Annotated in this window: 41 protein-coding genes; 24 read left to right on the top strand and 17 right to left on the bottom strand. The window is 67.4% G+C overall.

Annotated features, from left to right (window positions below; all coding sequences use genetic code 11):
• Nucleotides 1-261 precede the first annotated feature (261 nt).
• The 12 genes from AC1VXD_RS13485 to asnS form a co-directional block, all read right to left on the bottom strand.
• Nucleotides 262-813 (bottom strand): DUF2939 domain-containing protein, encoded by a 552-nt coding sequence (locus AC1VXD_RS13485; RefSeq protein ID WP_482992469.1) that lies wholly within the window; start codon nt 811-813, stop codon nt 262-264.
• 42 nt (nt 814-855) lie between these two features.
• Nucleotides 856-1,848, bottom strand: a complete 993-nt coding sequence (locus tag AC1VXD_RS13480; protein ID WP_482992468.1) for an aldo/keto reductase — start codon at nt 1,846-1,848, stop codon at nt 856-858.
• A complete protein-coding gene (locus AC1VXD_RS13475) occupies nt 1,848-2,534 on the bottom strand; it encodes a DUF2461 domain-containing protein (RefSeq protein WP_482992467.1) in 687 nt (228 codons plus the stop codon). Before AC1VXD_RS13475 ends, AC1VXD_RS13480 begins: the two co-directional genes overlap by 1 nt.
• Nucleotides 2,531-3,970 carry an exodeoxyribonuclease I gene (gene sbcB, locus AC1VXD_RS13470; RefSeq protein ID WP_482992466.1) on the bottom strand — a complete coding sequence of 480 codons (1,440 nt, stop codon included), beginning with the start codon at nt 3,968-3,970 and terminating at the stop codon, nt 2,531-2,533. The genes AC1VXD_RS13475 and sbcB overlap by 4 nt, the downstream gene beginning before the upstream one ends.
• Nucleotides 3,970-5,337, bottom strand: a complete 1,368-nt coding sequence (locus tag AC1VXD_RS13465) for an FAD-dependent oxidoreductase (RefSeq protein WP_482992465.1) — start codon at nt 5,335-5,337, stop codon at nt 3,970-3,972. The genes sbcB and AC1VXD_RS13465 overlap by 1 nt, the downstream gene beginning before the upstream one ends.
• A 31-nt stretch (nt 5,338-5,368) precedes the next feature.
• Nucleotides 5,369-6,643, bottom strand: a complete 1,275-nt coding sequence (gene kynU, locus AC1VXD_RS13460) for a kynureninase (protein WP_482992464.1) — start codon at nt 6,641-6,643, stop codon at nt 5,369-5,371.
• A gap of 141 nt (nt 6,644-6,784) precedes the next feature.
• The gene (locus AC1VXD_RS13455) at nt 6,785-7,306 is read right to left on the bottom strand and encodes a 3-hydroxyanthranilate 3,4-dioxygenase (RefSeq protein WP_482992463.1); all 522 of its coding nucleotides are present in this window, start codon (nt 7,304-7,306) and stop codon (nt 6,785-6,787) included.
• Between the two features lie 19 nt (nt 7,307-7,325).
• A complete protein-coding gene (can, locus tag AC1VXD_RS13450; protein WP_164075106.1) occupies nt 7,326-7,988 on the bottom strand; it encodes a carbonate dehydratase in 663 nt (220 codons plus the stop codon).
• 71 nt (nt 7,989-8,059) lie between these two features.
• Complete coding sequence (locus AC1VXD_RS13445; RefSeq protein WP_482992462.1) at nt 8,060-8,698, bottom strand: FMN-binding negative transcriptional regulator; 639 nt, start codon at nt 8,696-8,698, stop codon at nt 8,060-8,062.
• Nucleotides 8,699-8,708: 10 nt separating this feature from the next.
• Nucleotides 8,709-9,023, bottom strand: coding sequence for a hypothetical protein (locus AC1VXD_RS13440; protein ID WP_108769257.1), 315 nt, complete (start codon nt 9,021-9,023; stop codon nt 8,709-8,711).
• 7 nt (nt 9,024-9,030) lie between these two features.
• A complete protein-coding gene (locus AC1VXD_RS13435; protein WP_482992461.1) occupies nt 9,031-9,330 on the bottom strand; it encodes a hypothetical protein in 300 nt (99 codons plus the stop codon).
• Between the two features lie 33 nt (nt 9,331-9,363).
• Nucleotides 9,364-10,758, bottom strand: a complete 1,395-nt coding sequence (gene asnS, locus AC1VXD_RS13430) for an asparagine--tRNA ligase (RefSeq protein ID WP_482992460.1) — start codon at nt 10,756-10,758, stop codon at nt 9,364-9,366.
• Between the two features lie 129 nt (nt 10,759-10,887).
• On the opposite strand from asnS, the gene AC1VXD_RS13425 reads away from it, so the two are divergent.
• From AC1VXD_RS13425 to zipA, 6 genes are all read left to right on the top strand, one after another.
• Nucleotides 10,888-11,226, top strand: coding sequence for a HesB/IscA family protein (locus AC1VXD_RS13425; protein WP_482992459.1), 339 nt, complete (start codon nt 10,888-10,890; stop codon nt 11,224-11,226).
• A gap of 192 nt (nt 11,227-11,418) precedes the next feature.
• Nucleotides 11,419-11,856, top strand: a complete 438-nt coding sequence (gene rpsF, locus AC1VXD_RS13420; protein WP_006376493.1) for a 30S ribosomal protein S6 — start codon at nt 11,419-11,421, stop codon at nt 11,854-11,856.
• 11 nt (nt 11,857-11,867) lie between these two features.
• Entirely contained in the window at nt 11,868-12,098 is a 231-nt protein-coding gene (rpsR, locus tag AC1VXD_RS13415) for a 30S ribosomal protein S18 (protein WP_002804494.1), read from the top strand.
• Between the two features lie 105 nt (nt 12,099-12,203).
• Nucleotides 12,204-12,656, top strand: a complete 453-nt coding sequence (rplI, locus tag AC1VXD_RS13410; RefSeq protein ID WP_079222386.1) for a 50S ribosomal protein L9 — start codon at nt 12,204-12,206, stop codon at nt 12,654-12,656.
• Nucleotides 12,657-12,902: 246 nt separating this feature from the next.
• Nucleotides 12,903-16,406, top strand: coding sequence for a chromosome segregation protein SMC (smc, locus tag AC1VXD_RS13405; RefSeq protein WP_482992458.1), 3,504 nt, complete (start codon nt 12,903-12,905; stop codon nt 16,404-16,406).
• A 46-nt stretch (nt 16,407-16,452) separates the two neighbouring features.
• A complete protein-coding gene (gene zipA / locus AC1VXD_RS13400) occupies nt 16,453-17,190 on the top strand; it encodes a cell division protein ZipA (RefSeq protein WP_482992457.1) in 738 nt (245 codons plus the stop codon).
• A 50-nt stretch (nt 17,191-17,240) separates the two neighbouring features.
• Here zipA and AC1VXD_RS13395 read toward each other — a convergent pair whose 3' ends face one another.
• On the bottom strand, nt 17,241-18,353 hold the full coding sequence (locus AC1VXD_RS13395) for a pyridoxal phosphate-dependent aminotransferase (protein ID WP_482992456.1): 1,113 nt from the start codon (nt 18,351-18,353) through the stop codon (nt 17,241-17,243).
• 170 nt (nt 18,354-18,523) lie between these two features.
• On the opposite strand from AC1VXD_RS13395, the gene ligA reads away from it, so the two are divergent.
• The 8 genes from ligA to AC1VXD_RS13355 all read left to right on the top strand — a co-directional run bounded on the left by ligA (nt 18,524) and on the right by AC1VXD_RS13355 (nt 31,672).
• Complete coding sequence (ligA, locus tag AC1VXD_RS13390; RefSeq protein WP_482992455.1) at nt 18,524-20,989, top strand: NAD-dependent DNA ligase LigA; 2,466 nt, start codon at nt 18,524-18,526, stop codon at nt 20,987-20,989.
• A 52-nt stretch (nt 20,990-21,041) separates the two neighbouring features.
• Nucleotides 21,042-21,527 (top strand): GNAT family N-acetyltransferase, encoded by a 486-nt coding sequence (locus AC1VXD_RS13385; protein WP_482992454.1) that lies wholly within the window; start codon nt 21,042-21,044, stop codon nt 21,525-21,527.
• 8 nt (nt 21,528-21,535) lie between these two features.
• Nucleotides 21,536-22,480 carry an EF-P lysine aminoacylase EpmA gene (gene epmA, locus AC1VXD_RS13380; protein ID WP_482992471.1) on the top strand — a complete coding sequence of 315 codons (945 nt, stop codon included), beginning with the start codon at nt 21,536-21,538 and terminating at the stop codon, nt 22,478-22,480.
• 174 nt (nt 22,481-22,654) lie between these two features.
• The gene (locus AC1VXD_RS13375) at nt 22,655-23,353 is read left to right on the top strand and encodes a DUF3011 domain-containing protein (protein ID WP_482992453.1); all 699 of its coding nucleotides are present in this window, start codon (nt 22,655-22,657) and stop codon (nt 23,351-23,353) included.
• Nucleotides 23,354-23,400: 47 nt separating this feature from the next.
• Complete coding sequence (gene mtnA / locus AC1VXD_RS13370; protein ID WP_482992452.1) at nt 23,401-24,465, top strand: S-methyl-5-thioribose-1-phosphate isomerase; 1,065 nt, start codon at nt 23,401-23,403, stop codon at nt 24,463-24,465.
• A 236-nt stretch (nt 24,466-24,701) separates the two neighbouring features.
• Nucleotides 24,702-27,416 (top strand): DNA gyrase subunit A, encoded by a 2,715-nt coding sequence (gene gyrA, locus AC1VXD_RS13365; RefSeq protein WP_482992451.1) that lies wholly within the window; start codon nt 24,702-24,704, stop codon nt 27,414-27,416.
• A gap of 213 nt (nt 27,417-27,629) precedes the next feature.
• Nucleotides 27,630-30,170, top strand: a complete 2,541-nt coding sequence (locus AC1VXD_RS13360; protein WP_482992450.1) for a membrane-bound PQQ-dependent dehydrogenase, glucose/quinate/shikimate family — start codon at nt 27,630-27,632, stop codon at nt 30,168-30,170.
• A gap of 149 nt (nt 30,171-30,319) precedes the next feature.
• Complete coding sequence (locus tag AC1VXD_RS13355) at nt 30,320-31,672, top strand: serine hydrolase domain-containing protein (RefSeq protein WP_482992470.1); 1,353 nt, start codon at nt 30,320-30,322, stop codon at nt 31,670-31,672.
• A 100-nt stretch (nt 31,673-31,772) separates the two neighbouring features.
• Here the strand turns inward: AC1VXD_RS13355 and AC1VXD_RS13350 are convergent, their stop codons facing one another.
• Nucleotides 31,773-32,165, bottom strand: coding sequence for a DUF3037 domain-containing protein (locus tag AC1VXD_RS13350; protein ID WP_482992449.1), 393 nt, complete (start codon nt 32,163-32,165; stop codon nt 31,773-31,775).
• Nucleotides 32,143-32,919, bottom strand: coding sequence for a HipA family kinase (locus tag AC1VXD_RS13345; RefSeq protein ID WP_482992448.1), 777 nt, complete (start codon nt 32,917-32,919; stop codon nt 32,143-32,145). Before AC1VXD_RS13345 ends, AC1VXD_RS13350 begins: the two co-directional genes overlap by 23 nt.
• A gap of 153 nt (nt 32,920-33,072) precedes the next feature.
• Here AC1VXD_RS13345 and AC1VXD_RS13340 point away from each other — a divergent pair, with 153 nt between their 5' ends.
• From AC1VXD_RS13340 to AC1VXD_RS13310, 7 genes are all read left to right on the top strand, one after another.
• On the top strand, nt 33,073-33,402 hold the full coding sequence (locus tag AC1VXD_RS13340) for a hypothetical protein (RefSeq protein ID WP_367382611.1): 330 nt from the start codon (nt 33,073-33,075) through the stop codon (nt 33,400-33,402).
• A gap of 201 nt (nt 33,403-33,603) precedes the next feature.
• Nucleotides 33,604-36,066, top strand: coding sequence for a S9 family peptidase (locus AC1VXD_RS13335; RefSeq protein WP_482992447.1), 2,463 nt, complete (start codon nt 33,604-33,606; stop codon nt 36,064-36,066).
• A gap of 181 nt (nt 36,067-36,247) precedes the next feature.
• Entirely contained in the window at nt 36,248-36,574 is a 327-nt protein-coding gene (locus AC1VXD_RS13330; RefSeq protein WP_482992446.1) for a hypothetical protein, read from the top strand.
• Between the two features lie 199 nt (nt 36,575-36,773).
• Nucleotides 36,774-39,161 (top strand): GH92 family glycosyl hydrolase, encoded by a 2,388-nt coding sequence (locus AC1VXD_RS13325; RefSeq protein ID WP_482992445.1) that lies wholly within the window; start codon nt 36,774-36,776, stop codon nt 39,159-39,161.
• Between the two features lie 170 nt (nt 39,162-39,331).
• Nucleotides 39,332-39,751: a hypothetical protein gene (locus tag AC1VXD_RS13320; protein ID WP_482992444.1), complete on the top strand. Its 420-nt coding sequence runs from the start codon at nt 39,332-39,334 to the stop codon at nt 39,749-39,751.
• 8 nt (nt 39,752-39,759) lie between these two features.
• Nucleotides 39,760-40,554, top strand: coding sequence for an SGNH/GDSL hydrolase family protein (locus AC1VXD_RS13315; RefSeq protein ID WP_482992443.1), 795 nt, complete (start codon nt 39,760-39,762; stop codon nt 40,552-40,554).
• A gap of 31 nt (nt 40,555-40,585) precedes the next feature.
• Nucleotides 40,586-41,053 (top strand): hypothetical protein, encoded by a 468-nt coding sequence (locus AC1VXD_RS13310; protein ID WP_482992442.1) that lies wholly within the window; start codon nt 40,586-40,588, stop codon nt 41,051-41,053.
• Between the two features lie 9 nt (nt 41,054-41,062).
• On the opposite strand, the gene AC1VXD_RS13305 is transcribed toward AC1VXD_RS13310, so the two are convergent.
• Nucleotides 41,063-41,608 carry a thioesterase family protein gene (locus AC1VXD_RS13305; protein WP_482992441.1) on the bottom strand — a complete coding sequence of 182 codons (546 nt, stop codon included), beginning with the start codon at nt 41,606-41,608 and terminating at the stop codon, nt 41,063-41,065.
• Nucleotides 41,609-41,676: 68 nt separating this feature from the next.
• On the opposite strand from AC1VXD_RS13305, the gene AC1VXD_RS13300 reads away from it, so the two are divergent.
• The 3 genes from AC1VXD_RS13300 to AC1VXD_RS13290 all read left to right on the top strand — a co-directional run bounded on the left by AC1VXD_RS13300 (nt 41,677) and on the right by AC1VXD_RS13290 (nt 43,706).
• A complete protein-coding gene (locus AC1VXD_RS13300; RefSeq protein WP_482992440.1) occupies nt 41,677-42,258 on the top strand; it encodes a TetR/AcrR family transcriptional regulator in 582 nt (193 codons plus the stop codon).
• 79 nt (nt 42,259-42,337) lie between these two features.
• Nucleotides 42,338-43,117 carry a hypothetical protein gene (locus AC1VXD_RS13295; protein ID WP_482992439.1) on the top strand — a complete coding sequence of 260 codons (780 nt, stop codon included), beginning with the start codon at nt 42,338-42,340 and terminating at the stop codon, nt 43,115-43,117.
• Between the two features lie 70 nt (nt 43,118-43,187).
• On the top strand, nt 43,188-43,706 hold the full coding sequence (locus AC1VXD_RS13290; protein WP_482992438.1) for a hypothetical protein: 519 nt from the start codon (nt 43,188-43,190) through the stop codon (nt 43,704-43,706).
• Nucleotides 43,707-43,745: 39 nt separating this feature from the next.
• Here the strand turns inward: AC1VXD_RS13290 and AC1VXD_RS13285 are convergent, their stop codons facing one another.
• Complete coding sequence (locus AC1VXD_RS13285; protein ID WP_482992437.1) at nt 43,746-45,854, bottom strand: TonB-dependent receptor family protein; 2,109 nt, start codon at nt 45,852-45,854, stop codon at nt 43,746-43,748.
• Nucleotides 45,855-46,068: the final 214 nt, after the last annotated feature.

Below are 46,068 nucleotides of genomic sequence, written 5' to 3'. Positions count from 1 at the left end.
TTGGGTGGTGGGTCTGGGGGGGTGTCTACATCGGCCCCGTGAACCGGTTCGCGGGGGCCTTGGCCCGGCGAGCGCAGCGGGGTGCGTTACGGCCGCCCGCGCCCGGTGGCGAAGGGCCATGCCCGGCGAGCGCTGCGGGGCGCGTTACGGCCGCCCGCATCCGGTAGCGCCGGGCCCTGCCCGGCGAGCGCAGCGGGGCGCGTTACGGCCGCCCGCGTCCGGTAGCGCCGGGCCATGCCCGGCGAGCGCAGCGGCAAGGAGCTACGGGCTGCCCGACATCCCCAGCTGCAGGTCCACCACCTTCCAGCGCAGGCCCTGCGGTTCCAGCACCACTCTCATCGGCGGCTCGCCGGGGCCGCGCTGGACGTCCACCACGAAACGGTCCAGCGCTTCAAAATGATGTTCGGCGTTTTTCAACGGCCGCGCCGGTTCGGTCGCGCCGAACGTATCGCCGCCCTGCAGTTCGTTGCGGCCACGCTTCCACAGCACATGGCCCTGCAGCATCGCGCCGATGCCGGTCGGCGTAACCATGGTGTCCACCGCCGCGCCACCCAGCTGGTCACCCAGCCCGTACAGCAGCGCGCCAAACGGGCTGGACCCCACGTCCGGCCCGGCCTGCCGCACGAGATAGTCGTTGAGCTGGGCGCGCAGGCTGCTGCGTACGCGCGGGAAGTCCACGTAGCGCTCCAGGCGCGCGGTATCGCGCTGTTCAATCGCCCTGGACAGGCCATGCACGGCCAGGTACGGACCGCTGAACCACCAGGCGACGACGGCCAGGACGAGGGCAACCAGGATGCCGATGAGCTTCTTCATGGCCCCCAGACTGCCGCAACTGCGGGCGCCGCGGGTTAAGCGTCAGTGACTGGGCGAGCCGCTGCCATCGCCGAAGGCCGCCACCAGCCGCTGCCGCTCGGCGCCCTGCAGCGCCTGCACGTGGGTCCGCAGCACCTGGTCCAGGCTGGAAACGCGGGTGGTGCCAAGGATGCCGCTGGCCACGCCGGGGTGCTGCAGCACGTAGGCAAAGGCGGTCTGGGCCGGGTGCTGGCTGTTTACCGAGGCCACCGCATGGCGCATCGCGCGGGCGCTGTGCATCAGGGCGCGGCTGCTCGGCTTCAGCCAGGTCCGCGCGAGGTACCAGGCGTCGGCCAGCCGTGGCAGGCGCGGACGGGCTGGCAGCAGGTGGCCCTGTGCGAGCACGGTCCCGGCCAGCACGCCGATGCCCGCCGCGTGCAGCTGGTCGATCAGAGGCTCGCGGTCCTGCTGCAGGGCGTTGTAGTCCAGCAGCACCACGTCGAAGGCCTCGGGGTGCTCGATCATCCAGCGCAGCGTGCTGGCCGAATGGGTATTGATGCCGGTATGGCGGACCAGCCCGCGTTCGCGCAGGCGCTGCAGCGCGGCCAGCAGCTCATCGTTGATGTCGTGCTCGCTGGCGCCGTGCAGCTGGTAGATGTCCAGATACTCCAGGCCGAGGTTGCGCAGCGAGGCCTCGCAGCTGGCGGTGATCGCCGCGGCGGAGAAATCGCGCTGTTCGGCGCCGCTGATGCCGGCCTGGCCGGTCAGCGTGCCGCCCTTGCTGGACACCACCAGCGACTCACGCGGCACGCGCGCCAGCAGCGGGCGCAGGATGCGGCCCAGGCGCGGTTCGGCATGGAAGCCCGAATAGTTGTGGCCGGTGTCGAGCAGGTTCACGCCCTGCGCCAGCGCGTGTTCGACCACGGCGGCGGCGTCGCTTTCGGCGAAGCGGCGGTGGCCCCAGAAGCCGGAACAGCCCAGGCCGATCGGCGACACCTGCAGGCCGGTGCGGCCCAGCAGGCGCCGCTGCCGGGCCAGGGGCAGTTCCAGCGGCATCAGAATTCCAGGTCCAGCGCAGCGCAGAGGTAATCGACGAACGGGCCCAGCGCGGCCAGGTCCTTGCCCAGGGTGGAGAGCAGGCGCGGGCCGGTCATGGTGTCGTCGTCCAGCGTGCGCCACATCACCCAGTTGCGGTGCTTGAGGTCGTCGATGAACTCGAAGTCGGCGGGGAAGCCACGCGGTGGTCGCACCAGCTTCTCGTTCTGCTCGAAATCGAAGCGCTTGCGCAGGGCGGGCGCGTGCGCGGCCGCCTTCCAGCTGCCCGGGTTGTCGAGGATGAAGTGGCGGATGCGCCGCTGCGTGTCCGGCTCGGGGTGCCACAGGCCGGCGCCGACGAAACTCTCGCCCGGCTGCAGGTGGATGTAGAACGAGGGCGCAGCCACTTCGCGGCGGCGCTCATGGAACAGGCGCGCACCCTGCCAGGTCTTGTACGGCGACTTGTCGTGGGAAAAGCGTGCGTCGCGGTGGATGCGGAACAGCGAGCCGCCGACGCTGCGCGTGTCCGAACGGAAATGGTCGCTGACTTCGGTCAGCGCCGGCTGCAGGTCACCCAGCAGGCGCAGGAACGGCTGCCGCACATGGTCTTCGTACTGCTGGCGATGGTCGTTGAACCAGGTCTTGTTGTTATGCCGCGCCAGGCTGCGCAGGAACTTGAAACTGGCGTCGGAGAAATACGTGCTCACAGCGTCTCCTGCAGATGGTGGCCCCAGTCGCGCAGTGACTGCAGCAGGCCGGTCCGGCGCGCGTCATCGGGCGCTTCGGCGGCCAGCGCCTCGATCTGCTGCTCGTACTGGGGCAGGTTCAGTTCGCCCAGGCCGCTCTCGCCGAGCAGGCGCTGGCGGCGGTAATCCTGCCAGCGCTCGCGTTCAGCCGGTGCGAGGCTGTCGGGGTGGTTGCGTGCGCGGTAGCGGAACAGCAGCTCGGGCAGGCGGGGGTCGCGGAAGCGGCCTTCCAGCGCGGCCAGCTGCTGCGGCGCACTGGTGCGGGCCAGGGCCAGCAACGGCTTGTCGCCGGCACCGAGGAAACCGTCATACAGCGATGCATCTACGTCGGAAACGGTGGCCGGCCGCGGCTGGTTGAACACCTGCCGGGCCTTCTCGGCCAGCTGCGCGGCAACCTCGCGCAGGCGTTCGGCCTTGGCCTCGATCGCCGCCACATCCAGGCCCAGGCGGGCGTGGTCGTCGGCGCGCAGGTGATTCCAGGCCACCAGTGCCGGCACCTTGTTCAGATGCACTTCCTTCAGCGGCACGCGTGCCACACCCTCGGGCAGTTCGCTGGCGCGCATGTACAGGCGCTGCGCGATCACCTCGGCCGGCAGCTCCAGCAGGTCGTCGATTTCGCCTTCCAGGTCGAACACGATCACCCGATTGTTGATGGTCGGGTGCATGGCCAGCGGCAGCACCGGCGCCGCGCACAGGCGGCTGGCCGGGTAGCGCATGGAAATGTGCAGCACCGGCTTCATCGCCGCCACGTCCAGCAGGCTGCCGACGAAGCGCTTGTCGCGCAGCTTCAGCGCGTACTCCCACAACCGCGGCTGCGACTGCTTGAACAGCCGCGCCATGCCGATGGTGGCGCGCACGTCCGACAGCGCTTCGTGGGCATCGCCTTCGCGCACGCCGTTGGCTTCGGCCAGGTGTTCCAGCTTGAACGAGGTGGCGCCATCCTCGCGTAGCGGCCACTGGATGCCTTCGGGGCGCAAGGCGCGCATCATCCGCAGCATGTCCAGCAGGTCCCAGCGCGAGTTGCCGTTGCGCCACTCGCGCTCGTAGGGATCGTGGAAGTTGCGGAACAGCCCGTAGCGGATGAACTCGTCGTCGAAGCGCAGGGTGTTGTAGCCCAGCGCGCAGGTGCCGGGGCGCGACAGCTGTTCGTTGATGCGGTCGAAGGCTTCGGCTTCGCTGATGCCTTCGGCCATGGCCTGCTGCGGGGTGATGCCGGTCACCAGGGTCGCCATCGGCGAAGGCACCAGATCATCGGCCGGGCGCACGAAGAAGCTGACCGGCGTGTCGATCACGTTGAGATCGGCATCGGTGCGCATCGTCGCGAACTGGGCGATGCGGGTGCGGCGCGGGTCCTGGCCGAAGGTTTCGAGATCGTAGAACAGGAAGCTGTCGGCCATCAGTGTGCGCCCTCCAGGACCGGTAGCTGCGCGTGGATCTGCGCTCCCAGCGTGGCCCAGTCGATGTTGTCCAGTGAATCATGGCCGGCCGTGGCCGCCACCAGCAGGTCGCGCTGGATCTCCGTGCGGCGCAGCGCTTCGGCATACGGCGTGTGCAGGAAGGTGACCATGGTGTAGTGCGGCACGAAGCGCGTCGGCCAGCGCCGCTGCAGCTCCTGTTCCAGCTCGCGCTGCAGCAGGAAGGCGGGGTCGGCCACGCGATCGCGCATTTCCAGGTAGTTCTCCAGCGCCATCTGCTGGATCGCGCGCGCGTTCGGCTTGCGCTCGGCCTCGAAGGCAGCGAAGGCGCCTTCCAGGTCGTCGGCCTCCTGCAGGTGGCGGGCCAGTGCCACGCAGTCCTCGAAGGCGCAGTTCATGCCCTGGCCGTGGAAGGGCACCATCGCGTGCGCGGCATCGCCGATCAGCACGGCGCGGCCGGCCTGGTGCCAGCGATCCAGGGTGAGCGTGCCGAGCAGGCCGGGCGGATGCTGTTCCCAGTCCGCGCGCAGTTTCGGGATCAGCGGCAGCGTATCGGCAAACTCGCGGGCGAACAGTGCCTCGGCCTGCGCACCAGTGTTGACCGTGGCAAAGCTGGGGTCGCCCTTGTTCGGCAGGAACAACGTGACGGTGAAGGTGCCTTCGTGGTTGGGCAGGGCGATGCACATGTAGTGGCCGCGTGGCCAGATGTGCAGCGCATTGCGCTCGATGCGGAAGCTGCCGTCGGCCGCTGGCGGGATTTCCAGTTCCTTGTAGGAATGATCGAGGAAGGCGATGTCCTCCCCCAGTGGCGCACGCCGGTTCATTGCACCGCGCAGCGCCGAACCGGCGCCGTCGGCGCCGATCAACGTGTCGAAATGGATGTCGTGCGGGCTGTCGTCGCGGTCATCGATGAAGCGGGCGTAGCCGGCATCGAAATCGACGGTGTGCAGGCGGCGGTGGAAGTGCACGGTGGCGCCGGCCTGCTCGGCCAGTTCCAGCAGCGTGGTATTCAGGTCGCTGCGGTGGATCGACCAGATCACTTCGCTGTCGTCGCGCCCGTAGCGCTGGAGCTGCGGTTCGCCCTCGCGCGGATGCACCATGCGTCCGCGCATCATCACCGCGCGGGCCATCACCTCGCCTTCCACGCCGGCCTGGCGCAGCGCGTTGCGGCCGCGTTCGGCCAGCGCCAGGTTGATGGAGCGGCCGCTTTCGTAGTCGGCCACGCGCGGATCGCCGCGGCGCTCGTACAGGGTGATGCGCCAACCCTGCCGTGACAGCAGGATGGCCAGCAGGGAGCCGGCCAGGCCGGCACCGATGATGCTCAAGGAGCGGGATGCGTGTGCGATCAACGGACTGTCCAGAAGCAGGGGAGGGGGCGGCTTAGAGGCCGGCCCAGGCTTCCACTTCCTCGACGAAATGGTGCACGTCCAGGTAGCGGTTGTAGAGCGGGGTGGGCGAGATGCGGATCACGTCCGGTTCGCGCCAGTCACCGAGCACGCCGATGGCGCGCAGGTGTTCGAACAGGGCACGGCCACGTTCGCGGCCGGCGAGCACGCGCAAGGAGAGCTGGCAGCCGCGACGTTCCGGTTCGGACGGGGTGACGATGTCCAGCACCTGCGGCAGGCGCGCGCGCACCAGTGCATCGAGCAGACCGGTCAGGGCCAGCGACTTGCGGCGCAGCGCTTCCATGCCGGCACGCTCGAACAGGTCCAGCGATGCGCGCAACGGGGCCAGGCCAAGGATCGGCGGATTGCTCAGCTGCCAGCCTTCGGCACCGATGGCCGGGTTAAACTGCGGCGCCATCTGGAAGCGCGTCGCTTCATCGTGGCCCCACCAGCCGGCAAAACGCGGCAGGGTGGTGTCGCGGTGGTGACGTTCGTGCACGAAGGCACCGGCCACGGCGCCCGGGCCACTGTTGAGGTACTTGTAGTGGCACCACACCGCGAAATCCGGCGCGACATCGTGCAGGTGCAGCGGCAGGTTGCCGACCGAGTGGGCCAGGTCGAAACCGATGCGGGCGCCGTGCAGGCGCGCGAGGCGGGTGATCGCATCGAGGTCGAAGGCCTGGCCGGTGCGGTACTGCACGCCCGGCCAGAGCACCAGCGCCAGGCGCGCGCCGTGCTCGCCGATGGCACGCTCGATGGCGGCCATCGAGATCGTGCCGTTGGCTTCGTCCGGCTGCACTTCCACCAGGCAGTCCGCCGGGTCGAAACCGTGGAAGCGGATCTGCGCTTCGACCGCATGGCGGTCGGTCGGGAACGCGCCGGCTTCCATCAGGATGACCGGGCGCTCGGCGCTGGGGCGGTAGAAGCTGACCATCATCAGGTGCAGGTTCACGCTCAGCGTGTTCATCGCCACCACTTCGCTGGGCAGCGCGCCGACCACGCGGGCCAGCTGTGCGCTGACCAGGCGGTGGTAGGACAGCCACTGGGTGGGGCCGGTGAAGTGGCCTTCCACGGCCAGCTCGCCCCACTGCTTCATCACTTCCTGCACGGCGGCCTGCGCGCCACGCGGCTGCAGGCCCAGCGAGTTGCCGACGAAGTAGGTCTGTTCACCGCCGCCATGGCGCGGAACCAGGAATTCGTTACGCAGCGGGCGCAGCGGATCGGCGGCGTCCAGGGCGATGGCGTGGGTGCGGCTGAGCAGGTCGGACATGGTCGGGCAACAGGCTGCAACGGGGATGCCAGTGTAGCGCCTGGGGCCCGCGTGATGCCGCGCGGCGCGCTCGCCGGGCATGGTCCGGCGCTACCTGGGAATCACGCGCACCGGTAGCGCCGGGCCACGCCCGGCGACGGTTCAGTCCGCCGCAGGCACCGGCAACGGGTCCACGTGCCCGCACTCACTGCAGGTGCGCAGTTCCAGGCTGGCCTGGTAACGCGCGAACACCTTGGGCAGGTCGGTCTCGATGTTCTGCAGCGGGAAATACTCTTCGTGCAGCTTGTGGTTGCAGCGCTCGCAATGCCAGATCACGCCGTCCTTCTCGTGCGGCAGGCGCTTGCGCTCGACCACCAGGCCGATGCCGCCGGGCGGGCGCCGCGGCGAATGCGGCACCTTGCCCGGCAGCAGGAAGATCTCGCCGGCGCGGATCGGGATGTCACGCACCGCGCCGTCTTCCTGCACCTTCAGCACCATCTCGCCTTCGAGCTGGTAGAACCACTCCGGGCCTTCGTCGTAGTGGTAGTCGGTGCGCGAGTTCGGCCCGCCCACCACCATCACGATGAAGTCGCCGTTGTCGATCATCTTGTTGCCCACCGGCGGCTTCAGCAGGTGGCGGTGTTCTTCGATCCAGGCGTGCAGGTTGATCGGCGAGGCGAGCATGGTCGGTTTCCCTGGGAAGTCAGTCGCGCTTGCCCTGGCGCGGCACGTAGGACAGGGCCTTTTCGTAGGCCGGCTGCAGGTCTTCCTGCGAACCCACGTCGATGCCCATCTCGCGCACGCGGCCGTCCTTCAGGCTGTACACCCAGCCATGCACCATCAGTTTCTGGCCGCGGGCCCAGGCGTCCTGCACGATGGTCGAGCGGCACAGGTTGGCGACCTGCTCGATCACGTTCAGTTCGCACAGGCGTGCGTGCTTGAGCTCGTCGGTCTCGATGGCATCGATGATCGCGGTGTGCTTCTGCATTACATCGCCCACGTGGCGCAGCCAGTTGTCGGCCAGGCCGACGCGGGTGTTGTGCAGGCAGGCGTGCACGCCGCCGCAGCCGTAGTGGCCGACGATCAGGATGTGCTTCACCTTCAGCTGGTCCACCGCGTACTGCACCACGCTCAGGCAGTTCAGGTCGGTGTGGGCCACGACGTTTGCCACGTTGCGGTGCACGAACACTTCGCCCGGCGCCATGCCGATGATCTGGTTGGCCGGCACGCGCGAATCGGAGCAGCCGATCCACAGGTATTCCGGATGCTGCTGCTTGGCCAGCTGGTGGAAAAACTCAGGGTCTTCCTTTTCGATGCGGTCGGCCCAGTCGCGGTTGTTCTGCAGCAGCTTGTGGATGTCTTTCATGGTCGGGTCCCTGGCGTCGGGTGGGCGAGGAGCGTGGCCATCCGGCCGCGCCGTCGCGGGAAACAATGCGCTCAGTCGCTGGCGGCGGTCTGCGCGCGATGCCAGCGCATCCACTGCGCCAGCTCGGTGAAATGCGGGGTGTCGAGCTTTTCCAGTTCGGCGATCACCGCCTGCTGGTTGGCCTCGGGGTGGTTCTGGCTCAGTTTCAGTTTCAGCTGCACCTGTTCGACCTGGAAGCGGAAGCCGATGATGCCGCGCAGCTGGCGACGGTGGTCGTCACGCTGCGGCTCGAACTGCCAGTCCTGGCCGACGCTGGCTTCGAAGCGGTCGCCGATGTCGGAGACCAGCTGGGCCAGTTCGTCGGTGTCGTCGAAGCGCTGCAGCTGGCCGCGCAGTTCGGCGGCGGCGTAGTTCCAGGTCGGCACGCGCGAGGCGGCTTCCTTGTCCGGGTACCAGCTGGCCGACACATAGCCGTGCGGGCCGTCGACCAGCACCTTGGCCGCGCCGTCGTGGCGCGACTGCGGGTTGGCGCGGGCCCAGTGGCCGCGCAGTTCCACCTGGTTTCCGTCGCGCCGGTACAGCACCGGCATCCGGGTCAGTTCGGGCAGTCCGTCGGCGGCGGTGGTCAGCACGGTGACGAACGGATCACGCGCCAGCAGGCGATCGAGCCACAGCAGGTCGGTCTCGGCGAAGTCGCGCGGGGTGAACATGGTTTGCGCCTCAGGCGCGCGCGCCCAGCGACTGGATCATGCGCCCGCGCAGGCCTTCATCGCTGCCGGCCTGCGGCGGCTGCACTTCGTGCAGGCTGAAGCCACGCACCAGCGCATCTTCCTCGTCCAGGCCGTCGTACTCGACGAACTCGGCGTCGAACAGCTGCGAACGGGCGGTGTCTTCGCTGTCATAGCTCAGCGTGTTGCCGTCGCTGTCGAGCACTTCGGCGGTGCCGGCCGGGCGCACGCGCAGGCGGGCCCAGATCAGGGTGTTGCCGAGGCTGGCCAGCCACCAGCTGTCACGTGCGTCGTTGTTGTCGTTCATGTGTGCGTTACCAGAGCGAGACCAGCCAGAGCAGGGCGGCCATGCCCAGTCCGGCCAGCAGGGTCAGCAGCGATACCCAGGCCGGCGTCGCAAGCCCGGACAGCGAACGGTCCGGCTGCTGGCGGTAATCGCGGCGCAGCAGCCAGGCCAGGGCATCGGGCTTGAGGAAGGCGCCAGTGCCGAAGCGCGCGGCGAGCGCCGGATGGCGGTCGCGCACGTGCACCAGGGTCAATGGCCAGAAGATCACGAAGGCACTGAACCCGGCCACTGCGACGCCGACGAAACAGAGGGCGAAGAACAGGGTCATGGAAGCAGTACCTCCGTGGTCGTAGGGATGAGCTTAGAAGTCCGCGCTGCCCGGGGCACGCGGGTAGGGGATCGCATCGCGGATGTTGGACAGGCCGCAGACGTAGACCACCAGGCGCTCGAAGCCCAGGCCGAAGCCGGCGTGCGGCACCGAACCGTAGCGGCGGAAATCGCGGTACCAGCTGTAGTGTTCGCGATCCAGGCCGAACTGGGCCATGCGCGCGTCCAGCACGTCCAGCCGCTCTTCGCGCTGGCTGCCGCCGATGATCTCGCCGATGCCCGGGGCCAGCACGTCCATCGCGGCGACGGTCCTGCCGTCGTCGTTCAGGCGCATGTAGAAGGCCTTGATGTGCTCGGGGTAGTTGGTGACCACCACCGGGCGACCGACGTGTTCCTCGGTCAGCCAGCGCTCGTGCTCGGTCTGCAGGTCCAGGCCCCATTCGACCGGGAAGTCGAACTTCCTGCCCGACTTCTGCAGCAGGCTGACCGCATCGGTGTAGTCGATGCGCTCGAACGGTGCGTTGATGAAGTCTTCCAGCTTGGTGACCGCGTTCTTGTCCACGCGCTCGGCGATGAAGGCCAGGTCGTCACCGCGCTCGTTCAGCACGGCACGGAACAGGTACTTCAGGAACTCTTCGGCCAGACGCGCGTCTTCGGCCAGGTCGGCGAAGGCGATTTCCGGCTCGATCATCCAGAACTCCGCCAGGTGGCGGGTGGTGTGGCTGTTCTCGGCGCGGAAGGTCGGGCCGAAGGTGTAGACCTTGCTCAGCGCCAGGCAGTAGGCCTCGACGTTCAGCTGGCCGGACACGGTCAGGAAGGTTTCCTTCCCGAAGAAGTCGCGGCTGAAATCGATCGCGCCCTTCTCGTCGCGCGGCAGGTTCACCATGTCCAGGGTGGACACGCGGAACATCTGGCCGGCGCCTTCGGCATCGGAGGTGGTGATGATCGGGGTGCTGATCCAGTTGAAGCCGTTCTCGTGGAAGAAACGGTGCACGGCCTGGGCCAGGCAGTTGCGGATGCGGGTGACCGCGCCGAACAGGTTGGTGCGCGGGCGCAGGTGCGCCACTTCACGCAGGAACTCCGGCGACATCGGCTTGGGCTGGATCGGGTAGGTGAGCGGGTCTTCGACCCAGCCGACCACTTCCAGCGCGCTGGCCTGGATCTCGAACGACTGGCCCTTGCCCTGCGACTTCACCAGGGTGCCGGTGGCGATGACCGAGCAGCCGCTGGTCAGGCGCTTGATCTCGTCGAAATTGGCCAGGGTGTCGTTGGCCACGACCTGGATCGGCGCGAAGCAGGAACCGTCGCTCACATTGACGAAGGCCAGATTCGCTGAACCGCGCACCGTGCGCACCCATCCGCGTACCGTGACTTCGCCACCTTCCGGGATCTTCCCGGCAAGCGCATGTTCAACGCTGACCACCGTCATGACTTGAATCCTCTGCTGATCGACTCGATCTGTGAACACGGGAGTTTACCGGTTGCAGCGTTCTGCTTGCGAGGCATTTTTCGCGACCCTGGCTCCTTATAATGTCCCCGTACCCCTGGAGTGAGCCTCATGGCCGTCAGCCTGACCCCCATCGCCTTCGAGCGCGTGCAGCGCTTTGTTGCCCAGACCCCCGGCGCCCTGGGCCTGCGCTTCGGCGTGACCAAGACCGGCTGCTCCGGCTGGGGCCACGTGACCGACCTGGCCCGTGAGGAGCGCGAGGGTGACACCGTGTTCGACCAGGAGGGCGTGAAGATCTACGTCGACGCCAAGAGCCTGGCCCTGGTTGACGGCACCGTCATCGACTTCGGCAAGCACGGCCTGAGCGAGACCTTCACGTTCAGCAACCCGAACGCCACCGCCGAGTGCGGCTGCGGCGAGAGCTTCACCACAGACGCCGACAAGGCCTGAGTCTGGTCCACGCGTCCGCCGGGCATGGCCCGGCGCTACCGGTTCAGTTTCGCCGCCCCGGTTGCCCGGCACCCCCATCTGCGCCATAATGCGCGGCTTCCTGCCTTCCTGGCGGGAACCCTTGCCCCACCGCGGTATCCACGGCGGGGGGCTGTCCGGCCGCAAGGCCACATCCGAAAGGTAGAAAAAAACATGAGTCGTCATTACGAAATCGTGTTCATGGTCCACCCGGACCAGAGCGAGCAGGTCCCGGCCATGATCGAGCGCTACAAGTCGCTGGTCGAGAACGGCAACGGCACCATCCACCGTCTGGAAGACTGGGGCCGCCGCCAGCTGGCGTACCCGATCCAGAACCTGGTGAAGGCGCATTACGTGCTGCTGAACATCGAAGCCGACCAGGCCGTTCTGAACGAACTGACCGAAAGCTTCCGCTTCAACGACGCCGTGCTGCGCAACCTGGTCATCAAGCGTGACGAGGCTGACACCGAGCAGTCGCTGATCATGAAGAGCAAGGACGAGAAGGGTGACAAGCCCGAGCGTGGTGAGCGTCGTCGTCGTGATGACGAAGAAGGCGAAACCACCCCCGCCGCTGACAACGATGCCGGCGACGACGCCGCTTCGGCCGCCTAAGGAGCACTGACATGTCCAAGTTCTTCCGTCGCCGCAAGTTCTGCAAGTTCACCGCTGAAGGTGTCAAGGAGATCGATTACAAGGATCTCAACACCCTGCGCCAGTACCTGACCGAGAACGGCAAGATCGTGCCGAGCCGCGTCACCGGTACCAAGTCGAAGTACCAGCGTCAGCTGGCGACCGCCGTCAAGCGCGCTCGCTTCCTGGCCCTGATCCCGTACACCGACAACCACGACGTCTGATGCCCGGCGGGGCGGCCCGGTGCCGCCCCCGCTGTGCCAGCTATTCGGACAGCCTTTGTTGCGGGGCATCGCCTCGCTAACGAATAACTTATCTGGAGCAATACCATGCAGCTGATCCTTCTGCAGAAAGTCACCAACCTCGGCAACCTGGGCGACCTGGTCGACGTGAAGCCGGGCTATGGCCGTAACTTCCTCGTGCCGCAGGGCAAGGCCGTTCCGGCCACCGAGAGCAACAAGGCCGAGTTCGAAGCCAAGCGCGCCGAATACGAAGCCAAGGCCCAGGCCATCCACGCCGACGCTGACGCCCGCAAGGCCAAGCTGGAAGGCGCGAGCGTGACCATCGCCGCCAACGCTTCGACCGAAGGCAAGCTGTACGGCTCGGTCGGCGCCCGCGAAATCGCTGATGCCTTCACCGCTGCCGGCTTCGAGCTGAACAAGAGCGAAGTCATCCTGGGCGAAGGCGCCTTCCGCAACATTGGTGAGTACGACGTCCTGGTGCACCTGCACGCCGACGTCGAAACCACTGTCAAGGTTGTGGTTGAAGCCGAAAAGGCCTGATCCCAAGCCGAAAGGCCTGGTGTCACCAGAACGGGCGCCCGCAAGGGTGCCCGTTTTGTTTTTGCGGGCCCCTGTGCGCACGGCCGGGCCCGGGGAATGTTCCACGCCCCCGTAGAACATGCCTCGTAGAACCGGCCCACATCGGTATACTCAGGGCGTCACGCCCGTTCCACGGCCAGCGATCCCAGCAGGATCAATGACTTGGAGGGTAAGCAGGCCGCTCGCCGGCCCCAGTCCGGAACCTCTATGCGTCTTTCCACGATCAAGCTGTCCGGCTTCAAGTCGTTCGTCGATCCGACCACCCTGCACCTGCCGACCAACATGACCGGCGTGGTGGGGCCCAATGGCTGCGGCAAGTCGAACATCATCGACGCCGTGCGCTGGGTCATGGGCGAAAGCTCGGCCAGCCGCCTGCGCGGTGATTCGCTGACCGACGTGATCTTCTCCGGCTCCAACGCCCGCAAGCCGGTTTCGCAGGCCACCGTCGAGCTGATCTTCGATAATTCGGACCACACGATTTCCGGCGAGTACGCCTCGTTCAACGAAATTTCGGTCAAGCGTACCGTCAGCCGCGACGGCAGCAGCAACTATTATCTCAACGGAACCAAGTGCCGCCGCCGCGATATCACCGATCTGTTCCTGGGCACCGGCCTGGGTCCGCGCAGCTACTCGATCATCGAGCAGGGCATGATCAGCCAGATCATCGAGGCGCGCCCGGAAGACCTGCGCGTGTACCTGGAAGAGGCCGCCGGCATTTCCAAGTACAAGGAACGCCGCAAGGAAACCGAAACCCGCATCCGCCACACCCGCGAGAACCTCGACCGGCTGGGCGACCTGCGCGACGAGATCAGCAAGCAGCTTGAGCACCTCAAGCGTCAGGCGAAGCAGGCCGAGCAGTACCAGGCGCTGCAGGAAGAGCGCCGGGTCAAGGATGCCGAGTGGAAGGCTTTGGAGTTCCGTGGCCTCGACGGGCGCCTGTCCAAGCTGCGCGAAGGCCTGTCGCAGGAAGAAACCAAGCTTCAGCAGCTGATCGCCGACCAGCGTGACGCCGAGGCGCGCATCGAGACCTCGCGCGTGCGCCGCGAAGAGGCCGCTGACGCGCTCAATACCGCGCAGGCTGCCGTCTACCAGGTGGGCAGCACGCTGGCCCGGGTGGAGCAGCAGATCCAGCACCAGCGTGAACTGTCGCAGCGCCTGCACAAGGCGCGCGACGAGACGCGGCAGGCACTGTCCGAGCTCGGCCAGCATATCAGCGGCGACGAAGCCAAGCTGAGGGTGTTGCGCGAAGCCGTTGACGATGCCACCCCGCAGCTGGAAGCGCTGCAGGAAGAAAACGAGATCAAGCAGGAAAGCCTGCGCGAGGCCGAAGATCGGCTGGCCAGCTGGCAGCAGCGCTGGGAACAGCACACCTCGCAGAGCTCGGAAGCCTCGCGCGCCGGCGATGTCGAGCGCACCCGCGTGGACTACCTGGACAAGCAGATCCTCGATGCCGACCGTCGTCGCGAAGCGCTGGCCGCCGAGCGCGCCGGGCTCGACGTGGATGCGCTGGAGGAGGCTTTCGAACAACTGTTCCTGCAGCACGAAACGCAGAAGGCCGCGCTGGACGAACTCGGCGACGACGTCGAGCGCCGCAAGCAGGGCGTGACCGCCGTGCAGGAGCAGCAGCGCTCGGGTCAGAACGAGCTGGCCGAGCTGCGCAAGCAGGTCAATGGCCTGCGCGGCCGACTGGCATCGCTGGAAACCCTCCAGCAGGCCGCACTCGGCCAGGAACAGGGCGCTGCCGTGGCGTGGCTGAAAGCCCATGGCCTGGATTCGGCGGCACGCGTGGGCGAACGCCTGGACGTCGACGCGGGCTGGGAAAATGCGGTGGAAAGCGCGCTCGGTCAGTTGATCGAAGGCGTGCTGGTGGATGATCCGGCAGGTCTGGTCGATGCATTGGGCGAGCTGGGCGATGGCCGCATCGCGCTGGTGGCCGACGATGCCGCTGAACTGAACGTGGCGCCGACCTCGCTGGCCGCACGTGTGCGCGGTCCGGTGGCGATCCGCCGCCTGCTGGCGCACCTGCACGGTGCCGGCGACCTGGCCGAAGCGAAGACGCTGCAGGGCAGCCTGCCCGACGGTGATTCGATCATCACCCAGGGCGGTGAGCGCCTGGGCCAGGGCTGGCTGCGCGTGTCGCGCTCCGGTGCCGCCCAGCAGGGCGCACTGCTGCGCGAGCGCGAGATCAACGAACTGCGCGAGCAGATCGAACAGCTGCAGGACCGCGAGGCCGCGCTGGAAGAACAGCTGGCCGGTTTCCGTGAGCAGCTGCTGGCGGCGGAGCAGCAGCGCGAAGACGCGCAGCGCTCGCTGTACCAGGCCCACCGCGCGGTGTCCGAGCTGGCAGGCCAGCTGCAGGGACAGCAGGGCAAGGTGGAGGCGGCGCGCACGCGTATCGATCGCATCGAAGGCGAGCTGTCGCAGTTGCTGGAAACCCTGGACGTCAACCGCGAACAGGCGCGTGAGGCGCGCTCGCGGCTGGAGAACGCGGTCAGCAGCATGGGCGACCTGGAGTCGACGCGGCAGGGACTGGAAGGCGAGCGCCGCCAGTTGACCGAGGCGCGAGATCTGGCCCGTGAAGCGGCACGCGCGGCGCGCGAGCGTTCGCACGCATTGGCCCTGACACTGGAATCGCAGCGCGCCCAGGTGGCATCGCTGAGCCAGGCGCTGGAGCGCATGAGCACCCAGCGCAGCCAGCTGGACTCGCGCCTGGGCGAGCTGCATTCGCAGCTGGACGAGGGCGATTCGCCGGTCGAGTCGCTGCAGGCCGAGCACCAGAACGCATTGGAAGAGCGCGTGCGTGCCGACCGCGTGCTGACCGAAGCGCGCACGCTGCTTGATGGCATCGACGCCGAGCTGCGCAACTACGAACAGACCCGCCACCAGCGCGACGAACAGGCGCTTGCCCAGCGCGAGCGTATTTCCCAGCGCAAGCTCGACCAGCAGGCCTTGGTGCTCAGCGCCGAGACCCTGCAGGGCGCGGTGGAAAAGGCTGGTTTCGTGCTGCAGGACGTGCTCAACGCGCTGCCCGATGATGCGCGCCTGGGCGACTGGGAACAGGCCGTGCACCAGATCGACGGGCGCATGCGCCGGCTGGAGCCGGTCAACCTGGCGGCCATCCACGAGTACGGCGAGGCCTCGCAGCGTTCGGACTATCTGGATGCGCAGCACACCGACCTGACCACCGCGCTGGAAACCCTCGAAGACGCGATCCGCAAGATCGACCGCGAGACCCGCGGCCGCTTCAAGGACACGTTCGACCGCGTCAATGCCGGCGTGCAGGCGCTGTACCCGCGCCTGTTCGGTGGCGGCCATGCCTACCTGGAACTGACGGGTGAAGACCTGCTCGACACCGGCGTGACTATCATGGCCCGGCCCCCGGGGAAGCGCGTTTCCAGTATCTCGCTGTTGTCCGGTGGCGAAAAGGCGATGACCGCGGTGGCGCTGGTGTTCGCCATCTTCCAGCTCAACCCTGCGCCGTTCTGCCTGCTGGACGAGGTGGACGCACCGCTGGATGAAGCCAATGTCGGCCGTCTGGCCAACATGGTCAAGGAGATGAGCGAGAAGGTGCAGTTCCTGTTCGTCAGCCACAACAAGGCTACGATGGAGGCGGCCCACCAGCTCTCGGGCGTCACCATGCGCGAGCCCGGCGTCAGCCGCCTGGTCAGCGTGGATCTTGAAGAAGCAGCGCGATTGGCTGGCGCTGCGTGACATGCGATTCTTACTACCTGAATGGATTTGCCGGAGAACCTACTGAATGACCGACACGGCACTGTTGCGCATCGGCATCCTGGCCGCCGGCCTGCTGCTGGTGGCTGCGATCTTCCTGTTTGGCCGCCCGAAGAAGAAGCCGCAGGGGCGCCGCGTGGAAAGCGCCGAACCGGCCAGCGGCGAGCGTCGCGAGCCGGTGCTGGGCGAAGACGGCGTGGCCCTGGCCGAGGGCCGCGGCGAGCCGGGCCTGGGCGACGAAGGCCAGCAGGCCGAACTCGGCCTGGCAGATACCGATCCGGGCAGCAGCGATCTGGGCAAGCGCGCGACGCAGGACTTCGACAAGATCGTGTCGTTGTTCGTGGCCGCCCGTGCCGGTGAGCAGCTGCGTGGCGAGGACATCGTGGTGGCGGCCGAGAAGACCGGCCTGGTGTTCGGCCACATGAACGTGTTCCACCGCCTGGTGGAAGGCCATCCGGAGCGCGGCCCGATCTTCTCGATGGCCAGCATCATGAAGCCGGGCAGCTTCGACATGGCCAACATCCGCGCCATGGAAACCCCGGCCATCGCCTTCTTCCTGACCCTGCCGGCGCCGCTGACCGCGCTCGATGCCTGGGAAAAGATGCTGCCGACCGTGCAGCGCATGGCCGAGCTGCTTGATGGCGTGGTGCTGGATGACAGTCGCAACGCGCTGGGCCGCCAGCGCATCGCGCACATCCGCGATGAGCTGCGTGCGTACGACCGCCAGCACCAAGCGCCGCCGCTGACCAAGACCCCGCGCTGGTAAAAGCGTTTTTCCGGTGTGCCGACCAACGGTCGGCACCCACCCGGATGGGCTTACGCCGGTACGCCGGCGACCTTCGCGAACGCCTGGCGGAACGCCGCCATTTCTTCTTCGGTACCGACGGTCACCCGCACGCGCTGCGGCCAGATCGGCCAGCTGCGGCCGATCACCACGCCGTTGTCGGCCATCGCCTTGGCGAAAGCGTTGCCATCGCGCTGCACATCCACCACGAAGCAGTTCGCCTCCGAAGGTGCGCAGCTGAAGCCGCGCTTGCCCAGCCAGGCGATGGTGGCCTGGCGCACCTTGGCATTCTGCAGCCGGCGCTGCGCGATCAGCTGCGGGTCCTGCAGGCTGGCCAGTGCGGCGGCCAGCGCCGGCACCGGCAGCGGGTTCTCGCCCAGGCTGGCCAGTTCGCGCAGGCGGTCGGGGTGGGCTGCCGCCACGCCCAGCCGCAGGCCAGCCATGCCGTACAGCTTGGAGAACGTCCGCAGCACGATCAGGTCATCGCGCGGGGCAACCTGTGCGATCAGGCTGGGCTGATCGCTGTACTGCAGATAGGCCTCGTCCACCAGCACGCGGGTGGCGGACGGCTTGTTGGCCAGCAGCCACGCCAGCTCGGCCGGCGGGCTGATCGAGCCGGTCGGGTTGTTGGGATTGCAGACGTAGATCAGCCCGGTTGGTTGCGAATGCGCGGCTGCCGCCATCGCGCGAAGATCGTGCGCACCGTCATGGCGCAGCGGCACTTTCTGCACCTGGGCGCCGCGCGCAGCAGCCATGTCACCGAGGGTTTCGAAGGTCGGGTCGGCCACCACGAGTGCCGCCTGTGGGCCGGTCCACAACGTGGCCGCACGGTTCAGGGGCTCGCTGGAGCCGGGGTACAGGTGCACATGCTCGGCCGGGATGCCGGCGTGGGCGACGAAGGCATCGCGAACCTGTCCAGCCAAGGCGAACCGGTAGCGGCCACTGCCGGCAATGCTGTCGCGTGCAGCCTGCTGGGCGGCGGGCGAGGGACCGTAGGGGCACTCGTTGAAGTTGAGCAGAACCGGGCCGGTGGCGGGAGCCGCGGCGGGCTGCGCCTGGCCGAGGCGGGGCAGGCCGCTGCCAGCGGCGACGAGGCCGACACCGGCCAGTTGCAGGAAGTGGCGGCGGGAAGCGGGCAGGGTCACGGGCAGGATTCCGAAGGGCAACCGCCGCACGCTAACGCTGGTGGGAGCGGGCAGCAAGTCGGGCGGGGTCAGAGCCCCTCGGGGATCCGGCCCCGAGCGGCGCGGGCATGACGAGGCCTGGCACCCGGGCGCGGTAGAATTCACGGCCATCCCAGAAGTATCGGATCCCGATGAGCTCCCGCCCCGCCGAACGCGCCGAAGACCTTCGCCGGCAGATCGCCCAGGCCAACCGCGCCTACCACGAGCTGGACGCGCCGGAGATCCCCGACGTCGACTACGACCGGCTGGTGCGCGAGCTGGAAGCGCTGGAGCAGGAACACCCGGAGCTGGCCCGCGCCGACAGCCCCACCCAGCAGGTGGGCGCGCGTCCGTCCGGTCGTTTCGCCGAAGTGCGCCACGCGGTGCCGATGCTGTCGCTTTCCAATGCCTTCAGCGATGAGGAAGTGGCCGATTTCGTGCGCCGCATCGACGAGCGCCTGGGGCGTCGCAGCCTGAAGTTCTCCGCCGAACCGAAGATGGACGGCCTGGCGATCAGCCTGCGCTATGAGGACGGCCAGTTCGTGCTGGGCGCCACCCGTGGCGATGGCAGCACGGGCGAGGACGTGACCGCCAACCTGCGCGAGATCGGCGACATACCCAAGCGATTGCACGGCCAGAACTGGCCGGACGTGCTGGAAGTGCGCGGCGAGGTCTATATGTCACGCGCCGATTTCGAGGCCTACAACGATCGCGCGCGCCTGCACGGTGGCAAGGTGCTGGCCAACCCGCGCAATGCCGCGGCCGGTTCGCTGCGCCAGCTGGATGCGAAGATCAGCGCACAGCGCAGGCTCAGCTTCTTCGCCTACGGCACCGGCGAAGTGCAGGGCGGTGAGCTGCCCGATACCCATTCGGGCACGCTGGTGCAGCTGGGTGCCTGGGGCTTCCCGGTGAGCGAACTGTGCAAGGTGGTCGACGGCACCGACGGCCTGCTCGGCTATTACCGTGACATCGGCGAGCGCCGCGACGGCCTGCCGTTCGATATCGATGGCGTGGTCTACAAACTGGATGACCGCGCCGGCCAGCAGGCAATGGGCTTCGTGTCGCGCGCACCGCGCTGGGCTATCGCGCACAAGTTCCCGGCGCAGGAACAGAGCACCACGGTGGAGGCGATCGAGATCCAGATCGGCCGCACCGGTGCCGCAACGCCGGTCGCGCGTCTGGCGCCGGTGGCGGTCGCCGGTGTGATCGTGTCCAACGCCACCCTGCACAATGCCGATCAGATCGCACGCCTGGACGTGCGCGTGGGCGACAGCGTGATCGTGCGCCGTGCCGGCGATGTCATCCCCGAAGTGGTCAGCGTCATCCTCGACCGTCGTCCGCAGGGCACCACCCCGTGGCAGATGCCGACCCGTTGCCCGGTGTGCGGCTCGGAGATCGTGCGCGAGGAAGGTGCCGCCGCGTGGCGCTGCTCGGGCGAACTGTCCTGCCCGGCGCAGCGCAAAGAAGCCATCGCCCACTTCGCATCGCGCCGTGCGATGGATATCGATGGCCTGGGTGACAAGTACATCGAAACCCTGGTCGACGCCGGCATCGTCAAGCGCGTCGCCGATCTGTATCAGCTCACCCGCGACCAGCTGCTGCACCTGAAACTGGTGCTCGATGCGGAGGATCCCTCGGCGCTGGCCAACAACCTGAAGCCGCATCTGCCGGCCGAAGGCAGTGGCGACGTGCTGAAGGCCGTGCTCAAGCTCGACGGCCAGGACCCGGCGTGGCGCGCGCAGGCGCTGGTGCAGCCGGCGGCGTTCGAATGGAACACGAAGAAGATCGCGACCAAGTGGGCCGACAACCTGATCGCCGCCATCGATGCCAGCCGTGAGGCCAGCCTGGAACGGCTGCTGTTCGCACTCGGCATCGAACACGTGGGCGAGAGCACCGCCAAGGCGCTGGCGCTGTGGTTTGGTGATCTGGCGCTGATCCGCCGTCTGCCGTGGCCGCTGTTCAAGCGCGTGCCGGACATCGGTGGCGAAGTGGCGCGCTCGCTGGGCCACTTCTTCGAGCAGCAAGGCAACCAGGACGCCATCGACGCGCTGCTGCAGGTCGGCCAGGTGCGCATCCGCGATGCCCATCCGCCGAGCGCGAAGCTGCGCGAGGGTCTGGACCTGGCCCAGCTGCTGGTGGAAGCCGAGATTCCCGGCATCACCCGCCTGCGTGCGGAAAAGCTGGTGGCGGTGCTGCCCAGCGCACAGGCCGTGCTCGATGCCGAGCATGGCCAGTTCGTCAATGCCGGCCTGCCCGATGACACCGCGCGTGGCGTCGCCCAGTGGCTGGATACGGATGGCCATGGCGTGATGCTGCTGGCGGCAGAAACCGAGATGCAGCACATCCTGGCCAAGGCGCCGGCGCTGGCCGAGGTCGTGGCCGGTCCGCTGGATGGGCAGACGGTGGTGCTCACCGGCACGTTGGCCCAGCTCACCCGCGATGCCGCCAAGGACCGCCTGGAGGCACTGGGCGCCAAGGTGTCCGGTAGCGTCTCCAGGAAGACCAGTTTCCTGGTGGCGGGCACCGAGGCCGGCTCCAAGCTGGACAAGGCGCAGTCGCTGGGCGTGCCGGTGTGGGATGAAGACCGCCTGCTGGCCTACCTGGCCGAACACGAATGATGACCCCGCCGGGCGCCATGCGCGCCCGGCCTGATGCACGAGAGGACACCCGATGCAGACCGCCCCGCTGGATTTCCGCCTGGCCACCCGCGCCGATGAGGACGTGCTGATCGCGTTGATGCGCGAGTTCTACGCCGAGGACAAGATCGAATTCGATGACGCACGCGTACGCCGCGGCGTCGATGCGCTGCTGGCCGACCCGCGCAACGGCGAAGTGCTGCTGTGGCTGGATGAGGCGGGCGAGGTCTGCGGCTACGCGGTGATCGCGATGGGCTTCAGCCTGGAGCAGGGCGGTCACTTCGTGCTGCTGGACGAGCTGTATCTGGCGCACCGCGCGCGCGGCCGCGGCCGTGGCAAGCAGGCGCTGGCCACCTGCGAACAGCGTGCGCGCGGGCGCAGTGTCAGCCGCATGCGCCTGGAGGTGAATCACCACAACGAGCTGGCGCGGCGCCTGTACCTGGCCAGCGGCTACATCGATGACACCCGCGATCTGCTGACCCTGCCGCTGGACCATCCGCGCCCGGAGGGCATTCTGTGAGCGAGGCCATGATGCGCGCGCTGCAGCAGCGTGCCGCGCTCAACGCGCTGCTGCGCCGCTTCTTTGCCGAGCGGGACGTGCTGGAAGTGGAGACGCCGATCCTGTCGATGGCTGGCAACACCGAGCCGAACATCGACAGTTTCCATACCGATTTCAGTGGTCACGTCGATGCCGGTGGCCGCCGCCGCTGGCTGCGCACCTCGCCGGAATTTCCGCTCAAGCGCCTGCTCGCCGCCGGCGTGGGCGACTGCTACGAGCTCGGCCGGGTGTTCCGCAACGGCGAGGCCGGTGGTCGCCACAATCCCGAGTTCACCATGCTGGAGTGGTACCGCGTCGGTTGGGATCACCATCGCCTGATGCAGGAAACCGCCGAGCTGGTGCGCGAAGCACTGGCGCTGGTCGGGCGCACGGCAACCCTGCGCGTGCTCAGCTACCGCGAACTGTTCCAGCAGCACGCCGGCGTCGATCCGTTCGATGCGGACGAAGCGGCGTTGCGCGCGGCGCTGGGTGAGGTGCACATCGACCCGGTTGGCCTGACCCGCGACGACTGGCTGGACCTGCTGATGACCCATCGCATCCAACCGCACTTCGATGACGCGGTCATGACCGTGGTCCACGACTGGCCGGCCAGCCAGGCCGCGCTGGCACGCGTCCGCGCGGGCACGCCACCGCTGGCCGAGCGCTTCGAGTTGTACCTGGGTGCGGTCGAGCTTGCCAACGGCTATCACGAGCTGAACGATGCCGGCGAACAGCGTGCGCGCTTCGAGCGCGACCAGCAGCGCCGGCACGAACGCGGCCAGGTGCAGCCTGCGCTGGATGAGGCACTGCTGTCCGCATTGCCTGCCATGCCGGCCTGTGCAGGGGTGGCGGTCGGCGTGGATCGCCTGCTGATGGCGATGAACCGCACGCCACGCATCGCCGATGTCCTTGCGTTTGATTTCGCCCACGCCTGAACGACCGCGCGCACGCTGCGCCTGAATAAAAACAACGGGTTTCGCGCTTGATTCAGCAAGCACGATGATGGTCTTATCACGCCTGATGCAGGACACTGGCATCGTGGTTCATCCGCTCCGTTGGGGAATGCTTTGGTCAAGTGGTTTGCGGTCGTCGCGGCACCGGTGTACTCCATGGCGATATGGGGCGGCCTGCTGCCGTCGTCGGCGTCTGCCCAGGCGGCGGGCTACGAAGGCGAAGTGGTGACCTGCGAATCGCGCGACATGGGCTGGGTGCACTGCGACATCGACGTCAGCAACGGCGTTGACCTGGTGCGCCAGCTGTCGAGCAACACCTGCATCCGTGGCAGTGAGTGGGGCACCGACCGCAGTGGCGTGTGGGTGACCCTGGGCTGCCGTGCCGAATTCCGTGCGCGCGGCCCTGAAGGTGCCGCCAGCTCCGGCGCTGCCGGCGAAGGCAAGAGCAAGCACCTGGTGCGCCGCGTGGTGCGCTGCGAATCCAATGGCCGCCCGCAGAGCTGCCCGGTGCGGCTGGATGGCGCGCCGGTGCGACTGCTGCGCCAGCTTTCGGTGCTGCCGTGCCGCGAAGGGCAGGGCTGGGGCTACAAGCGCAATGAAGTCTGGACCAGCCGGGGCTGCCAGGGCGATTTCGAAGTGGCCGACGATGCCGGTCGCTTCGTCGACGTGGCCCGCAAGCTGACCTGCGAATCCAAGTCCAAGCGGCGGCGCTTCTGCGGCGCCACCATTTCCACCGAGGCCAAGGTCATCAAGCAGCTCTCCGGCACAGCCTGCGAGGAAGGCAGGACCTGGGGCTGGAGCCGCAACGGCATCTGGGTGGACGGCGGCTGCCGCGCCGATTTCTCGGTGAATTGAGCCCGGGCAGGCTCCAACCACGCGGGGCGTGGCCCTACAATGGGCCCATGAACACAGCCACCGACCTCGACTACGCCCGCTACGATCACATCCGCCCGATCCTGTGGACCGGCGATGCCCTGCAACTGCTCGACCAGCGCAAGCTGCCGTTCGTTGTCGAACACGTGGTCTGCCGTGACAGCGACGACGTCGCCGCCGCCATCCACGCGCTGACCGTGCGCGGTGCGCCGGCCATCGGCATCGCCGCCGCCTGGGGCGTGGTGCTGGCCGCACGCGAGGTCCAGGCCGCCGATGGCGCGCATGCCCTGCAGCAGCTCGAACCGGCCCTGCAGCGGCTGAACGCCTCGCGCCCGACCGCGGTGAACCTGGCCTGGGCGCTGGCCCGCATGCGCCGTTGCCTGAGCGCCGCCGATGCCGACTGGAAGGCGCTGCTGGAAGCCGAAGCCCAGGCCATCGCCGAGGAAGACCTGGCCGCCAACCGCCACATGGGCGCGCTGGGTGCGGGCCTGATCGACGCCGGCAGCGGCGTGCTGACCCATTGCAACACCGGCTCGCTGGCCACTGCCGGCTTCGGTACCGCACTGGGCGTGATCCGTGCCGGTATGGCCCAGCACCGCATCGCCCGCGTCTTTGCCGGTGAAACCCGGCCGTGGCTGCAGGGCGCACGCCTGACCGTGTGGGAGCTGCAGCAGGACGGCATCGACGCCACCCTGATCGCCGATTCCGCCGCCTCGCACCTGATGAAGACCGGTGCGGTGCAGTGGGTGATCGTCGGTGCCGACCGCATCTGCGCCAACGGCGATACCGCCAACAAGATCGGCACCTACCAGCTGGCCATCGCCGCCCGGCACCACGGGGTGAAGTTCATGGTCGTGGCCCCGTCCTCGACGGTGGACATGGACACCTTGGACGGCAGCCAGATCGAGATCGAGCAGCGCGACCCGGGCGAGCTGTATGGCGTGGGCGGTACCCGCACCGTGGCCGAGGGCATCGCCGCCTGGAACCCGGTGTTCGACGTCACCCCCGGCGAGCTGATCGACGCCATCGTGACCGAACGCGGGGTCATCCTGAACCCGACCGCCGAGAACATGCGCGCCGCCTTCGGCGGCTGACGCGGGCATGGGGTCGGATCCCTTTCCGCAGGAAAGGGCTCTGACCCCGGCCCCGGTAGTGCCGGTCGCTGGCCGGCAACCCCTAAGTTCCTGATTTGTGCCGGTAAAATCCCCGTAAAGGGAGGCGGAAAACGGCCTGTTGTGGTAGCATCCACAGGTTGAATCGAGGTTCCGGCACGACCCCCTCCCGCAGAGGGCTGCGCCGGACTGGACCGCTACCAGACAACGGAACCCGAATGGCAGAAACCGCCAAGGAAATCATCCAGGTCAACCTGGAAGACGAGATGCGCAAGAGCTACCTCGATTACGCCATGAGCGTGATCGTGGGCCGCGCGCTCCCGGATGCGCGCGACGGCCTCAAGCCGGTGCATCGCCGCGTGCTGTTCGCGATGAACGAGTTGAACGCGCACAGCAACAAGCCCTACTTCAAGTCGGCGCGTATCGTCGGTGACGTCATCGGTAAGTACCACCCGCATGGCGATCAGTCGGTGTACGACACGCTGGTGCGTCTGGCACAGCCGTTCTCGCTGCGTTACATGCTGGTCGATGGCCAGGGTAACTTCGGTTCGGTCGACGGCGACTCCGCCGCGGCGATGCGATACACCGAAGCGCGCATGTCGCGCCTCGCGCATGAGCTGATGGCGGACATCGACAAGGAAACCGTCGATTTCCAGCCCAACTACGACGAAAAGGAACTGGAGCCGACGGTCATGCCGACCCGGTTCCCGAACCTGCTGGTCAATGGTTCGGCCGGTATCGCGGTGGGCATGGCCACCAACATCCCGCCGCACAACCTGACCGAATCGATCAACGCCTGCATCGCGCTGATCGACAATCCGGACATCGATATCGACGGCCTGATGGAGTTCATCCCGGGCCCCGATTTCCCGACCGCCGGCATCATCAACGGCACCGCCGGCATCGTCGCCGGCTACCGCACCGGCCGTGGCCGCGTGCGCATCCGTGCCCGTGCCGATATCGAAGTGGCCGACAACGGCCGCGAATCGATCATCGTCACTGAGATTCCTTACCAGGTGAACAAGGCGCGTCTGATCGAAAAGATCGCCGAGCTGGTCAAGGAAAAGAAGATCGACGGCATCAGCGAGCTGCGCGATGAGTCCGACAAGGACGGCATGCGCATCTACATCGAGATCAAGCGCGGTGAATCTGCCGAGGTTGTGCTGAACAACCTGTACCAGCAGACGCAGATGGAATCGGTGTTCGGCATCAACATGGTGGCGCTGGTCGACGGCCGCCCGCAGTTGATGAACCTCAAGCAGATGCTCGAGGCCTTCGTCCGCCACCGTCGCGAAGTGGTCACCCGGCGCACCGTGTTCGAGCTGCGCAAGGCGCGCGCCCGTGCCCACGTGCTGGAAGGCCTGACCGTCGCGCTGGCCAACATCGACGAGATGATCGAACTGATCAAGACCTCGCCGAACCCGGCTGAAGCGCGCGAACGCATGCTCGCCCGCCTGTGGGAGCCGGGTCTGGTCGGTTCGATGCTCGGCGCCGCCGGTGCCGAAGCCTCGCGTCCGGACGACCTGCCCAAGGGCGTGGGCCTGATCGAGGGCGGCTACCAGCTGACCGAGATCCAGGCCACCCAGATCCTGGAAATGCGCCTGCACCGCCTGACCGGGCTGGAGCAGGATCGCCTGACCGACGAGTACAGGCAGCTGCTGGAAGTGATCGCCGGGCTGATCCACATCCTGGAAGATCCCGACCGCCTGCGCCAGGTCATCCGCGAGGAACTGGTCAACGTCATGGCCGAGTTCGGCGATGAGCGTCGCACCGAGATCCGCCACAGCGAAGAAGACCTGGACATCCTCGACCTGATCGCGCCGGAAGACGTGGTGGTCACGGTGTCGCACGCCGGTTACGTGAAGCGCCAGCCGGTGAGCGTGTACCGCGCACAGCGCCGTGGTGGCCGTGGCCGCAGTGCCGCGTCGACCAAGGAAGAGGATTTCATCGAACAGCTGTGGCTGGTCAACACGCACGACACGCTGCTGACCTTCACCAGTTCGGGCAAGGTGTTCTGGCTGCCGGTGTACCAGCTGCCCGAAGCCGGTTCCAATGCCCGCGGCCGTCCGATCATCAACTGGATCCCGCTGGAACCGGGCGAACGCGTGCAGGCCGTGCTGCCGGTGCGCGAATACGCCGATGGCCAGTTCGTGTTCTTCGCTACGAAGAACGGTACGGTCAAGAAAACCCCGCTGGGCGAATTCGCCTTCCGTCTGGCCCGCGGCAAGATCGCGATCAACCTGGACGAGGGCGATGCCCTGGTCGGCGTTGGCCTGACCGACGGTGAGCGTGACATCCTGCTGTTTGCCTCCAACGGCAAGACCGTGCGCTTCGGCGAGGACAAGGTCCGCTCGATGGGCCGTACCGCCACCGGCGTGCGCGGCATCAAGATGCCGGCCGGCGAGGAAGTGGTCAGCCTGATCGTGGCCGAGAATGCCGGCGGCAGCGAGGACGAGAACGAGGACGACAACGGTGTCGAGGAAGCCGCCGCCACGGGCGATGCGGTGATCGACGGCGCCGATGACGCCAGCGTGCAGTACATCCTCACCGCCACCGAGAACGGCTACGGCAAGCGCACGCCGCTGCCGGACTACCCGCGCAAGGGGCGTGGTACCCAGGGCGTGATCGGCATCCAGACCACCGAACGCAACGGCAAGCTGGTCGCCGCGGTGCTGATGGGCTCGGATGACGAGGTCCTGCTGATCTCCGACGGCGGCACCCTGGTGCGTACCCGAGGCTCTGAGATCAGCCGCGTCGGCCGCAACACCCAGGGCGTCACCCTGATCCGCCTGTCCAAGGACGAGAAGCTGCAGGCGGTGGAGCGCATGGATGCCTCGATCGACGAGGACGAGGACGAGGCGGCCGCCGCCGCCCCGGCCGCGACCGACGGCGCACCGGCTGCTGCCAGCAGCGAGGACGCCGCGCAGGAGTGATCCTGCCGCGATGAGTGGTACCTGACGACGCCGGCCTTGTGCCGGCGTCGTTGTTTGCGGGATCTGGCCAGAACGCGGCACGGGCGTCGCCGCACGCAAAAAACGCATTCATTTCACAGGCAGGGGCGGATAACGGTGGGTGAACCAGCGGACGATGCCGTCCGCAGTGCCCCCCCGTCCAACCGACCATCCGGTCGCGCCCTGGAGCCTGAAATGCCTGCCGCCCCCTCTGCCGTTCCCCCTGACAACCGCTCCCTCCCGCCGCGTCGCCGACACCCGGTGGCCACCGTCCTTTCCCTGCTGCTGATCCTGCTCGGCGCGGTCATCGGCGGCCTGGGCGTCTGGCTGCTCACGCTGGGTGGATCCTGGTACTACGCCATCGCCGGCATCGCCATGCTGGTCAGCGGCGTACTGCTGTGGGGCAACCGCCGCAGCGCCGCGCTGCTGTTCGTGCTCATCTTCGTCGGCACATTGCTGTGGACATGGTGGGAATCGGGAAGCACCTACTGGCGCTGGGTGCCACGGCTGGGCCTGGTGACCGCACTGGCAATCGTGATGGCGCTGCTGGCGCCGACGTTGCAGCAGCCTTTCCCACGTCGCGCATCGCGTGGTGTTGCGGCGGTCCTGATGCTGGTCTTCGTGGCGGCCTTTGCGCTTGCCTTCGTGCCGCACGGTGAAGTGCGCGGTGACCAGCCGTTCCCCGACGCAGCTGCGTCGACCGGCATCGATCCCACCGAGGACACCACGGGCCTGCAGCCCTCCGACCGACCGGCTGACGGTGACTGGGCCGCGTGGGGCCGCAACAACGCCGCGACGCGGTTCTCGCCGCTGCAGCAGATCACCCCGGACAACGTGGCCACGCTGCAGCCGGCCTGGCAGTTCCGCACCGGCGACCTGCCGGAGAACCGCTGGGGCGCGGAAACCACGCCGTTGAAGATCGGCAACCGCCTGTACCTGTGCACCGCGCGGAACCAGCTGATCGCCCTCGACGCCAGCACCGGCAAGGAGATCTGGCGCTTCAATCCGAAGGTGAAGGACGCTTCGATTCCCTATACCGCAGCGTGCCGCGGCGTGTCCTATTACGAGCAGCCCAGTGGCGCCGCCGTGGTCGATGCCGCGCTGGCTGACGTGGCCGCCGATCTGGCACTGCCGGCGCCGCCGCCGACCCCGGGCGCAGCCAGCGTGCCCGGCAACCGCCCGGCCTGCACCGCGCGCATCATCGAAGGCACCCTGGACGGCCGCATCATCGCGGTGGACGCCGACAGCGGAAAGCCGTGCGCCAACTTCGGCAACAACGGCCAGGTCGACATCACCCAGGGCATGGGCAAGACGCCGCCAGGCTATGTCTCCATCACCTCGCCGCCGGCCATCGTACGCGGCGTCATCGTCACCGGCCACCAGGTGCTGGACGGCCAGCGCCGTGACGCACCCTCGGGCGTCATCCAGGCCTATGATGCGGTGACCGGCAAGCTGCGCTGGGCCTGGGACATGGACCAGCCGGAACTGACCGGCCTGCCCGCGCAGGGCAAGGAATACACGCGCGGTACGCCGAACATGTGGACCACTGCCACCGGCGATGAAAAGCTGGGCCTGGTCTACCTGCCGATGGGCAATTCCGCAGGCGATTACTGGAGCGGCTCGCGCACCGAGAATCAGAACAAATACGCGACCTCGCTGGTGGCCATCGACGTGACCACCGGCAAGCCGGCCTGGCATTTCCAGGCCGTGCGCAAGGATGTCTGGGACTACGACATGGGTTCGCAGGCCAGCCTGATCGACTACCCGACCGCGCAGGGCAAGGTGCCGGCCATCCTGCTGCCGACCAAGCAGGGCGACATGTACATCCTCGACCGGCGCACCGGCCAGCTGCTGACCCCGGCCGAAGAGCGCAAGGTGCCCGGTGGTGGCGCCGAGCCGGAGCAGCGCTCGCCCACCCAGCTGTTCTCGCTGTACCACACGCTGCGCCGCGAGCACGACCTGACCGAGCAGGACATGTGGGGCATCACCCCGATTGATCAGCTGGTGTGCCGCATCCAGTTCCGCAAGGCGCATTACGAGGGTTTCTACACGCCGCCGAGCGCCGATCATCATTCGATTGAATACCCCGGCTACAACGGCGGCTCGGACTGGGGCAGCGTCGCCATCGATACGCGTCGCGGCGTGATCGTGGCCAACTACAACGACATGCCCAACTACAACCGGCTGGTGCCGCGTGCCGAAGCCGACCGCAAGGGCTGGCGGCCGCGCGAGGAGATCACTCACGACAAGGGCGGTGCCGAAGGTGCCGGCGACCCACAGGTGGGCACGCCGTACGCCATCGACGTCAATGCTGGCTGGCGCCTGCCGTTCACTGGCCTGCTGTGCAAGCAGCCGCCTTACGGTGGCATCCGCGCGGTCGACCTGCGCACCGGCAAGCTGCTGTGGGACCGTCCGTTCGGCAGTGCACGTGGCAATGGCCCGTTCGGCATCCGTTCCGGGCTGCCGATCGAGATTGGCACGCCCAACAATGGTGGTGCGGTGGTGACCGCCAGCGGCCTGATCTTCATTGCCGCTGCCACCGACGACCTGCTGCGCGCGATCGACCTGAAGACCGGCAAGGAGCTGTGGCACGTCAAGCTGCCGGCCGGTGGCCAGGCCAACCCGATGGTGTACGAACAGGACGGCCGCCAGTACGTGGTGATCGTCGCGGCCGGGCACCACTTCATGGAAACGCCGAAGGGCGATTACGTGATGGCGTACGCGTTGCCGAAGTGACGTGATGGGTGGGCGACAGCCCAACGCCACCCTCACGGGGCTGGCGTTGGGCTAGGATGGCCGCACGCCTCGTCTGCGAAGGAATCGCCATGTTCGTGCGCTGTCTTTCCGCCCGCCCATTGCTCTGGGCCTTGTTGATCCTGCTGTGCATGGGCGCCGCGCACGCTGCGGCGCCCGCTCCTGAGGCGCGACGTGCCGCCGATGACTGGCTGGCAGCGTTCAATGCCGGCAGCCTTGAGGGGCTACAGACCTTTGCCGAACGTTACGCCAAGAAGGAAGGCAGCACTCCGCAGGACTATCTGGAGTTCCGCGAGTCGACCGGCCCGCTGAAGCTGCTGGAGGTGCGTGAAAGCACGCCACTGCAGGCGAAGCTGCTGGTGCTGGCGCAGCAGACCGAGCGTGCGATGCTGGTGACCGCGGAGATGGATCCTGCCCATCCGGAACGACTGCAGTTGTTCCAGCTGGAAGGCACGCCCACGCCGGAAAAGTACCAGCCCGCACGCGTCGGCTTGCCGCAGCTGATGGCCGACGCCCGTGCAAAGCTGGACGCTTTGGCCGCTGAGGATGCGCTGTCGGGTAGCGTGCTGGTCGCGCGGAACGGGCGCGTGCTGCTGGACTGGCACGCAGGCCTGGCCGACCGCAGCGCGAACAAGGCGGTCGATGCGCAGACCCGATTCCGGCTGGCCTCGTCCAACAAGATGTTCACCTCGGTGGCCATCCTGCAGCTGGTGCAGGCCGGCAAAGTGAGCCTGGACGATACGATCGGCAAGCACCTGACGGACTATCCGAACAAGGCCGTCGCCGATACCGTGACCGTGCGCCATCTGTTGGCCCACACCAGCGGCCTGGGTGATTTCTTCGGCGATGATTTCGACCAGTACTCGGCCTCGCTGAAGACGCTGGATGACTACGTGCAGCGCTTCGCCAAGGATGCGCCGCAGTTCACGCCCGGCAGCCAGGATGCCTACTCCAACTATGGCTTCATCGTGCTTGGCCGCATCATCGAGGCCGTTTCCAGGCAGTCGTACTACGACTACGTGGACGCGCACATCCTGCGCCCGGCAGGAATGACCGCTACCGGGTTCGAGCCGGAAACCGTGGATGTTGCGCACCGTGCCATCGCCTATACCAGGAAGGACGGGCAGTGGGTACGCGAAACCAGGACGCTGCCCTGGCGCGGCATGTCGGCCGGTGGTGGCTACAGCACCGCCGCAGACATGCTGAAGTTCTGCGAGGCCCTGCGCGGCGGCAAGTTGCTGTCGCCGGCGCTGCTGCAGCAGGCGACCACCGCGCAGAACCACAAGGGCTGGTATGGCTATGGCTTCGTCGTGCAGGGGCAGGGCAGCCAGCGCCAGTACGGGCACGAGGGCGGGGCGCCGGGGTCGAACAGTGCCACCGTGGTGCTGCCCGAGCAGGGCTATGTGGTCATCGGCCTGGCCAACGTTGATCCGGATGCGGTCGGCAACGTTGTCAACTACATTGCGCGGCGCTTGCCGCTGTAACGCAAGCGGTAGAGTCGACCGTTGGTCGACTATCGCGCGCAGCGCGGGGTTTCAGCGGGTCGCGAGGGACAGTCGACCAACGGTCGACTCTACCCCCCCGTCAGCGCGGCACCCGCACCATCTTCGTCATCAGGTGCTCGACCACGCCCGCCGGATCGGCCGTGCGGCCGACGTGCGTGCTGGACATCTGCACGATCGAGCTGCGCTTGGCGGTAAGGAAATGGAAGCGCGCACGCGCGGGCAGCTGTGCGATAGGGCCGGCGTTGGCGTCGCCGCGGCAGATCGCCACGATGGCATCCAGCCACGGCTGCAGAGCTTCCAGGTCCAGTGCCGGCGCGAACGCCTGCAGGCGCCCGGCGTCGATCTCGATCGCGGCTTCCAGATGCCGTGCGCCGGGGCAGGAGACGATCACCCCGACGTTGATGAACTCTTCGCGTTCCACCCGCGGTACCACGCGGATGACCGCATAGTCATACGTGTGCAGCGTGGGCACGGACGGCCTCCTGCACGAACACCGCACGCACATTCAGGCGGTGCTTGAGATAGTTGATGTAGCCCTGGCGGTAGGCCTGCGGGCTGTCGAAGGCCGGTTCGTCCACCAGCCAGCTGTCCGGCACCAGGCCGACGATGCGCTCGATTTCCGCATCGGGCAGGCGCGCGGCCAGCTCGGCATCCACCTCGGCAATGCGGCTGGCGAACGGCAGCAGCACGTGGTCGCGGATCAGCACGAAGGGCTTTTCGCAGGCGTCGCCGGCGTTGGCCCAGTCGTGATGGAAGTACATCGCCGCACCGTGGTCGATCAGGTACAGCTTGCGGTGCCAGACCATCAGGTTGGGGTTGCGCGTGGTGCGATCGACATTGCTGGTGAACGCATCGAACCAGACGATGCGCGACGCGAGGTCGGCATCCGCCGGCATCGCGGCCGGATCGTAGTTGATCGCGCCGGGCAGGTAATCCAGGCCCAGGTTCAGGCCCTCGCTGGCGCGGATCAGGTCCTGGATTTCCGGGTCAGGTTCGGTACGGGCGAACTCGCTGTCCAGCTCCACAAACAGGATTTCCGGAATCGGCAGGCCGACCGCGCGGGCCATCTCGCCGGCGATCAGCTCGGCGATCAGTGCCTTCGGACCCTGGCCGGCGCCACGGAACTTGAGCACCGCCATGCCGTCGTCGTCGGTCTCGACCACGGCGGGCAGCGAGCCCCCTTCGCGGAGCGGGGTGATGTAGCGGAGTGCATGAACGGTGCGCATGAACGGATTCTACAGTCTTCACTCCACCCTGCCGCCTGCGATGTCAGCATCCAGTCGTGGGGAGACATGACCGGCCAGAATGGCCGTGGTGTACGAGAGCTGCCATCCTTCAAGCGTTTCCACGATGTACTTGCAGGCATTGGAGGTGTACCCATGAATGACGAATCCATTCCCCTGCTGCCGACCCTGGACGACGCCAAGGTCGAAGAGATGATCGGCAAAGTGGTGCTGGTGGGCATTACCCGCTACGGCGGCGATGGCCAGATGCGGGACCAGCAGCAGTATTCGGGTACGGTGCTGCGCATCAGTGCCGAGGAAGGCGTGGTGCTGGCCGACGAGGCCGATGGCCATGAACGTTACCTGCCGCCGATGCTCGACCAGTACCGCCCCGCGGAACCGGGTGAGTACCGGCTGCGCTCGGGTGGCGAGATCGTGGTCGACCCCGATTACCTGACCACGTGGGACCTGCACGCGCAGCAATAGTGCCAGGGCGGATGTACGCCGGGCATGGCCCGGAGCTACCGACAATCAGCCCTGCGCCCGGTAGCACCGGGCCATGCCCGGTGGGGTTTGCAACATCCGGCCACTAGTCCTTCCGGCCCATTCACACCCCCCCCCGGGGTGCTAGATTCGGCCGATGCCCGCTGTCTGGCGGGTGCCCGATCACACCCCAGGGGATCAAGGATGCTCAGCCATCGCACCTCTCTGGCGGCGGCCATTGCCGTTGCCTCCGTCGGCCTGCTGGCCGCAGGTCCGGCGCTTGCCGATTACGCAAAGCCGCCGGAGCACCTGCTCAAGGTATTGAAGGCTACGCCGCCGCCGGCACCGAACGTCGACCCGAGCGGGCAGCGCCTGCTGCTGACCACCGCGCAGACCTATCCGTCCATCGCGCGCGTGGCACAGCCCTACCTGAAGCTGGCCGGCGTCCGCCTGGAACCGAAGAACCGCAGCCGCCACGACACCCCCGGTGGTTACGGCATTCCGGCCTGCGTGGCCGATTTCAGCGTGGTGGAAATCGCCAGCGGCAAGACCACCAAGGTTGACCTGCCGCAGGGCTGTGCCGGTGCGGCGCAGTGGTCGGCCGATGGCAGCCACTTCGCGTTCCAGAACGCGGTCGATACCAGCGTGCAGCTGTGGGTGGGCGATGCAGCCACCGGCCAGGTCAAGCAGGTGCCGGGCGTGCAGCTCAATCCGATCTTCGGCAGCACCTTGCAGTGGCTGGGGGGCAGCCAGAACCTGCTGGTGAAGCTGGTGCCGGCCAACCAGGGCGCGGCCCCTTCCGACGGCGGCGTGCCGACCGGCCCGGACGCGCAGGAATCGCTGGGCAGCAGCGGCGAAAGCAGCACCTACGAAGCCCGCGACACGCTGACCAGCGCGCATGACGAAAAGCTGTTCGCCTACTACGGCGCCTCGCAGCTGGCCGTGGTCGACACCACCAGCGGCAAGGTGCGCCCGGTCGGCAGCGCCGCCATCTTCAACGACGTCAGCGCCGCGCCCGATGGCGTGCACGTGCTGACGGAATCGATCAAGCCGCCGTTCTCGCACGCGGTGACCTACCAGCGCTTCGCCAACGATGTTGCGGTGCTGGACATCGCCAGTGGCAGGACCACCGCCATCGCCAGCCTGCCGCTGGCCGACCGCGTGCCGGTGCATGGCGTGCCGGAAGGTCCGCGTGGTTTCGACTGGCGCTCCACCGATCCGGCCACCCTGGTCTATGCCGAAGCGCTGGACAAGGGCGACTGGAAGGTGAGCGTGCCGCACCGTGACCGCGTGCTGATGCTGAAGGCCCCGTTCAACGGCAAGCCGGTGGAAATCGCCCGCACCGCACAGCGTTTCGAAGGCCTGGCCTGGTCGGCGGATCCGGCCGTGTCGTTCATGTTCGAGAACGACGAGAACCGCCACTGGGTGCAGACCCGCATCGTCGATGTCGACCAGCCGAAGAAGGAAGGTCGCCTGCTGTGGGACATGTCCAGCGATGAGCTGTACGGCGACCCGGGCAACCTGGTGTTCAAGCGCTTGCCCAACGGCGCTGCGGTCGTGCGCCAGGAAGGCAATTACGTGTTCCTGCGCGGGCAGGGCGCTTCGCCGCAGGGCGACCGTCCGTTCCTCGACCGCCTGGACCTGGGTTCGCTGAAGAGCGAGCGCCTGTTCCGCAGCGATGCCGATGCCTACGAGCAGTTCCTCGGTTTCAGCAACACCCCGGGCCGTTACCTGACCTGGCACCAGTCAGTGATGGACGCGCCGAACGCGTTCGTGCGCCAGCAGGGCGAGGCGGTTGCCGCAGCAAAGGACGGTGAGGCGCAGTTCGCGTCCACCGCCACCGCGCTGACCAAGCTGGTCGATCCGACCCCGGAAGTGCGCCAGATCAAGAAGCAGCTGGTGACCTACAAGCGCGCCGACGGCGTGGATCTGTCCTTCACCCTGTACACCCCGCCGGGCTACAGGGAAGGCCAGCGCGTGCCGGCGATCCTGTACGCGTACCCGGCCGACTTCGCCAACGCCGCCCAGGCCGGCCAGGTGTCCGGTTCGCAGCAGACCTTCACCCGCCTGCAGCCGTACCGCCTGATGCTGCTGGCCGGCTACGCGATCATCGACAACGCCTCGTTCCCGATCGTCGGCGACCCGAAGACCGCCTATGACACCTATCTGGAGCAGCTGGAAGCCGACGCCAAGGCGGCGGTGGACAAGGCCGTGGACATGGGCGTGGTCGATCGCAACCGCATCGGCGTCACCGGCCACAGCCATGGCGGCCTGATGACCGCCAACCTGATCGCCCACACCAACCTGTTCAAGGCCGGCGTGGCGACCAGCGGTTCGTACAACAAGACGTTCACCCCGTTCGGCTTCCAGAATGAGCGTCGCTCGGTGTGGCAGGCGCAGGACGTTTACCTGAAGGCCTCGCCGTTCTTCTACGCCGACAAGATCAAGCTGCCGCTGCTGCTGGTCCACGGCGAAGACGATGCCAACCCGGGCACCGAGCCGTTCCAGTCGCGCAAGCTGTACCAGGCCATCCGTGGCAACGGCGGCACCACCCGCCTGGTGATGCTGCCGAACGAACCGCACTGGTACACCGCGCTGGAATCGAACGAGCAGCTGGTGTCGGAAATGCTGAACTGGTTCGACACCTACGTGAAGAACGCGAAGTAACGTCGAGCCTGCTCGATTGCCCTTGTAGAGTCGAGCGATGCTCGACTGCTTTTGTAGAGTTGAGCTTGCTCGACTGCCTGCAGAAGCCAGTCGAGCAAGCTCGGCTCTTCGCTGGCCCTGCCATTGCGTTGCCGCAAAGCTGCGGTACGCTGCAGATCGGTGTCTGCCACGGATGCGCTCAATGAAAACCATCGTTCTTGCTGTGTTCCTGTCACTGGCCATCGCACCGGCCATCGCGTCGGCGCAGGAAATGACGGATGAACTGGCTGCGCTGGGCATAACCGCAGGCATGCCCTATGCCAAGGCCAAGCGTCTGCTTGATGCAGCGGGCTGGCAGGCCACGCCGCCGGAATCAGGGCAGGCCCCGCTGCCGGACTTCCCCGAGATCGAATGCGGCCAGGGCCGCGATGCAGTCTGCTCGGCGGGCTTCCACAAGAACGATCAATCGGTGGCGATGATCATCGCCACCACGCAGGCGGGGCAGCCGTTCGTGCAGGGCACGTACTGACCGCGCTCGGGCGCTGGTGCTGGCTCGCCAAGAGCAGCCGAGCATGGCTCGGCTCTACATTGAAGGCGGTTGATGTACTGACTGCCAATCGTGACCGGGTACCGCCAACCATGACCTCCGGCCCGTCGCTGGGCGCTCGGGCGCGTACTACCCTCAATGGTTCAAGGCGCGTGGGTGCCTCCTTCCACTGGAGTTGTCGATGTCCCGTTCGTTGCTGGTGGTCGTTTCCGCTGTGTTGACGCTGTCCCCGCTGCCGTTGCTGGCCGCCAGGGCACCCGCGCAGGACCTGGCCGCCGAGGTCAATCCTTTCATCGGCACCACCAACGCCGGCAACGTCTACCCCGGGCCGACGGTGCCCTTCGGCATGGTGGCCTTCAGTCCGGAAATGACCGCACTGCCGGGCAAGCGCTTCCCGATTGCCGCGCCCGGTGGGTATGAGTGGCGCAGCAACGGCGTGCGCGGTTTCAGCCTCACCCACGTCAATGGCACTGGCTGCACCGGCGCCAGCGGCGATGTTCCGTTGATGCCGGTAACGCTGCCGGTGGAGCTCTCGCCGTCGTCGGCCGATGCCGGCGTGCGCTACACCAGCCTGCTGGACCACGCGAAGGAGAGCGCCAGCCCCGGCGCCTACACGCTCACCCTCGACAACGGCGTGGCCGTGAGCCTGGCAGCCACGGCGCGCACGGCGGTAGGCCAGTTCCAGTTCCCGGCCGACAAGCCGGCCAACCTGCTGTTCCGTACCTCCGACAGCGAAGTGGGCAGCAGTGATTCGACCATCATCATTGACCCGGCCACGCGCACCGTGCGCGGCTCGGTCACCAGCGGCAACTTCTGCGGCTACCTCGCCGAGGACCGCCGCGAGAGCTACTACACCCTGCATTTCGTTGCCGAGTTCGACCAGCCGTTCGAAGTGGGCGGCACCTGGCGCGATGACACCGTGCAGGCCGGCGCGCGCGAAGGCGGCGGTGGCACCACCTATGGCAGCAAGGGCCACCCACCGGCAGGCAAGGGCGCCGGCGGCTGGATCAGTTTCGATGCCAAGCGCACGCCGCAGGTGACTGCACGCATCGGCATTTCCTACGTGGATGAAGCCGGTGCGCGCGCCAACCTGCGCCGCGAGAGCCCGCAGGGCACGACCGTGGCGGCCACGCAGGCGGCCACCCGTGCAAGGTGGAACGAACTGCTGGGCCAGGTGCGGGTGCAGGGCGGTACGCCCGACGAGCGCATCGTGTTCTACACCGCGCTGTACCACGCCATGCTGGCGCCCAACCTGCACAGCGATGGCGACGGCCGTTACCGCGGCATGGACGGCAAGGTGCATGCGCTGGCCAAGCGGCAGCAGGCGCAGTATGCCAATTACTCGGGCTGGGATGTGTACCGTTCGCAGCTGCAGCTGCTGACCCTGCTGCAGCCGCAGGTGGGCTCGGACGTGGCGCAGTCGCTGCTCAACCAGGCCGATCAGAATGGCGGCGTCTGGGATCGCTGGACCCACATCACCGGCGCCACTGGTGTGATGAACGGGGATCCGTCGCCGCCATCGGTGGCAGCCATTCATGCCTTCGGCGGCCGCAGCTTCGACCTGCAGAGCGCCTACGCCTCGCTGAAAAAGGCGGCCACGGTGCCCACCGCACGTGATCTGGACAAGCGCGGTTGCCCGGTGCTGTGCGTGGGCCAGCGCCCGGGCCTGGACCAGTGGCTGGCCCTGAAGTACATGCCGGAAGGCGCGCCGGGCTGGGGCAGTGCGGCCGACACGCTGGAAATGGTCAGCGCCGATTTCGGCCTGTCCGAGCTGGCGCTTGCAGCCGGTGATGCGCAGGGTGCAAGGCAGTTCCGTGAGCGTTCCGGCTGGTGGCGCAATCTCTACAACCCCAAGGCCACCGCGCAGCAGGGCTACATCCAGCCGCGCAACGCTGATGGCAGCTGGCTGGCGTTTGATCCGGCCGCCGATGATGGTTTCGTCGAAGGCAGTGGCGCGCAGTACCTGTGGATGGTGCCGTTCGATCCGGCCGGCCTGTTCGAGGCGCTGGGCGGCCGCGAGGCCAGCATCGCGCGGCTCGATGCGTTCTTCCGCAAGCCCGGCGGTGCGTGGGCCGTGACCAGGTCCGGCCCGCTGCACGCCGAACTGGACAACGAACCGTCCATCGCCGCGCCGTGGCTGTACAACTTCCTCGGCCAACCATGGAAGACGCAGGAAACCGTGCGCCAGGCGATGCGCCAGATCTGGACCAACACGCCCGAGGGCATGCCCGGCAACGACGATCTCGGCCAGATGTCCTCGTGGTACGTGTGGTCGGCGCTGGGCCTGTACCCGCTGTACCCGGGCCGCGCAGACCTGGTGATCGGCAGCCCGCTGTTCACCGAAGCGGTGATCACCCGCCCAGGCGCGAAGATCGTGGTGCGCGCACGCGGCGCGGCGATGGATGCGCCCTACGTGCAGTCGCTGCAGGTGAATGGCAAGGTCAGCACTGCGAGCTGGCTGCCGGCCAGCTTCGTGCAGCGTGGCGGCACCTTGGACTTCGAGCTGGGCAGCACGAAGAACGAGCAGTGGGGCGCGCAGGACGTACCGCCTTCGCACGGCCCCCGCTAAATCCACCCCGGTAGATCCACGCCATGCGTGGATGAACCACCGCACGGCCGGCATCCACCCGGCCAGTAGATCCACGCCATGCGTGGATGCGGTGCCACGCCATGTGTGGATGAATCACCACCCGGCCGTGCTAGCCTGACCGTGCTACAGACAAGCGGCAGGAGGTTCCCATGGAAATTCCACAGGACGTGTACGAGCACGTACTGGGCGTGGCGGTTGAAATGGCCAATGCCAGCACCCACGGCGATACCCGCAGCCAGTGGCGGCTGCACGACGAGCTGCGGCAGTACTGCGATGCGATGGCGGTGGAAGGCCGCGACCATCCTTTCCTCTGGGAAACCCTGGGTGACTTCACCAGCGACAGCGGCGTGGCCATCGGCTACTACGAGCGCGCGCTGACCCAGGCGCGCCAGCTGGGCGTGATCGAAGGCGAAGCGTCGATCTGCCTGGAACTGGCGCGGCGTCATATCGACCAAGGCGAGACCGGGCGTGGTTATGAGTTCGCGCTGCTCGCCGACGAAGCCGCCAGGCAGACCGACGACCTCGATCTGCGGCGGGAGATCAGTCAATTCTTACTGGAAAACACATGAGTTCTCGCATGATTCTGATCCGCAGCTGCATCGCAGCCTTCGCCGCTTTTTGCGCACTGCACGCACATGCGCAGACGGGCGCCGTTGCGATCAATCCATTGCTGACCAAGCCTGCCTCAGCAGTAACGCCTGCAGAAGTGACTGGCATGCAGCAACGACTTGCCGACTGGCCGGAGCTCAGCCGCTACCGCGAGGCGAACGCGCGCCTGCCAGCGAAACAGCCAGGTATTCCCCGGATCGTGTTCTATGGCGATTCGATCACTCAGAACTGGGGCGAAAAAGACCCCAGCACGTTCTTCCCAGGCAAGGGATATATCAACCGCGGTATTGGCGGGCAAACGTCGCCGCAGCTGCTGCTGCGGTTCAGCCAGGATGTCATTGCCCTCAAGCCCGAGGTGGTGGTGATTCTGGCAGGAACCAATGACTTGGCGGGCAATACCGGGCTGGCCACCCAGCCCATGATCGAAGACAACCTGCATGCGATGGTGGACCTCGCCCGGGCGCACGGCATTGGCGTGGTCCTTGCCTCGGTGCTGCCCGTGAGTGATTACCCTTGGCTGCCCGGTACCTCGCCCGCACCCAAGGTGCGTTCATTGAACGCTGCGCTTGAGCGGTACGCTGCCGCGAAGGGCGTTGTGTATCTGGATTACTACAGCGCGCTGACCAATACAGCAGGCGGAATTGACCGGTCGTTGGCCTTTGACGGCGTCCATCCCACCGCCGCGGGCTACGCGGTGATGGCGCCGCTGGCCGAAGCGGCCATCTCACGCGCGCTGGAGGCGGTCCCGGCGTCGCGCCGCTGAGCGCGTCGCAGGCGCTTACCGCAGGCGCACGATGGCAGCTGTCTCCTACAACGTGCTCGAGGCCGTGGCGCGCGCCGTGTTCAAGCGCAGTCCGGTGCTGGTCACCGAGCTCTATTCAAGCGCCGGCGAGCAGCCGCGCCGCTATGATTCTGCCGAGGCGCTGTGCGAGCACGGCAGGGCATTGCAGTGGGTCTCAGGCGGCATGCTGCTGATCGGCGTGCAGTACGCGGACATGGGCGGCGCCGTGCGTGTTCGCCCCTTCGACACGGGGCGCGGTGAATCCGCGCGCGCCATGGTGTCCGGCTGGGGGCTGATCTCGATCCTGCTGCCGATGGCCATCGATGCGAACGTCAGCGCGAAAGTGCAGGCCCTGACCGAGCGTGCCGCACTGGCCCGCGAGCGCGGCGCGCTGGACGTTCCGCCGGTATGCGACTGGAACTGGAAAGTGGTGGAGTCGCACAAGCGCCGCCTGCAGGAAGTACTGAGGAAGGCGCTGTAAAGCAGCTGCTCAGTCGTCGTCGCGCTTCAGCGCCGTATCTGCCGCGAGCAGCGCCTGCGCGGCCGCACTCAGCGGCGGCGAGGGCGGCGTATCGCAGCCAATGGCCGCCATCATCCGCTCCATGCCGACGAAGCTTCGCGCGCGGCGATCGTAGATGCCGGTGACCAGCAGCGCGCGGGTGGCGACTTTCTGCTCGGGCCCGACCAGCACGCGCTGCTCCATGATGATGCGCGTACCGATCCAGCCGGCCAGCCGCGTTTCCAGGGTGAATTCCTGGAACGGCTTGAGCTCGCGCCGGAACTGGATGGTGCCTGCGCCGACGATGGGTGCCCACTTCTCACGCAGCGCCACCTTGCCCAGGTCCATGCGCAGGATCAGGTCCAGCCGGCCCAGGTCGAAAATGTTCCAGTAGCGGCCGTTGGTCATGTGCAGGTTGCTGTCCAGATCGTTGGGCAGCACCCGGAACGGCAGCCGCGAGACACCGAACGGGGCGTCCAGTTTCGGCCGGAACAGGCTGCACAGCAGCAGGTGGAGCAGGCGGAACCAGAGATTCATGACTATGACGACTGTTATACTACGGCCGATACGCTAATCTATGACGACTGTCCTAGCAAGGTGAGCGCATGAGCCCGCGAGCGTCCGATGCCCCCCAGCGCGTGATCGATGCGGCCGCCCAGATGCTGGCGCGGGTCGGGCTCAATGCCACCAGCATCCGTGAGGTGACCAAGCTGGCCGAGGCGCCGCTGGGCTCGACCTACCACCATTTCCCGGGTGGCAAGCAGGAGCTGCTGGCCCGCGCCACGCAGATGGCAGGCGACAAGGTGGAGACCCTGCTGGTGGAGCTGCTGCGTGGCGGCGCGGTGCAGGGCCTGCAGCAGTTCCTGGCGATGTGGCGCGAGCGCCTGCTGCGCACGCAGTTCCGCGCCGGCTGCCCGGTGCTGGCCGCGGCGGTGGAAGAACCGGTGGAAGCGGTCGCAAGCCAGCCACGCGCGGCGGCGGCCGAAGTGTTCGCGCGCTGGCAGGGGCATCTATCCCACGCCTTCGTGGCCGACGGCCATGCACCGGAGCAGGCGGCCGCGCTGGCCAGCCTGGTCATCGCCAGCGTGGAAGGTGCGGTGGCCATGAGCCGTGCGCTGCAGGACATCGCCCCGTTCGACCAGGTGGCCGCCCAGCTGCTGAAGGCAGCCGCGCCGCCCACACGCTAGAATCGACCCGAACGCACCCACGCGTGCCCGGCAAGGATGTCCGCATGCTGCACTCCCTTTGGTCCGGCCCAGTGTCGGCATGAAACAGACCAGACGCTTCAACAGCACGCCGTTGAAGCTGCCGACGACACGCAGCAGTGAAGTCGCCCGCGCGCGACGGCAGCTGCAGTACCACGGATGGCCGCGCCTGCAGATGGCGCTGATCGTGCTGCTGACCGGTGGCGCCGGCTTCCTCGCCTCGCATGCGCTGCGCTTGGTCGGCCTGGACAGCATGCTGCTGCGTTACCCGCTGGCAGTGCTGCTGGCCTATGCCGTGTTCCTGCTGCTGATGTGGCTCTGGATCCGCTGGCGCTGGGATGCGGTGGCTGACGGTGCTGCCGAGATCGCCGGCAATGGCGGATGCGGTGGCAGCTCCCCACGCGCAGGCCCTTCGTGGGGCGGCAGCGGCGGCCACTCTGGTGGCGGCGGCGCATCTGCGTCGTGGGCTGAAGCCTCGACCCCATCCATCGCCGATGCCGATGGCGCGTCCCTGCTGGAGGTTGCAGACGGTGAGGCCGGGCTGCCACTGCTTGCCGTGCTCGGTCTTATCGCGCTGGTGGCCACCGTGCTGTTGGCCAGCGTCTGGGTGGTGTGGTCGGCACCGGTGCTGATGGCCGAGCTGCTGGTGGACGCCGCCATTGTCGGTGGCCTGTACCGGCTCATGCAGGGCATGGGCGCGCAGGGCTGGTGGCGGTTGTGCCTGTCGCACACGTTCTGGCCGCTGCTGGGCCTGGTGGTGTTGTTCGCCGCGCTGGGCTGGGGTGCACAGCAGCTGGCACCGGAGGCGGTCAGCCTGATGCAGGTGGTGCAGGCGCTGTAAGTTGGTGAAAAGGAGTGCCGGGCACTGAGTTGCCCGCACAGGAAGAAACTTCATTGCAAAGGAGAAGCACATGGACATGGCTGCATGCAGGACAAAGGTGGTGTGTTGGATGCTCGGTGCGATGTTCGCGCTGGTGATGTCGTTCAGCGCGATGGCACAGTCGCCGTCGGCGAGAAGCGAGTCGGTCGCTGAAGTGGCTGCCGCCACCGAGGAGGCATCGTGCCGTGCCTGCACGTATGAACGCATTGGCCGCAAGGTCGACCTAGGTCTGGTGGCCTTGATGGCCACGCTGATCATCGGCGTGCTGTTCGCCGTTTCCCGCGAGTGGGGAACGCCCTCGCAGCGCTGGACCTGCCGCAGCACGGCCTTGTTCCTGGCGGCGATGGGCCTGGTGTTCGTGTGGCGCGCCGGCAGCGTGCTCTACCTGGGCTACAGCCCCTGGCAGGAGGTGCAGCCGGTGGTCGAAGCAGGGTGGGTCGATGGCCTGCTGAGCACCTCGCCGCGCTGGCTGATGGCCCTGCTGCTGATGGCAGCGGCCCCGGTCATCTGGAGGCGCAGCGAGCAGCTGCCACGCTGGCGCATCGCCTGAGGCAGCGCCCGGCAATGCCCGGCGTTTCCACGCTGGCGCTCAATCAAAGCGCCAGCGTACCCCTGCATATACGCCGCGGCCTTCGCCCGGCGTCGAGCGCGCGACATCCTTGCCCGCGTCGTTGTAGCCCGGCGTAACCGTGGCCGCGTAATGGCGGTCACCGATGTTGCGCATCTCCGCCCACGCCTGCCAGCGGCCGCCCGGCGCGTCGTAGCCGATGCGGCTGCCGAAGATCACGTGGCTGTCGGCCCAATAGCTGTTGGCATAGTCCACCGCGATGCGCGAGGCGTATTCGGTGTTCAGTGCGGCATACAGGCCGGAGGCATAGTCGAAGCGCAGTTCGGCCTGGTAGCTGTGCTGTGGCAGGCCGGGCAGGCGGTTGCTGCCGAAGCGCGCGTCGTGGCGGTAGCGGAAATCGCTGAAGGTGTAGGCCTGGCGCAGCGACAGACGGCCCGGCACGCCCTGCCACAGCGTGCTGTCCAGCCCGGCCTCGATGCCGCGGTGCACGGTGGGGCTCGCGTTGTTCTCGGCCACGAACAGGTTCGGCACCGGCTGCAGCTCGACGCTCAGCAGTTCGTGGTTCACGTGCGCGTAGTAGCCGGTCAGTTCCCAGCGGCCCAGCGCGGCCTCGCCACGCGCGCCCAGTTCCAGCGTGGTGGCGGCCTGGTTCTGCATCGCCACCGGCGTGCTCTGGCGGCCGGTTGACGGACCGTTGCCGGCGCCGAAGAACTGGTTCGAACCCCAGATCATCGACCACGGGTGCGGGGCTTCCACCGAGCGGCTGAGGTTGCCGAACCACTGCATCTGCGCACTGTGCTGCCAGGTGAAGCCCAGGCGTGGCGCGTAATCCCAGTCGTGGTCACGCAGGCGGCCACCGCTGGTGGGCCAGGTCACCTGCACATCGCTGCGGGTGTTGATAAGGGCCAGACCGGTCTGCACGCGCAGGCGATCACTCACGGCCAGAGTGTTGCCGATGTGCAGCGTGCTCTGCGTGCCGAGATGGCGGAAATCACGCGTGTGCGTGCCGGCCGCATAGCCATTGCTGGCAAAGCGCAGCGACTCGCGCACGTTGGCATCCAGATCGTGGGTCACGCGCAGGCCGACGGTGGTTTCGCTGTCCAGGCCGAACAGCGGATGGCGGCGGCGGTAGTCCAGCGTCGCGTTGAGGTCGGCGTAGTCCAGCTGCTGGCGGTACAGGCTCTCGCCCAGGTCCATCGGGTACTTGTGGTAGGCCAGCCCGGCCTGCAGCGAGGAATCCTCGTCGATCTGCAGCGTGGTCATGTTGCCGATCCAGGTGCTGCCCGGCTGCGGGCGGCGCGCATCGATGGCGAGGTTGGCCGGGTTGGCCGCGCGCGGGTCATTGCGGATCTGGTTGCGGGTCAGGCGCCCGGGCGTTTCGTGATTGGTCTCGCGGTAGCGCACGAAGAAGCGCGTCTGCAGGTCCGGGCTGATCTGCCAGCCGATGTTGGCCATCGCGCCCTTGCCGTCGCCGCGCGCGTGGCGCTGGTAGCCGTCGAACTCGCTGTCGGTGTAGGCCAGGAAGTAGTCGACATCACCACTGACGCCGCCCCAGCTGATCCCGCGCTTCTGGTAGCCGCGGCTGCCGGCCTCGTAATGCAGCTGCACGCCGGCCGAATCGCGGCCGCTGCGGCTGACATAGTCGATGGCACCGCCCAGCGCCAACGCGCCGCGCTCGAAACCATTGGCGCCGCGCAGTACCTCCACGCGCGACAGCCACAGCGGTTCCAGCAGTTCGTAGGGGGTGCCGCCCGGGCCGGTCAACGGCAGGCCATCGAGGGAGAGAGCAATGCCCGAGGCATGCGCGCCCGGCCCACGGTTGATGCCCGAGCCGCGGATCGACACCTTGGTGCCCTCGTTGCCCGGCGATTGCGCGCTGATGCCGGGCTGGTAGGCCAGTACATCGGCGCTGCTGGACAGGCGGCTGTCGGCCTTGGCGACGTCGATGACATTGCTGGCGCCGGGCACGCGCTTGAGCGCCGCGCGAGCCTGGGCGCTGGCATCGGCGGCAGTGACCTGCACCGCGTCCAGCGTGGTGGCCTGCGGAGCGGCGTGGGCGGTGGCGGCAAGGCTGAGGGAAACGGCCAGGAACAGCAGGGAGGGCGTGGGGCGGTAAGACGAGTGCGACATGCGGACAGGCTGTAAACCACGAAAGTGGCGCGCAAGTTAACAGGTCGCGGGCGGTACGTCACCCCTGAAAGCAAAGCCGAGCGTGGGCTCGGCTCTACATGGATTGCCGGGTAGCGCCGGGCCGTGCCCGGCGGCGCAGAGATCCCCGGTAGTGGGGGGGCGGCGGGCGGGGGCCTGGGAGGCGGCCGCCGCGGCCCCCCGCCGGCCGCGCCGC

It is taken from the genome of Stenotrophomonas sp. STEN054, assembly GCF_056854535.1.
The sequence above is the reverse complement of the archived record's forward strand: the minus strand, read 5'-3'. Positions and strand labels throughout refer to the sequence as shown.

Excerpts from the sequence above, each read along its gene's own strand:
- AC1VXD_RS13485 (WP_482992469.1), bottom strand. The coding sequence starts at position 813 with ATGAAGAAGCTCATCGGCATCCTGGTTGCCCTCGTCCTGGCCGTCGTC.
- AC1VXD_RS13480 (WP_482992468.1), bottom strand. The coding sequence starts at position 1,848 with ATGCCGCTGGAACTGCCCCTGGCCCGGCAGCGGCGCCTGCTGGGCCGC.
- sbcB (WP_482992466.1), bottom strand. The coding sequence starts at position 3,970 with ATGGCCGACAGCTTCCTGTTCTACGATCTCGAAACCTTCGGCCAGGAC.
- kynU (WP_482992464.1), bottom strand. The coding sequence starts at position 6,643 with ATGTCCGACCTGCTCAGCCGCACCCACGCCATCGCCCTGGACGCCGCC.
- AC1VXD_RS13455 (WP_482992463.1), bottom strand. The coding sequence starts at position 7,306 with ATGCTCGCCTCGCCGATCAACCTGCACGCCTGGATCGAAGAACACCGC.
- can (WP_164075106.1), bottom strand. The coding sequence starts at position 7,988 with ATGAAAGACATCCACAAGCTGCTGCAGAACAACCGCGACTGGGCCGAC.
- AC1VXD_RS13445 (WP_482992462.1), bottom strand. The coding sequence starts at position 8,698 with ATGTTCACCCCGCGCGACTTCGCCGAGACCGACCTGCTGTGGCTCGAT.
- AC1VXD_RS13440 (WP_108769257.1), bottom strand. The coding sequence starts at position 9,023 with ATGAACGACAACAACGACGCACGTGACAGCTGGTGGCTGGCCAGCCTC.
- AC1VXD_RS13435 (WP_482992461.1), bottom strand. The coding sequence starts at position 9,330 with ATGACCCTGTTCTTCGCCCTCTGTTTCGTCGGCGTCGCAGTGGCCGGG.
- asnS (WP_482992460.1), bottom strand. The coding sequence starts at position 10,758 with ATGACGGTGGTCAGCGTTGAACATGCGCTTGCCGGGAAGATCCCGGAA.
- AC1VXD_RS13425 (WP_482992459.1), top strand. The coding sequence starts at position 10,888 with ATGGCCGTCAGCCTGACCCCCATCGCCTTCGAGCGCGTGCAGCGCTTT.
- rpsF (WP_006376493.1), top strand. The coding sequence starts at position 11,419 with ATGAGTCGTCATTACGAAATCGTGTTCATGGTCCACCCGGACCAGAGC.
- rpsR (WP_002804494.1), top strand. The coding sequence starts at position 11,868 with ATGTCCAAGTTCTTCCGTCGCCGCAAGTTCTGCAAGTTCACCGCTGAA.
- rplI (WP_079222386.1), top strand. The coding sequence starts at position 12,204 with ATGCAGCTGATCCTTCTGCAGAAAGTCACCAACCTCGGCAACCTGGGC.
- smc (WP_482992458.1), top strand. The coding sequence starts at position 12,903 with ATGCGTCTTTCCACGATCAAGCTGTCCGGCTTCAAGTCGTTCGTCGAT.
- zipA (WP_482992457.1), top strand. The coding sequence starts at position 16,453 with ATGACCGACACGGCACTGTTGCGCATCGGCATCCTGGCCGCCGGCCTG.
- ligA (WP_482992455.1), top strand. The coding sequence starts at position 18,524 with ATGAGCTCCCGCCCCGCCGAACGCGCCGAAGACCTTCGCCGGCAGATC.
- AC1VXD_RS13385 (WP_482992454.1), top strand. The coding sequence starts at position 21,042 with ATGCAGACCGCCCCGCTGGATTTCCGCCTGGCCACCCGCGCCGATGAG.
- epmA (WP_482992471.1), top strand. The coding sequence starts at position 21,536 with ATGATGCGCGCGCTGCAGCAGCGTGCCGCGCTCAACGCGCTGCTGCGC.
- AC1VXD_RS13375 (WP_482992453.1), top strand. The coding sequence starts at position 22,655 with ATGGCGATATGGGGCGGCCTGCTGCCGTCGTCGGCGTCTGCCCAGGCG.
- mtnA (WP_482992452.1), top strand. The coding sequence starts at position 23,401 with ATGAACACAGCCACCGACCTCGACTACGCCCGCTACGATCACATCCGC.
- gyrA (WP_482992451.1), top strand. The coding sequence starts at position 24,702 with ATGGCAGAAACCGCCAAGGAAATCATCCAGGTCAACCTGGAAGACGAG.
- AC1VXD_RS13360 (WP_482992450.1), top strand. The coding sequence starts at position 27,630 with ATGCCTGCCGCCCCCTCTGCCGTTCCCCCTGACAACCGCTCCCTCCCG.
- AC1VXD_RS13355 (WP_482992470.1), top strand. The coding sequence starts at position 30,320 with ATGGGCGCCGCGCACGCTGCGGCGCCCGCTCCTGAGGCGCGACGTGCC.
- AC1VXD_RS13345 (WP_482992448.1), bottom strand. The coding sequence starts at position 32,919 with ATGCGCACCGTTCATGCACTCCGCTACATCACCCCGCTCCGCGAAGGG.
- AC1VXD_RS13340 (WP_367382611.1), top strand. The coding sequence starts at position 33,073 with ATGAATGACGAATCCATTCCCCTGCTGCCGACCCTGGACGACGCCAAG.
- AC1VXD_RS13335 (WP_482992447.1), top strand. The coding sequence starts at position 33,604 with ATGCTCAGCCATCGCACCTCTCTGGCGGCGGCCATTGCCGTTGCCTCC.
- AC1VXD_RS13330 (WP_482992446.1), top strand. The coding sequence starts at position 36,248 with ATGAAAACCATCGTTCTTGCTGTGTTCCTGTCACTGGCCATCGCACCG.
- AC1VXD_RS13325 (WP_482992445.1), top strand. The coding sequence starts at position 36,774 with ATGTCCCGTTCGTTGCTGGTGGTCGTTTCCGCTGTGTTGACGCTGTCC.
- AC1VXD_RS13320 (WP_482992444.1), top strand. The coding sequence starts at position 39,332 with ATGGAAATTCCACAGGACGTGTACGAGCACGTACTGGGCGTGGCGGTT.
- AC1VXD_RS13315 (WP_482992443.1), top strand. The coding sequence starts at position 39,760 with ATGATTCTGATCCGCAGCTGCATCGCAGCCTTCGCCGCTTTTTGCGCA.
- AC1VXD_RS13310 (WP_482992442.1), top strand. The coding sequence starts at position 40,586 with ATGGCAGCTGTCTCCTACAACGTGCTCGAGGCCGTGGCGCGCGCCGTG.
- AC1VXD_RS13305 (WP_482992441.1), bottom strand. The coding sequence starts at position 41,608 with ATGAATCTCTGGTTCCGCCTGCTCCACCTGCTGCTGTGCAGCCTGTTC.
- AC1VXD_RS13300 (WP_482992440.1), top strand. The coding sequence starts at position 41,677 with ATGAGCCCGCGAGCGTCCGATGCCCCCCAGCGCGTGATCGATGCGGCC.
- AC1VXD_RS13295 (WP_482992439.1), top strand. The coding sequence starts at position 42,338 with ATGAAACAGACCAGACGCTTCAACAGCACGCCGTTGAAGCTGCCGACG.
- AC1VXD_RS13290 (WP_482992438.1), top strand. The coding sequence starts at position 43,188 with ATGGACATGGCTGCATGCAGGACAAAGGTGGTGTGTTGGATGCTCGGT.
- AC1VXD_RS13285 (WP_482992437.1), bottom strand. The coding sequence starts at position 45,854 with ATGTCGCACTCGTCTTACCGCCCCACGCCCTCCCTGCTGTTCCTGGCC.